Annotated in this window: 72 protein-coding genes, 2 pseudogenes and 1 riboswitch (2 of these 75 only partly in view); of the genes and pseudogenes, 57 read left to right on the top strand and 17 right to left on the bottom strand. The window is 30.9% G+C overall.

All coding sequences use genetic code 11. The features are described from left to right. Both CLJU_RS15510 and CLJU_RS15505 read right to left on the bottom strand, forming a co-directional pair. On the bottom strand, positions 1-80 hold the start of the coding sequence (locus CLJU_RS15510; protein WP_013239777.1) for a type II toxin-antitoxin system HicB family antitoxin. The gene continues 322 nt to the left of window position 1, outside the view; 80 of the gene's 402 nt are visible here — the first part of the coding sequence; it begins with the start codon at positions 78-80; its stop codon lies off the left edge, out of view. Between the two features lie 51 nt (positions 81-131). Next, positions 132-314: a type II toxin-antitoxin system HicA family toxin gene (locus tag CLJU_RS15505; RefSeq protein WP_013239776.1), complete on the bottom strand. Its 183-nt coding sequence runs from the start codon at positions 312-314 to the stop codon at positions 132-134. A 101-nt stretch (positions 315-415) separates the two neighbouring features. Here CLJU_RS15505 and CLJU_RS15500 point away from each other — a divergent pair, with 101 nt between their 5' ends. Both CLJU_RS15500 and CLJU_RS22390 read left to right on the top strand, forming a co-directional pair. Continuing rightward, complete coding sequence (locus CLJU_RS15500; protein WP_013239775.1) at positions 416-616, top strand: hypothetical protein; 201 nt, start codon at positions 416-418, stop codon at positions 614-616. Next, positions 607-750, top strand: a complete 144-nt coding sequence (locus CLJU_RS22390; protein ID WP_013239774.1) for a BC1881 family protein — start codon at positions 607-609, stop codon at positions 748-750. Before CLJU_RS15500 ends, CLJU_RS22390 begins: the two co-directional genes overlap by 10 nt. A 1-nt stretch (position 751) precedes the next feature. Here CLJU_RS22390 and CLJU_RS15495 read toward each other — a convergent pair whose 3' ends face one another. Continuing rightward, complete coding sequence (locus CLJU_RS15495) at positions 752-961, bottom strand: KTSC domain-containing protein (protein ID WP_013239773.1); 210 nt, start codon at positions 959-961, stop codon at positions 752-754. A gap of 102 nt (positions 962-1063) precedes the next feature. Between CLJU_RS15495 and CLJU_RS15490 the strand changes: the two genes are divergently transcribed. From CLJU_RS15490 to CLJU_RS15315, 37 genes and pseudogenes are all read left to right on the top strand, one after another. Next, complete coding sequence (locus CLJU_RS15490) at positions 1064-1960, top strand: hypothetical protein (RefSeq protein ID WP_013239772.1); 897 nt, start codon at positions 1064-1066, stop codon at positions 1958-1960. A gap of 76 nt (positions 1961-2036) precedes the next feature. Beyond that, complete coding sequence (locus CLJU_RS15485) at positions 2037-2861, top strand: terminase small subunit (protein ID WP_013239771.1); 825 nt, start codon at positions 2037-2039, stop codon at positions 2859-2861. A 105-nt stretch (positions 2862-2966) separates the two neighbouring features. Then, positions 2967-3560, top strand: coding sequence for an NUMOD4 domain-containing protein (locus CLJU_RS21435; protein ID WP_013239770.1), 594 nt, complete (start codon positions 2967-2969; stop codon positions 3558-3560). Next, positions 3526-4871 (top strand): annotated as a pseudogene (locus CLJU_RS15475) (PBSX family phage terminase large subunit). The gene CLJU_RS21435 and the pseudogene CLJU_RS15475 overlap by 35 nt, the downstream one beginning before the upstream one ends. Beyond that, positions 4871-6346: a phage portal protein gene (locus CLJU_RS15470; RefSeq protein WP_013239768.1), complete on the top strand. Its 1476-nt coding sequence runs from the start codon at positions 4871-4873 to the stop codon at positions 6344-6346. Before CLJU_RS15475 ends, CLJU_RS15470 begins: the two are co-directional and overlap by 1 nt. Continuing rightward, on the top strand, positions 6339-7697 hold the full coding sequence (locus CLJU_RS15465) for a DUF6883 domain-containing protein (protein WP_013239767.1): 1359 nt from the start codon (positions 6339-6341) through the stop codon (positions 7695-7697). Before CLJU_RS15470 ends, CLJU_RS15465 begins: the two co-directional genes overlap by 8 nt. A gap of 4 nt (positions 7698-7701) precedes the next feature. After that, positions 7702-7899 (top strand): DUF4926 domain-containing protein, encoded by a 198-nt coding sequence (locus CLJU_RS15460; RefSeq protein WP_013239766.1) that lies wholly within the window; start codon positions 7702-7704, stop codon positions 7897-7899. Positions 7900-7949: 50 nt separating this feature from the next. Then, entirely contained in the window at positions 7950-8234 is a 285-nt protein-coding gene (locus CLJU_RS15455; protein ID WP_013239765.1) for a hypothetical protein, read from the top strand. 46 nt (positions 8235-8280) lie between these two features. Beyond that, the gene (locus CLJU_RS15450) at positions 8281-8895 is read left to right on the top strand and encodes a phage scaffolding protein (protein ID WP_041705174.1); all 615 of its coding nucleotides are present in this window, start codon (positions 8281-8283) and stop codon (positions 8893-8895) included. 12 nt (positions 8896-8907) lie between these two features. After that, the gene (locus CLJU_RS15445; RefSeq protein WP_013239763.1) at positions 8908-9240 is read left to right on the top strand and encodes a hypothetical protein; all 333 of its coding nucleotides are present in this window, start codon (positions 8908-8910) and stop codon (positions 9238-9240) included. Between the two features lie 16 nt (positions 9241-9256). After that, complete coding sequence (locus CLJU_RS15440; RefSeq protein WP_013239762.1) at positions 9257-10294, top strand: major capsid protein; 1038 nt, start codon at positions 9257-9259, stop codon at positions 10292-10294. Between the two features lie 50 nt (positions 10295-10344). Continuing rightward, complete coding sequence (locus CLJU_RS15435; RefSeq protein ID WP_013239761.1) at positions 10345-10566, top strand: DUF7210 family protein; 222 nt, start codon at positions 10345-10347, stop codon at positions 10564-10566. 14 nt (positions 10567-10580) lie between these two features. Next, positions 10581-10856: a hypothetical protein gene (locus CLJU_RS15430; RefSeq protein ID WP_013239760.1), complete on the top strand. Its 276-nt coding sequence runs from the start codon at positions 10581-10583 to the stop codon at positions 10854-10856. Continuing rightward, positions 10853-11227 (top strand): hypothetical protein, encoded by a 375-nt coding sequence (locus tag CLJU_RS15425; protein ID WP_013239759.1) that lies wholly within the window; start codon positions 10853-10855, stop codon positions 11225-11227. Before CLJU_RS15430 ends, CLJU_RS15425 begins: the two co-directional genes overlap by 4 nt. A gap of 5 nt (positions 11228-11232) precedes the next feature. After that, on the top strand, positions 11233-11667 hold the full coding sequence (locus CLJU_RS15420) for a hypothetical protein (RefSeq protein WP_013239758.1): 435 nt from the start codon (positions 11233-11235) through the stop codon (positions 11665-11667). An 8-nt stretch (positions 11668-11675) separates the two neighbouring features. After that, the gene (locus tag CLJU_RS15415; RefSeq protein ID WP_013239757.1) at positions 11676-12107 is read left to right on the top strand and encodes a hypothetical protein; all 432 of its coding nucleotides are present in this window, start codon (positions 11676-11678) and stop codon (positions 12105-12107) included. 5 nt (positions 12108-12112) lie between these two features. Beyond that, on the top strand, positions 12113-13027 hold the full coding sequence (locus tag CLJU_RS15410) for an Ig-like domain-containing domain (protein WP_013239756.1): 915 nt from the start codon (positions 12113-12115) through the stop codon (positions 13025-13027). A gap of 12 nt (positions 13028-13039) precedes the next feature. Next, positions 13040-13495 carry a hypothetical protein gene (locus tag CLJU_RS15405; protein ID WP_013239755.1) on the top strand — a complete coding sequence of 152 codons (456 nt, stop codon included), beginning with the start codon at positions 13040-13042 and terminating at the stop codon, positions 13493-13495. Then, positions 13443-13655: a hypothetical protein gene (locus CLJU_RS15400; RefSeq protein WP_041705172.1), complete on the top strand. Its 213-nt coding sequence runs from the start codon at positions 13443-13445 to the stop codon at positions 13653-13655. Before CLJU_RS15405 ends, CLJU_RS15400 begins: the two co-directional genes overlap by 53 nt. A 96-nt stretch (positions 13656-13751) precedes the next feature. Beyond that, positions 13752-14363 carry a sunset domain-containing protein gene (locus CLJU_RS21430; RefSeq protein ID WP_013239754.1) on the top strand — a complete coding sequence of 204 codons (612 nt, stop codon included), beginning with the start codon at positions 13752-13754 and terminating at the stop codon, positions 14361-14363. A gap of 81 nt (positions 14364-14444) precedes the next feature. After that, positions 14445-16640 carry a phage tail tape measure protein gene (locus CLJU_RS15390; RefSeq protein WP_013239753.1) on the top strand — a complete coding sequence of 732 codons (2196 nt, stop codon included), beginning with the start codon at positions 14445-14447 and terminating at the stop codon, positions 16638-16640. A 13-nt stretch (positions 16641-16653) separates the two neighbouring features. Continuing rightward, positions 16654-17088 (top strand): hypothetical protein, encoded by a 435-nt coding sequence (locus CLJU_RS15385; protein ID WP_013239752.1) that lies wholly within the window; start codon positions 16654-16656, stop codon positions 17086-17088. After that, positions 17075-18190, top strand: coding sequence for a hypothetical protein (locus CLJU_RS15380; RefSeq protein WP_013239751.1), 1116 nt, complete (start codon positions 17075-17077; stop codon positions 18188-18190). The genes CLJU_RS15385 and CLJU_RS15380 overlap by 14 nt, the downstream gene beginning before the upstream one ends. A gap of 2 nt (positions 18191-18192) precedes the next feature. Further along, entirely contained in the window at positions 18193-18537 is a 345-nt protein-coding gene (locus CLJU_RS15375) for a hypothetical protein (RefSeq protein WP_013239750.1), read from the top strand. 11 nt (positions 18538-18548) lie between these two features. Next, positions 18549-19112 (top strand): hypothetical protein, encoded by a 564-nt coding sequence (locus CLJU_RS15370; protein WP_013239749.1) that lies wholly within the window; start codon positions 18549-18551, stop codon positions 19110-19112. Further along, complete coding sequence (locus CLJU_RS15365; protein WP_013239748.1) at positions 19109-20119, top strand: hypothetical protein; 1011 nt, start codon at positions 19109-19111, stop codon at positions 20117-20119. Before CLJU_RS15370 ends, CLJU_RS15365 begins: the two co-directional genes overlap by 4 nt. A gap of 12 nt (positions 20120-20131) precedes the next feature. After that, positions 20132-21373 (top strand): hypothetical protein, encoded by a 1242-nt coding sequence (locus CLJU_RS15360; RefSeq protein ID WP_013239747.1) that lies wholly within the window; start codon positions 20132-20134, stop codon positions 21371-21373. An 11-nt stretch (positions 21374-21384) separates the two neighbouring features. Next, on the top strand, positions 21385-22578 hold the full coding sequence (locus CLJU_RS21425; protein ID WP_013239746.1) for a hypothetical protein: 1194 nt from the start codon (positions 21385-21387) through the stop codon (positions 22576-22578). Between the two features lie 297 nt (positions 22579-22875). Further along, the gene (locus tag CLJU_RS21420) at positions 22876-23319 is read left to right on the top strand and encodes a response regulator (protein WP_148222385.1); all 444 of its coding nucleotides are present in this window, start codon (positions 22876-22878) and stop codon (positions 23317-23319) included. 5 nt (positions 23320-23324) lie between these two features. Further along, the gene (locus CLJU_RS15350) at positions 23325-23588 is read left to right on the top strand and encodes a hypothetical protein (RefSeq protein WP_013239744.1); all 264 of its coding nucleotides are present in this window, start codon (positions 23325-23327) and stop codon (positions 23586-23588) included. A gap of 11 nt (positions 23589-23599) precedes the next feature. Beyond that, positions 23600-24595, top strand: a complete 996-nt coding sequence (locus tag CLJU_RS15345) for a hypothetical protein (RefSeq protein ID WP_013239743.1) — start codon at positions 23600-23602, stop codon at positions 24593-24595. 13 nt (positions 24596-24608) lie between these two features. Next, positions 24609-25694, top strand: a complete 1086-nt coding sequence (locus CLJU_RS15340) for a hypothetical protein (RefSeq protein WP_013239742.1) — start codon at positions 24609-24611, stop codon at positions 25692-25694. Between the two features lie 15 nt (positions 25695-25709). Continuing rightward, on the top strand, positions 25710-26363 hold the full coding sequence (locus tag CLJU_RS15335; protein WP_013239741.1) for a hypothetical protein: 654 nt from the start codon (positions 25710-25712) through the stop codon (positions 26361-26363). 47 nt (positions 26364-26410) lie between these two features. Continuing rightward, entirely contained in the window at positions 26411-26728 is a 318-nt protein-coding gene (locus CLJU_RS15330; RefSeq protein WP_013239740.1) for a hypothetical protein, read from the top strand. A 17-nt stretch (positions 26729-26745) separates the two neighbouring features. Continuing rightward, on the top strand, positions 26746-27507 hold the full coding sequence (locus CLJU_RS15325; protein WP_013239739.1) for an N-acetylmuramoyl-L-alanine amidase: 762 nt from the start codon (positions 26746-26748) through the stop codon (positions 27505-27507). A gap of 110 nt (positions 27508-27617) precedes the next feature. Further along, positions 27618-28082, top strand: coding sequence for a hypothetical protein (locus CLJU_RS15320; protein ID WP_013239738.1), 465 nt, complete (start codon positions 27618-27620; stop codon positions 28080-28082). Between the two features lie 164 nt (positions 28083-28246). Continuing rightward, a complete protein-coding gene (locus CLJU_RS15315) occupies positions 28247-28924 on the top strand; it encodes a hypothetical protein (protein ID WP_013239737.1) in 678 nt (225 codons plus the stop codon). A gap of 446 nt (positions 28925-29370) precedes the next feature. On the opposite strand, the gene CLJU_RS15310 is transcribed toward CLJU_RS15315, so the two are convergent. After that, entirely contained in the window at positions 29371-29568 is a 198-nt protein-coding gene (locus tag CLJU_RS15310; RefSeq protein ID WP_013239736.1) for a hypothetical protein, read from the bottom strand. A gap of 344 nt (positions 29569-29912) precedes the next feature. On the opposite strand from CLJU_RS15310, the gene CLJU_RS15305 reads away from it, so the two are divergent. Beyond that, positions 29913-31085: an IS110 family RNA-guided transposase gene (locus CLJU_RS15305; RefSeq protein ID WP_013236856.1), complete on the top strand. Its 1173-nt coding sequence runs from the start codon at positions 29913-29915 to the stop codon at positions 31083-31085. Positions 31086-31263: 178 nt separating this feature from the next. On the opposite strand, the gene CLJU_RS15300 is transcribed toward CLJU_RS15305, so the two are convergent. The 4 genes from CLJU_RS15300 to CLJU_RS15285 form a co-directional block, all read right to left on the bottom strand. After that, positions 31264-31752, bottom strand: a complete 489-nt coding sequence (locus CLJU_RS15300) for a pyridoxamine 5'-phosphate oxidase family protein (protein ID WP_013236855.1) — start codon at positions 31750-31752, stop codon at positions 31264-31266. A gap of 114 nt (positions 31753-31866) precedes the next feature. After that, complete coding sequence (locus tag CLJU_RS15295; RefSeq protein WP_041704986.1) at positions 31867-32556, bottom strand: radical SAM protein; 690 nt, start codon at positions 32554-32556, stop codon at positions 31867-31869. A 100-nt stretch (positions 32557-32656) separates the two neighbouring features. Beyond that, positions 32657-33364 (bottom strand): B3/B4 domain-containing protein, encoded by a 708-nt coding sequence (locus CLJU_RS15290; RefSeq protein WP_013236853.1) that lies wholly within the window; start codon positions 33362-33364, stop codon positions 32657-32659. Positions 33365-33473: 109 nt separating this feature from the next. Further along, entirely contained in the window at positions 33474-33794 is a 321-nt protein-coding gene (locus tag CLJU_RS15285) for a DMT family transporter (RefSeq protein WP_013236852.1), read from the bottom strand. Positions 33795-33899: 105 nt separating this feature from the next. Further along, positions 33900-33995: riboswitch (guanidine-I (ykkC/yxkD leader) on the bottom strand. Between the two features lie 386 nt (positions 33996-34381). Between CLJU_RS15285 and CLJU_RS15280 the strand changes: the two are divergent. Next, a pseudogene (locus CLJU_RS15280) lies at positions 34382-34955 on the top strand (DNA adenine methylase). A 164-nt stretch (positions 34956-35119) separates the two neighbouring features. Here CLJU_RS15280 and CLJU_RS15275 read toward each other — a convergent pair. Continuing rightward, complete coding sequence (locus CLJU_RS15275; RefSeq protein WP_013239733.1) at positions 35120-36244, bottom strand: GGDEF domain-containing protein; 1125 nt, start codon at positions 36242-36244, stop codon at positions 35120-35122. 370 nt (positions 36245-36614) lie between these two features. On the opposite strand from CLJU_RS15275, the gene CLJU_RS15270 reads away from it, so the two are divergent. Together CLJU_RS15270 and CLJU_RS15265 are read left to right on the top strand one after the other, a co-directional pair. After that, positions 36615-36809, top strand: a complete 195-nt coding sequence (locus tag CLJU_RS15270; protein WP_013239732.1) for an alpha/beta-type small acid-soluble spore protein — start codon at positions 36615-36617, stop codon at positions 36807-36809. Positions 36810-37177: 368 nt separating this feature from the next. After that, positions 37178-37372, top strand: coding sequence for a hypothetical protein (locus tag CLJU_RS15265; protein ID WP_013239402.1), 195 nt, complete (start codon positions 37178-37180; stop codon positions 37370-37372). 299 nt (positions 37373-37671) lie between these two features. On the opposite strand, the gene CLJU_RS15260 is transcribed toward CLJU_RS15265, so the two are convergent. Continuing rightward, a complete protein-coding gene (locus tag CLJU_RS15260) occupies positions 37672-38238 on the bottom strand; it encodes a hypothetical protein (RefSeq protein ID WP_013239731.1) in 567 nt (188 codons plus the stop codon). 801 nt (positions 38239-39039) lie between these two features. On the opposite strand from CLJU_RS15260, the gene CLJU_RS15255 reads away from it, so the two are divergent. Then, entirely contained in the window at positions 39040-39354 is a 315-nt protein-coding gene (locus CLJU_RS15255) for a DUF4829 domain-containing protein (protein ID WP_013239730.1), read from the top strand. Between the two features lie 76 nt (positions 39355-39430). Here CLJU_RS15255 and CLJU_RS15250 read toward each other — a convergent pair whose 3' ends face one another. Continuing rightward, entirely contained in the window at positions 39431-39652 is a 222-nt protein-coding gene (locus CLJU_RS15250) for a DUF6485 family protein (protein WP_013239729.1), read from the bottom strand. Between the two features lie 893 nt (positions 39653-40545). Between CLJU_RS15250 and CLJU_RS23180 the strand changes: the two genes are divergently transcribed. From CLJU_RS23180 to CLJU_RS15240, 3 genes are all read left to right on the top strand, one after another. Continuing rightward, positions 40546-40680 carry a hypothetical protein gene (locus tag CLJU_RS23180; RefSeq protein ID WP_013239728.1) on the top strand — a complete coding sequence of 45 codons (135 nt, stop codon included), beginning with the start codon at positions 40546-40548 and terminating at the stop codon, positions 40678-40680. Positions 40681-40808: 128 nt separating this feature from the next. Next, on the top strand, positions 40809-41270 hold the full coding sequence (locus CLJU_RS15245) for a DUF4829 domain-containing protein (protein WP_013239727.1): 462 nt from the start codon (positions 40809-40811) through the stop codon (positions 41268-41270). Positions 41271-41506: 236 nt separating this feature from the next. Beyond that, positions 41507-41908 (top strand): hypothetical protein, encoded by a 402-nt coding sequence (locus tag CLJU_RS15240; RefSeq protein ID WP_013239726.1) that lies wholly within the window; start codon positions 41507-41509, stop codon positions 41906-41908. Between the two features lie 34 nt (positions 41909-41942). Here CLJU_RS15240 and CLJU_RS15235 read toward each other — a convergent pair whose 3' ends face one another. Next, positions 41943-42476: an amidase domain-containing protein gene (locus CLJU_RS15235; RefSeq protein WP_406541128.1), complete on the bottom strand. Its 534-nt coding sequence runs from the start codon at positions 42474-42476 to the stop codon at positions 41943-41945. A gap of 198 nt (positions 42477-42674) precedes the next feature. Between CLJU_RS15235 and CLJU_RS15230 the strand changes: the two genes are divergently transcribed. Next, a complete protein-coding gene (locus CLJU_RS15230; RefSeq protein ID WP_013239724.1) occupies positions 42675-43544 on the top strand; it encodes a PhzF family phenazine biosynthesis protein in 870 nt (289 codons plus the stop codon). A 204-nt stretch (positions 43545-43748) separates the two neighbouring features. Here CLJU_RS15230 and CLJU_RS15225 read toward each other — a convergent pair whose 3' ends face one another. Continuing rightward, positions 43749-44600 carry a LysR family transcriptional regulator gene (locus tag CLJU_RS15225; protein ID WP_013239723.1) on the bottom strand — a complete coding sequence of 284 codons (852 nt, stop codon included), beginning with the start codon at positions 44598-44600 and terminating at the stop codon, positions 43749-43751. Between the two features lie 182 nt (positions 44601-44782). On the opposite strand from CLJU_RS15225, the gene CLJU_RS15220 reads away from it, so the two are divergent. Continuing rightward, positions 44783-46153, top strand: a complete 1371-nt coding sequence (locus CLJU_RS15220; RefSeq protein ID WP_242825735.1) for an MFS transporter — start codon at positions 44783-44785, stop codon at positions 46151-46153. Positions 46154-46307: 154 nt separating this feature from the next. Here the strand turns inward: CLJU_RS15220 and CLJU_RS15215 are convergent, their stop codons facing one another. Beyond that, on the bottom strand, positions 46308-46490 hold the full coding sequence (locus CLJU_RS15215; protein ID WP_013239721.1) for a hypothetical protein: 183 nt from the start codon (positions 46488-46490) through the stop codon (positions 46308-46310). Between the two features lie 222 nt (positions 46491-46712). Continuing rightward, positions 46713-47069 (bottom strand): MBL fold metallo-hydrolase, encoded by a 357-nt coding sequence (locus CLJU_RS15210; RefSeq protein ID WP_013239720.1) that lies wholly within the window; start codon positions 47067-47069, stop codon positions 46713-46715. 480 nt (positions 47070-47549) lie between these two features. Between CLJU_RS15210 and CLJU_RS15205 the strand changes: the two genes are divergently transcribed. The 3 genes from CLJU_RS15205 (at position 47550) to CLJU_RS15195 (ending at position 48870) form a co-directional block, all read left to right on the top strand. After that, the gene (locus tag CLJU_RS15205; RefSeq protein ID WP_013239719.1) at positions 47550-47777 is read left to right on the top strand and encodes a hypothetical protein; all 228 of its coding nucleotides are present in this window, start codon (positions 47550-47552) and stop codon (positions 47775-47777) included. A 14-nt stretch (positions 47778-47791) separates the two neighbouring features. Next, positions 47792-47980: a hypothetical protein gene (locus CLJU_RS15200; RefSeq protein ID WP_041705167.1), complete on the top strand. Its 189-nt coding sequence runs from the start codon at positions 47792-47794 to the stop codon at positions 47978-47980. Between the two features lie 77 nt (positions 47981-48057). Continuing rightward, positions 48058-48870 carry an alpha/beta fold hydrolase gene (locus CLJU_RS15195; protein WP_013239718.1) on the top strand — a complete coding sequence of 271 codons (813 nt, stop codon included), beginning with the start codon at positions 48058-48060 and terminating at the stop codon, positions 48868-48870. Positions 48871-48973: 103 nt separating this feature from the next. Here CLJU_RS15195 and CLJU_RS15190 read toward each other — a convergent pair whose 3' ends face one another. Beyond that, positions 48974-49180 (bottom strand): hypothetical protein, encoded by a 207-nt coding sequence (locus tag CLJU_RS15190; protein WP_013239717.1) that lies wholly within the window; start codon positions 49178-49180, stop codon positions 48974-48976. Positions 49181-49570: 390 nt separating this feature from the next. On the opposite strand from CLJU_RS15190, the gene CLJU_RS15185 reads away from it, so the two are divergent. Then, positions 49571-50152, top strand: coding sequence for a hypothetical protein (locus CLJU_RS15185; RefSeq protein ID WP_013239716.1), 582 nt, complete (start codon positions 49571-49573; stop codon positions 50150-50152). Positions 50153-50398: 246 nt separating this feature from the next. Beyond that, a complete protein-coding gene (locus tag CLJU_RS15180) occupies positions 50399-51031 on the top strand; it encodes a flavodoxin family protein (RefSeq protein WP_013239715.1) in 633 nt (210 codons plus the stop codon). Between the two features lie 188 nt (positions 51032-51219). On the opposite strand, the gene CLJU_RS15175 is transcribed toward CLJU_RS15180, so the two are convergent. After that, complete coding sequence (locus tag CLJU_RS15175) at positions 51220-52785, bottom strand: PucR family transcriptional regulator (RefSeq protein ID WP_013239714.1); 1566 nt, start codon at positions 52783-52785, stop codon at positions 51220-51222. A 274-nt stretch (positions 52786-53059) separates the two neighbouring features. Between CLJU_RS15175 and CLJU_RS15170 the strand changes: the two genes are divergently transcribed. The 3 genes in view from CLJU_RS15170 to CLJU_RS15160 are tightly spaced (at most 32 nt apart) and all read left to right on the top strand, a layout consistent with a single transcriptional unit that may run on beyond the window. After that, complete coding sequence (locus tag CLJU_RS15170; RefSeq protein ID WP_148222383.1) at positions 53060-54229, top strand: MFS transporter; 1170 nt, start codon at positions 53060-53062, stop codon at positions 54227-54229. A gap of 27 nt (positions 54230-54256) precedes the next feature. After that, positions 54257-56230 carry an oxidoreductase gene (locus tag CLJU_RS15165; protein WP_013239712.1) on the top strand — a complete coding sequence of 658 codons (1974 nt, stop codon included), beginning with the start codon at positions 54257-54259 and terminating at the stop codon, positions 56228-56230. 32 nt (positions 56231-56262) lie between these two features. Continuing rightward, positions 56263-56452 carry the 5' end (the start) of an iron-containing alcohol dehydrogenase gene (locus CLJU_RS15160; RefSeq protein ID WP_013239711.1) on the top strand. Its footprint extends 980 nt past the window's final position, so the window shows 190 of its 1170 coding nt (coding positions 1-190); it begins with the start codon at positions 56263-56265; its stop codon lies off the right edge, out of view.

The following is a 56452-nucleotide window of genomic DNA, read 5'->3' as shown; positions in this document are numbered from 1 at the left end:
CCAGGCAGATCAGGAAATGTTATGCAGTAGCCACCATCTTCTGAAGACTCAAATAAAGCAGGATAAATATATTTGTCCATTGAGTACAGCCTCCTTTTTAGAAATTATATATAAACTTTTGCAAGAGGGCTTTATTTTAGCCCTGCTTGCTTAAGTATTGAGTTTAGGGTTCCTGGTTTAAGGTCTTTATTGTGATTGGGTATTGTTACCTTACCAGGTATATCAGGATGAATTAATTGAATATGTGAGCCGCCTTGATGTTTTATTATCCATCCTTTATCGTTCAGAAGTTTAAGTATTTGTTTTGGTTTCATCCCCTTCCTCCTTACAATTACATTATAACACGTATAAATAACACGTGTCAATAATATTTATATAAATGAAATAAAAATTTAATTAAAGATAGGTGAGAGGTGTGAAAGTTGAGAAAATACTAAAGGTACAGCAATCAGATATTCATAAAAAACTAAAAGAAAATAATAATAAAAGAAGATCTAGGAGAGGTAAGGAAGAAGACTTCTCCTTTTCTGATATTGAAAAACTTATGAGACATGATTGCTACAGGAGAATTAATGGAGCTATTAATAGAGGGAAGGTGATGATGAAATGGATTTGAAAAATGTATCTACAAAGAAATTAGTTGAAGAATTAAAATCAAGAGAGGGTGTAGAAACTACTACAGTTGAACCTTATGTAGAAAAAGCAATTAAAGCAAATGGTCCAGCTATAGTATTTGTTGTTATTGACTAAATTATAGTTTTCGCCATGAGTAATTATTTTTTATATAAGCGTGAAAATACTTACCATGTGAAGGTGCAGTCATAAGGCCTTCATAAATATTAGAAGGAACACCAAAATATTGGTATACTCCACCAGAATTAAATTGTATTTCTAATGTTTGAGATGTAGGATCATACCCTACAGAGTTTAAATCAGATGATGTTACAGGAATATGTTGCATAGTTATCACCTCCCTTTAACCCAATATTCAACATTTTATAGTAAAATCCTCCTAATTAGCAGGAATTTTGGAGATTATGACGAATATATGTGTTAAAGGTAGGTGAAGGTTATAGTTAATTTAATATATATTATATTAAAATGTGTATTGCTATTTGTAGTTTTGCTTGTAGGTACAGCTATATTACCTAACTATATTTATAAATTAATTCTAAAATTTAATAAATTAGATACTACTAATGACATGGACTTTTATGTGAAAAATTATAAAAAGTATTTCAAAAATATTAAAGCTTTTAATGATAAAGATACAATTAATTTACTGCAAGGATGTAAATTAAATAAATTTATGGAGAAAATCAAAGAAATATATAGACAGAGAAAAGAAGAAAACTTAATTATATCAGATGAATTGGAACTTAAAGACATTATTAATAATTTAAAAAATAGAAATTTTACATCAGTTCCTTTTATATGCTTAATGTTAACTATTAATGTTTCTGTTTGGATAGCAATTTTAAATACAGATAAATTTAAAAAAGAAGTTACACCGAATTTATATATTTTAATTTTAGCTGTTATTGGAATAGTAACGATAATAGGAATAGGATTAGAAATATTTTTATATGATTTTAATAATAAAAAAACAGCAAGAAAAATAAGTCTTTATGAGTTATGCTTAGAAATACTTTTAAAAGTTAAAAATGAAGAGTTTGATGATAAAAAAAGTAGTGAAAAAAATGAAATTTGTGAAGGTAATCCAATCCCTAGAGATAAAAAAATTAGTCAGCTATATAAGTTCTCGGAACTAAATCAATGGTGGGTTATTAATAAATTCTTTAATTTTTTAAAATCTATACAGGAATGGATATTAAAATTTATATCGAATTTAAAAGATAAAATAGTAGATATTATTGATAACATAAAATTGGAAGATAAGTTAGCTGCTTTTATACTTTTAATTTCTACGATTGTAGTTATTTACATTGCTTCGAAATAAGAAAGTAAAATGGTTCTTAAGATGACTTTTTTCAATATCAAAACAAAACGAATAGGCAGGTGGTGACAGTGTAGAAATGCCGAGACAGAGAAGTCCTAACAGGGATAAAGCATTCGATATTTATAAGAAACATAACGGTGCTATTGATTTAGTAAAGATTGCAGAGCTTTTAAATCTTTCACCTGGAACTATAAGGGGATGGAAGAATAAAGATAAATGGGACAGCAAATTGAAAGGAACGTTTCAAAAGAATACGGAACGTTCCAAACATAAAAAGAATACTATAAATAAAGAGCCAGAGCTTGAAGAAGTTACTGAGGTATTAAACTCGGAACTTACCGATAAGCAAAGGCTCTTTTGTATTTATTACCCTAAATGTTTCAATGCAACTAAGGCTGCTATTAAGGCTGGGTATTCAAAAAATAGAGCCTCAGAAATAGGGTACCAACTACTACAGAAAACTACAGTTAAAGAAGAAATTCAGAGGCTAAAGCAAAATAGGTTAAATAGAGCAATGTTAAGTCCAGACGATATCTTTCAAAAGTATATGGATATAGCATTTGCAGACATAACAGACTATATAAAATTTGGACAAAGAAAATATAAAGTCAAAGATAAAAAGGGTAAGGAAAAGACAATTAAGTACAATTATACTGACTTTAATAATTCTGATGAAATAGATGGTACTGTCATTTCAGAAGTATCACAAGGTAAGGATGGTATTAAAATTAAGCTTCAGGATAAGATGAAAGCCCTTGATTGGTTGTCTAAGCACATGGATATGGCTACAGAGGAGCAAAAGTTAAAGTGCGAAAAACTTAAAATTGAGGTTAATAAAGTTAAAAACCCTGACAAAGATAAACCGATAAAAATAATAATAAAACGAAAGGGTGAGGAATAATGGCTGTAGAAAAGGAAGTCAATCCTCACTTTGAATTGTAAAATTATATTTAATTATGTATTTACCATAACCGCTTATGTTATAGTGAAAGTAGAGGTGGTTATAGTGAAGGAAATATGGAGAGAAATTGATGGCTACAACGAAAGGTATAGTGTTTCAAATTTAGGGAATGTACGAAGCAATGATGAGAGAAGAATAGTATATTGCAAAGACGGAAGAGTAATGAATAAATTAATAAAAGGAAAGATTCTTGCAAAGTTTGAAAATAAGGGGTCTGTAAAAGGATATATTGCTCACAAGGTAGGTTTGTCGTTAAAAGGTAAAACAAAATGGTTCTTAGTCCATAGATTGGTAGCAGAATATTTTTGTGACAATCCAAATGCTTATACTGAAGTAAATCATAAAGACGGCAATCCGTTTAATAATATCTTTACTAATTTAGAATGGATTAGTAGGAAGGACAATGTTATTCATGCAATGGATAATGGGTTGATGAATTTTGAAAAACCTGTTGTTCAGTTAGATAAAAATGGTGATGTATTTAGAATATATAGAAATGAGAAGCAAGCATGTTTACATCATGGTATAAAATCAAATGGTAAAGTAGCAAGAGCTATTAATCTAAATAGAAGATTTCACGGCTTTTATTGGAGGTGGTTTGAAGGTGACTATCATGAAGGAGATAAATCCTCACTTTGAGGATTTTTTATTTGACTGGAAAAATAAATTTTATTTTCTTGTTGGTGGTTATGGTTAGGATCATCAAAGAGTTACCATGTGGCATTAAAGCTAATACTTAAATTGCTGCAGGAAAAAAGAACTGCGCTTGTGGTTAGAGAAGTATTTGATACCATAAGAGACAGCTGTTATTCATTACTTGAAGAAATAATAACTGATATGGGACTAGATGATAAAATAAAGTGCGTAACATCACCAATGCAGGTTAAGTTTCCTAATGGCTCTAAGATAATATTCAAGGGCATGGATAAACCTTCAAAACTTAAATCTATAAATAATGTTTCTATAGTATGGATAGAGGAATGTTCAGAGGTTAAATATGCAGGATTTAAGGAGCTTTTAGGGCGTTTAAGGCATCCAAGCCTGTCATTGCATATGATACTTTCAACTAACCCTGTAAGCAAGGATAATTGGACATATAAGCACTTTTTCAGAAATGACAAGAAAAAAATATTTATTCTTGATGATGAAGAACTTTATAAAAAAGGAATAGTCATAAGAAACAACACATATTATCATCACTCAACTGCAGATGATAATTTATTTTTGCCCGAAAGTTATACAGAGCAGCTTGATGAACTAAAAACTTATGATCCTGATTTGTATAGGATAGCACGTAAAGGCAGATTTGGCATAAATGGAAGGAGAGTACTTCCGCAGTTTGAAGTTGCTCCACATTATGCAGTACTTCAGTCTATAGGCAATATAAAGAATCCAATTAAAAGAGTTGGCATGGACTTTGGTTTTGAAACTTCATATAACGCTATTGTAAGAATGTGTATTGATGATGATAACAAAATACTTTATATCTATTGGGAATATTATAAGAACCATATGACAGATGATAGAACTGCCATTGAGATAGCTGAGTTTAAGAGAACTCAAGAGATTATTTATTCTGATTGTGCAGAGCCCAAGACTATAAAATATTACAAGCAGCAAGGATTTAATATGCGTGGTGCTAAGAAGTTTCAAGGTTCAAGACTTCAAAATACTAAGAAAGTAAAGAGATTCAAGAAAATAATATGTTCTGATAACTGTACTAACACCATAGAAGAATTGAAAGATCTTACTTATGCAGTAGATAAAAATGGTGAGATTATAGAAGATGAATTTAATATCGATAGTCATTCATTTTCAGCTATCTGGTATGGTTTAGATGGATATGAGGTTGCTGATATTAAAGAACAGAAATATGCAGATAGTGTGTATAACAAAGGTAATGGAACTATTAAACTTAACCAACAAAGGAAAGGGGGTGCTGTATTCTAGTGATAAATGATGTAAGGGAAACATTACTGCAATTACCACCTATAGAAAAAAGAGAAAGAAGAAAGGTTCTTAGAGATTACCTTTTCTATAAGGGCAAATGTATAAACAAAGAACTTGCCAAGGCTGATAAAGTGTTCTTAGGTCAAAGCTGGGAAAACAATGATAATGTAGACTATGAGCCAACACAAGATATAAGAAACAAGGCTAAACCACTTTTAAAAAAGCAGGCAAGGTTTATGTTTGGTGTAGAACCTACAATAACAATTAAAGCAGATAATGCAAATGATGCAGATAGTTGTGAAGATTTAAGAAAGTTTATTAATGATATACTTGAGGACAATAAGTTCTGGAAAAATACAAGAAAGGCTTTTCTTATGAGCACTATAAAGAAAAGAATTCTTTTAAGGCTGGAAGTTAATCCAGGAGCTCCAATATCAATTAAGTATGAGAACATAGAAGATTTCTCTTATAAAGAAAAAAATGGTGATCTGCTTCAGGTGAGTTTCTTTCAAGAAGATGATAGGAATGTGTTCCAGCAGGATGATACTAAAAAGATTTATTATATTCATACTTATTTCTATGATAGAGAGAATGAGAATTTACCAGTTCAAGCATATTATAAAAAGCAAACTTATTCTGGAAATGATTTAAGCAGTCCTACTGAAGAAATTACTCAAAGTACAGGTTTTGATACTATTCCATGCTGGCTTATAAAAAATGGTGGAGAACTTAATGATGACTTTGGTGAAAGTGATCTTGAGGATCTAAAAGGACCACAAACTTTATATAATAAAAAGAACTCAGATTATGCAGATGCATTAAGGTTTCAAATGTTTGGTGCAGAGGCTGTTATTGATGGTAATCAAGATGATGTAAGTAAACTAACTATAGCACCTAATGCATTACATGCTGTAAGAACTGAAGATAATGCTAATGAAAATGGTAAACAGGCAGTTGTCCAAAGACTAGAATATAGTATGGGTAATGCTGAAGCAGCAAATAGTTATCTTGACAGAATCGATAAAGACATGAGGGATATTTTAGACATGCCTAATGTCAAGGATTTAAGCAATATCCCAAGTGCAAAAGCTATGAAGTATATGTATAATGACTTAATAGCAAGATGTGAAGAAAAATGGAATGATTGGGAACCAGTTTTTAAGAGCTTGATAAGTTTTATAATTCAATCTGCTAAATATAGTTATAACACCTTTAAAGATGAGTGGTTAGGTATTTCTTATACTGTTTTATTTAAACATAATTATCCTATACCTGAAGATACTGATGATAAAAAGAAACTTGCAATGGATGAAGTTGCAGCAAATGTTAAAAGTCATAAAGAATACATTAAAACTTATGGCGATGTTGAGGATGCAGACGGAGAATATGAACAGATAATTCAAGAAATAAGTGATATTACTGCAGCTGAAAATGATGAAATGCAGACAATTCAGGATGGTAATTTAGATGAATGAGTACCAAAGTTTAATTAAGGAAGCCAGGGAAAACAGAGACAAGCTCACAAGAAATCAGTTTAAACAAATTAGAGACTTATATAAAGAAGCTGCTAAAGATTTAAAAATCAAAGCGAATAAGGCCAGAAAAGGAAGCTTAACAGAGAGGTGGTTAAAGGATTATAGTAAGGCTGTAAGATCAAAAGTTAAAGAAATGAATAAAATGTTAAAATCTATTATTGAAGAAAACATGAAAAGTAGCGCTGAATATGCAACAGCAATACAACTAGATTTCTTTGGACAGATTAATATGAGATATGGATTAGGAATGAGTAAAACTTTTACAAGTATGTTTTCTCAAGTACCTAGTGATGTAGTAGAGGAGGTTGTTAAAGGCAATATATACAAAGATGGTAGAGGACTTTCTAAGAGAATATGGTGGACTGGCAATAAAGTAAATGGTGATATTGATAAGATAATTCAAAAGGGTATAGTTGAAAAGAAAAGTGCTATTGAATTAGCACAAGATCTTCAGGCATATGTAAATCCAGATGCACAAAAAGATTTGGATTGGAAAAAGGTTTATCCAGGTACCTCAAAAACAATTGACTATAGTGCTCAGAGGCTTGCTAGAACTTCAATAAGTCATGCATATACTTTATCATTATTAAAAAGTTGTGAAAGAAATCCATTTATAACGAAGGTTAGATGGCATAGCGTTTTTGCACCAGGTAGGACTTGTAGCTTATGTAAAGATAGAGATGGAAGAGAATACTTACTTAAGGATTGCCCTATGGATCATCCTAATGGTTTGTGTTATCAGGAGCCTTTAGTTGATGATAGTTTAGAAAACATAGGCTCTAGGTTAAGAAATTGGGTTGATGGAAATGATGATAGCTTACTTGATGAATGGTATGAAAAATATGGTGACTACTTCAATAAGAAGAGTAATTATATAAATATTAAAAATAATAGAGATAATGGTACAAATGATAAATATGATGATAAAATAGATTTAGAAGAATTATTGCCTAATATAGATAATGCCATAGTACCAGAACCTAAAATAAAAGACTATGCTTTAAATATGAATCATCCAACAGGCAAAGATAAAGCTATTGCATTTGATAAGGCATTAGGGTACAATCAAGAAAATGCAGATGACTTAATTAGGAATATTAAAGAAAACATAGAAAATTATAAGGCAATTTACAAAGATGAAACGCAGTATGGCAAGCGTTATGAAGTTATAATGAATTTAGAAGGTCCTAATGGGAAAACTGCTAATGTTCTTACAGCTTGGATAATAAAAAATGGTGATGACTTTCCGTCATTAACATCTGTATATGTTACGAAAAAGAAGGTGAAGTGATAATATGACTTTTAAAGAATTTGACAGTGTTAAAGTAAAAAAAGATTACCCTGAATACAAGTTAAAAAAAGGTAGCATAGGAGCAATTGTTGAATGCTTTCAAAAGCCTAATGAGGCATATTTGGTTGAGTTTTCAGACAGTAGCGGTGAAGCTATATGTACTGAATTTTTTAAGCCCTATGAATTAGAAAATGTAGGTTAAAAGCACTTACTAAGTAAAAATAGTAGGTGCTTTTGTTTTAGGGGGTTTTTATGAAAAACAGTTTAAAAGAAACATTAAAAATGCTAGAAATAAAATGTGATTCCTGTCGAAAGACATTTAAAATCAAAAAGCTTAAAACAAAGTGGATAAATGATAATGTTCAAAGAACTTATTTTACTTGTCCATATTGTAAGAAAGAATATACTTCTTTTTATAAGGACAAAAGAATAAGAAAAAATATTAAAAAAATAGATAATTTACAAAGGCAATATGATGAAATAGTTCAGGAAAACAAAGAAATAATGCAGGAACTTAGGGAAAAGTATGAGGCGTAGAAATACGTCTTTTATTATACTTAAAATTAAAAAAGGAGAGGATGTAATGCCAAAGTTAAATGAGATTATAGGAGAAGAGGCTTTTAAATCACTTCCAGAGGAAACTAGAAATAAGTACAAAGATACTGATTTTGTGGACAGTACTGGTTATGTTGAAAAATCTAAGCTTGATACTGCAAATAATTCAATAAAAGATTATAAAAAGCAGTTAAAGGACAGAGATACACAGCTTGAAACTTTAAAAGGTAAAGCCAAAGGCAATGAGGATCTTACAGCCGAGATAGAGAGACTTAAAGGGGAAAATGAAGCTGCTACTAAAGATTATGAAGCTAAACTTACTAAAATTAAACTTGATACAGCAGTTAAAGAAGCTTTAAAGCAATCAAAGGTTAAAGATGTTGAACTAGCAATGAAGCTTATTAATTATGAAAATATAAAGCTTTCAGATGATGGAAAAGCAGTTGGTATTAATGAACAAATTGAGCCTATGAAGAAAGATAGAGAATATCTCTTTGAAAAAGAAGTACTCGGTACTGGACACTTTAATACAGGTGGGATCGACAAGAATCCACCAACGATTACATCTTTAGGAGAAAAACTTGCAAAGCAGAAAGCAGCATCAATGGTTAATACAGAAGAACAAAACAAATTTTTTAAATAGGAGGAATGGTTTATGAGACAAAGTACAACAACAATTATGGATTCACAGGTTAACATATTGAAATATAATCAGTATTTTTTACCTGTAAATCTCAAAGTAGCTAAAACAGCTACTACATTAAATGCTAAAGGCATACTTCCAGCAGGGACTATAATAGATGCCACTGGAAAGGTCGTAAATGATGGTACAGCATTTGGGATCGTCTATGAGAATGTAGATTTTAATAATTCAATGGGCACTGAAAATGTATCCGTATTAATATTTGGATTTGTTGATGCATCTAAATTACCAACAGCTCCAGCAGATGCAGCTAAAGCAGCATTAAATATGATCAAATTTATGTAATTAGGAGGAGATATAAATGACTTTACAAGAATTTATAAATGCGCAGCAAATAGCATTGTATATACAAAACTTGCCACCAGCAACAACAATAGATAAAACTTTATTTCCACCAACAAAGCAGCTAGGAACTGAAATAGAACTTGCTAAAGGTTCCAAGAAAAAGCCTGTAGCATTAAGAATGTCTCGTTTTGATGTAGCTGTTAAATCCAGAGCATTAAACGCTAGCTTGAACTTAGAGAAAAAGGAAATGCCATTTTTTAAGGAAAGTGTACTTATAAAAGAAAAGGACAGGCAAAATTTATTACTTGCAATGCAAGCTAATAATCAAAATTTGGTTGAGCAGCTTGTTTCACAGATATATGGCAATTATCAAGGTTTGGTTGATGGTGCAGAAGTTGACATGATAAGAATGAGAGCTCAAGCATTACAGAAAGGTACAATAAATATTGTTACTGAGGATGGAGATATGGTTGTAGACTATAATGTTCCGGCAAGTCATAAAGAAGTGTTAACTGGCACTGCTGCATGGGATAATCCTGCTGCAGATATTGTTGGCGATATTGAGAGATGGAAGAAAGCCTTAACTGATGATGGATACGGTGTACCTACAAGGATTATATTTACATCTGTAGTATTAGGATACATTAAATTAAATACAGCAATAAAAAATGAATTAATGGCAAGGAATATTGGTGCAACTATTGTAACAAATGCAGATATAATAGCTTATTTAAATTCAAAACTTGATTTATCTACTGGTTTATTGAATGGAACGTATACTGCCGAAGATAATTCAGATAAAAGCTACTATGAAGATAATTTAGTTACTTTAATTCCTGATGGCTCCTTGGGAAGTACTGTTTATGGTACAACTCCAGAGGAAGCAGACAAGATTTATGGCACTGAGAAATTAGAAACATCTATAGTTAACACTGGTGTTGCAATAACTACTATGTTAAAAGAAGATCCAGTGACAGTAGAAACTAAAGTGTCTGAATTAGGAATGCCAAGTTTTGATAGAATAGATGAATGTTTCTTTGCAACTATAAAATAAGTGGGAGGTGTCTACTCCCTTTATTATTTTAAAAGAAAGGATTGATATGAGTGGCTAAGAAAGCAGCCGAAGAAGAGAGAAATGTGAAAGTTAAAGCAAAAGTAAATTTAAAATATGATAGTGATGTAGTAAAGATGGGAGGTGAATTAGAAATAAGAGAGTCTGATTTAGAAGAATTACAGAATAAAGAGTATGTAAGCTATACTCCACCAGTACAAACACAGCAAACTGGTCAAGAAACTGGCCAGCAAGCTCCTCCAGCCGAAAAGTAAGCAGGTGAAAAATTGTGGCTACTAATTTAGATATTTTAAAGTTTAATCTTCAGGAGAAAGAGTATCCTTATTTTGATGATGAGGATCTTCAGCTTTTGTTAGATAAAAACAGTGGAGATGTACAAGCAGCAAGTTATGAAGGCTGCCTAAAGAAAGCAGTAGCAGATGATGCATTGATAATATCAGGAATAACATTAAAAAGTAACAGAGAGTATTGGTTAGGACTTGCAAAGCAGTTCAAGCCAGTTACTTCTTATAATACAAGTATGAAAAGAGCTGATGGACAATGAAATGGGATGAAACTAGAAAGCAGAGAATAAGAAAGCAGCTTATAAGAAAAGTAACTCCATTTATGAAAGAAGTAAAAATTTTAAGACAGGGTAAGAATATTTTTGGAGAAAAGTATGAAGATGATTATGTGTGTACAGTGAAAGGATACTATCATACAGGAGGTACTTCCATTAATGTAGTTAATGATAGTTCAGATGCCGCAAATCTTAATAAAAATTATCAAGACATGTTTTTACTTATAGTAGATGATGAGGTTAAGAAAATAAAGGAATATGATTATTTCAAATTAGATGATGTAATGTATGAAATAATAGATAAGGGAAATATAGAAGATATTGTTTGGGATACTTATCTAAAAAGGATGGAGTGATTTAAATGTCTGGATTTAAATTTGATGCTACTGATTTATTAAGAAGGATTGCTCAAAATGGTGAAGTAAATAATAAAATGAAATCAGCTGCAGGAGTTTATTGTGATAGTTCAGGAAAAAAGATGGAGGGATATGCTAAAAATAATGTTCCTTGGAAGGACCATACAACTCATGCACGTACGACTATAAAAGGCGGATTCAAGTGGGAAAATGAAAATAAGTGTGCTGCTTATGTTGCAGGTAATATGGATTATTCTCCTTATCTTGAACTAGCTCATGCTAAAGGAAAAAGTGAAGATGATGAAGTTGGCATGGAGGTAGGTCCTTCTTTTGCTCAATTAGAACTTGCTAATGAAGGTAAATATGCAATACTTAGGCCCACAGTTAGAAAACTTACACCTGAGTTTGTTAGTGGTATGGCAAATTTATTAGGAAAATAGGTGATTTTATGGCAGGAATAGATTTTAAATATGCAGTCTCAGGAGATATTTTAGAAAACTATATAAAAGGAACTTATAAGACACGTACCGTATGGGAACGTGTCTTTCTACATTTAAAAAGTAAAGGCATAGATGCATATAGTCCAGGTCAACATAAGGGCAAATGTACAACTCCTTATGTAGTTTTAAAAAATACAGGTACTGCAGGATTTGAAGGAAGTAATCAAATAGGTTCTCAAACTCTGGATGTTATCACTTATTGTCCTAGAAGTAATTACTCAGATATAGAACCTTATACAGTACAGGTACAAAGCTTTTTAGGTGAATTAAAAGGATATATAAGACCTACGGGAAATATTACACCTGTAATTTTAGATGATAGTGTGAATGGGTACACACAAACAATAGAATATCAAACATTTCAAAGATTAAGGAGGTAGATAGAATGTCAGAAAGTATGAACTTAACGGAAACCGAGATTCAGGGTATGCCCATAGCAAATATAGCTTTAGCAGAAATTATTAATGAAGTTACCGGACAAAGCTACTATTTTGATACTGCTGAAAAAGCTGATATTAAGCCGGATTTGAGTAAAGGTAAAGAAGATATACTTAGAGTTAAGAATAGGATAATAGCTATGAATAGAACAGAAGACATTTGCATTGGCTATGATATAAAACTTACAGACAATACTTTTCCACCAGAATTAATGTGTTTAGTAGATGGCGGCACAATGACAAACAACGGATATGAAGGTCCTGAAATTGGAGTCGCAGTAAATAAAGTACCATTTACTTTAAATTTATATTCAGAAGAGAAGGATTATGATTCCTCTACTGTAAAGTATGTTAAATTTGGTTTTAAACATAATAAAGGTACACCAGTAGAATTTAAATTTGAAGATGGTAAGTTTTATGTGCCTGAGTTTGAAAGCCATAGCAGGCCTAAAAAAGGTGAGAAACCAGTATATATTGAGTATGTAAATTCGTTACCAAGTGAAAATACAGATGATGATGGCAATAAAACAGTAACCGTACCAAATCCACCAGCTTCGACAAGCCCTGATTCATCTAAAGGTACTCCAGGAGTTACAGTAGGAACTGATTGCAAAGTAACATGGACCTTCGCTGACGCTGTAAATGATGCAGATGTTACAGCTGCTAATTTCAAAGTTACTAAAAAATCAGATGGTTCTGTTGTTACAGGTAATGTGACTATGGATACTACTAAGAAAATAATAACTTTTGTACCAATAGGTATATTGGCAGGTGTTACTTATCAGGCTACTGCAGCATCAATTAGAAAAGCAGACAATAGTGGAAATACAACTGCTGTAACGGTTGAATTTACTACAACATAGGAGGAATTTTAGATGGATGAACCAAGAGTAACAAGTATTGAGGAATTAAAAAATATGTCTACAGAAATAATAGAGCTAAGTCCTTTTTCGGGGAATAAGCCTTTTTATGCAAGAGTAAAAAGGCTTTCTATTTTAGGATTATGTCAAAGTGGACAAATACCTAACCAGCTTTTAGGTGTAGCTAGAAGGCTTTTTTATCAGGATAAGATAGATCAAATAGATCTAAAAGAATATGGAAAAGTTATTGATATAATTTGTGAAAATACATTAGTAGAACCTAGCATGAAGCAACTTAAAGAGATAAATTTAGAATTGACTGATACGCAGAGATTTGAATTATGGGCATATAGTCAGCAGGGGGTAGAAGGCTTGAAATCCTTTCGTACAGCATCAAAGGATAATTTCAATAATAGCAATGGCAAGGACATACAAAATAAGGCCAAGCCAAATTTTAAGAATAGAAAATGATTATGATGCATTTTGTTTTGATGAAGCGTGTGATTATATTTTAAGTGAATTATTAGTTGAAAAACCTAAGACTCCTAAATGGAAGGATGAAGAAAAACATGATGGCAGTGGCAATAAATCTACAATAGAATGGATGATGAAGCATAATAAAACATTGTAAGACGATTGTGTTCCACTAAATACAAACAAATTATTAGAATTCTATGATATAATATATTATACAAATAAAGTATTATTTGGCATAAGGAGCACTATTATGTGGATAGCTTATACTATTGGACTTGTATTTTTAATAATGTTAGTAAAATCTATGATAATTAAACCTATATTATTTAAAGAAAAGTGGCAGGCTGGAGTAGGGTATGGTATTCCTGCTGTTTTGTGTTTCCTATTGTTTTTTATGCTTGCTTATTCAAATTACAGTTCTGAACAAGCGTATTTTAAAGATCAGAAAGATAGATATACTGCATCAAGTTGGCATCCACCAACAGTGAGTGGAAGTGTGACTCCTTCAAATCCTGCAGGTGGTCAATATGTAAGTGTACCAATTCCTCAAAATAAAAATTTAGAAGATGGACTTTTAAACTTGCAGAATGATTTAAATGCGTTAGAGAAGGATGTCGCTGCAAAAACAGCAAGTACAACAGCAACAACTGCATATGCAGCTTCAGCTAGTGATGATCCTAAAAAACAACCTTATATGGATGATAGTGGGAAACCTGCTATTATAGGTGATACAGATAGTAAAATATATCATTTGCCAGGCGACCCTTATTATGATAAAGAAATGCAAAAGTTAAGTAATAACGTTTATTTTAGGACAATAGAGGAAGCTGAAACAGCTGGATATAGAGCAATTAAAGGCTAAAATAATTTAATAGGAATATTGAAAAGAAGAATCACTTAGTTGTGGTTCTTTTTATTATGCACGAAAAATGGAGGTGATGCAGTGGCAATTAATGCTGGATCTGTGGTTGCTTTTATGGAGTTAGATACCTCAAGATTTACAAGTGGTTTAAGCAGTGCAGGAGAGCAGATGAAACAGTTTATGAACTCTAACAATTCTGCTGAAACTAGAATTCGAAGCTTAGGTGGAGCAATGAATACTGTTGGAAAAACAGCAACAAAAGCTGTAACACTTCCTTTAGTTGGAGTTGGAACAGCTGCTGTAAAAACCTCTATGGATTTTGAAGCTCAAATGTCTAAAGTTAAGGCTATCAGTGGAGCTACAGGGAATGATTTTACCAAATTGCGAGAGCAGGCCATTCAATTAGGAGCCGATACTGCATTTAGTGCTTCAGGTGCTGCAGAGGGTATGGAGAATCTTGCAAGTGCTGGTTTTAAAACTAATGAGATAATGAGTGCAATGCCCGGAATGTTAAGTCTTGCGGCTGCAGGAGGCGTTGATATAGCGACAGCTTCAGATATAGCAAGTAGTTCTTTAAGAGGATTTGGTATGGAAGCTGATAAAACATCTCACGTTGCAGATGTGCTGGCAAAAGTAGCTGGAGATACAAATGCTGAAATTACAGATACAGGGGAGGCTATGAAATACATAGCTCCAGTTGCGCATTCACTGGGAATTTCTTTTGAAGACACAAGTGCAGCAATAGGGTTATTAAGTAATGCAGGTATAAAAGGAAGTCAGGCGGGTACTACATTAAGAAGTGCATTAACAAATCTTGCAAGTCCGACTAAAGCAGCATCAAAAGTAATGAAACAGCTGGGAATGAATTTCTTTGATGCAAATGGAAAAATGATTCCACTTGGACAAGTTATACAACAGCTTCAGGATAAGACAAAAGGACTTACCCAGCAACAAAAAGCAAGTGTTATGGAAACTTTGTTTGGTAAAGAAGCTATGTCTGGTATGTTAGCTCTTGTTGATCAAGGGCCACAGAAATTTAATGATCTTTCAAAAGAACTTAAAAATTGTGATGGTGCATCTAAAGAAATGGCCGACACAATGCAGGACAATCTAAAAGGTGCTATTGAATCAATGAAAGGATCTCTTGAAACTTTAGGAATAAGAATAGGAGATGTTTTAGCTCCTGGAATAAAGAAAGCTGCTAATTTTATATCTGCATTAGCAAATGCTTTTAATAAACTCCCAAGGCCGATTCAGACTATAATTGTTTATGCTGGAGTTATGGCTGCGGCATTTGGGCCTGTAATGATTATATTTGGTAAAATAATAACTTCAACGTCAACGGTTGTAGGAGCATTTTCAAAATTTGGGCCGGCAATCACTAAAGTAATAGGAGTTTTTCCTAAACTAATAACAGGTATTTCTAAAGTAGGAACGGCATTTGGGGGATTAAAAAAATCTGCAAGTATATTTACCGCATTGCCGGGATTAATTAGTGCACCTGTTTTAATTACAGTTGGTGTAATAGCAGGGCTAGGACTGATTGTATATGAAGTTATAAAGCATTGGGATACATGCAAAAAGTATGCAGCTGCTTTTGGAAAAGCTATAAAAGATATATTTGCATCTGTTGGTGATTTTTTCTCTAAGTCCATAAAAGGATGGGAGATTGCTTTTGATGAATTCAAAGATTTCCTTTCCAAATCAGCACAAGGATGGAAAATGATATTTAAAAACTTAGGTGCAGATATGAAGGCCATAGGCAAATTTATTTTTGAAGGTTTATTTAATGGTATAAGTAGTATGGCGGGCAAAATAAAAGACAAAATTTCTTCTATAGCAAGTTCTATAAAAAATACGTTTAAATCAGCTCTAGGCATACATTCACCGTCAACTTTTTTTGATGGATATGGTGTTAATACAGGCCAGGGTTATATAAATGGATTGAATAAAATGCAGAATCCTATTAAAAATAGACTTTTAGGATTAGCTAATGGCATTAAAAATTTAGGAAATGTGAAGCCTGATTTTTCACAACTTGATAATATTGCATTAAGTGGAGCTTATGGAAGTTCTGGACAAGGATTGAGTAAAATTAGTAAGTTTGGCTCTAGTAAATTACTTAATTTTGATCCTAAAATAACACTTTATGTAACAGTAGCAGACACAGGAGAAAAAGGTACTGCAAAACTTACCAGTGAAGTAAAATCAATGACTAAGAGTTCATTAAAAAATGGATTAGTAGATTTCTTTATGAATGATGTTATAAGGGATTAGGAGGTGGATTGTTTTGGATATATCTAGACTTAATGAATTTAATATACAACTCTTATATTCAGACGGTGCAGATACTGGTGCATCAATAACAAATTATAAACCTCCTCGTCCTGCTTATTTTAGAAAGGCTGTTAGAACTGTTTCTGGCTATAGTCAGTTTCAGGATAATGTTAAATCAGATTGCATCATTGAATTTACAGCTGCTTTTAACATTAAAGGCAATACAGATGCAGAGACTCAGTTAAATGCACAAAAATATCTTGAATTTGTTAAAAGATACAGCGAGAGGTTAATTTTAATAAATGAGTTTGGAGTAACGTATAAAGGTTATCTTCAAAATAAATTTGATCTGGATACAACAATTGAAGGAGATATATATTATATATCACTTGAGATGCTTTGTAATCATGATGTTTCCGGATGGGTGAGTGATAATGATGGACTCTAGTGTAACTATATATAAAAAAGCAGGCTATGTAAGTTATGGTACAAGTGATGCAGATAAGATTACAGTAAGAAACAGCCTTACAAGCATAAAAACAAACAGGGCTAAAGATACCCAGGTTACAGAGTCTACTATAATTATGGAATATGAAAAGCTTCCTTTAGCAGCATTTAAGGGAGGCAATACAGGAATAATTGACAACTATGCTCACATTGAAGTTTACTTTGATGATCTGATTCAATACTCAGGAGTTATAAAGAAATATAACTATAATGAAGGAGATAAGACTATCACTTTAACTTGTCACGATATGTTCTATAGACTTTTAAATGCCACAAATGAAGATATAGTTTATGGTGCTACTACTGCAGTAAATGTAATTGCAGATTTAGTTGGAAGGGCAGGACTTAATTTTTATCAAGCAGGAGGAGACAATTACAGTATCTCTAATCTAAAGATAGCTGAAGGTACAGTGTATGCAGATGTTATACAGAATTTTTTAGAGACAATGCATGCAGCTATTAGATGCAGTAAAAGTGGAACTATTATTTTGGAAGATCAGTATCCTGACTATATAGAAGGCGGTGGAGATAGAAACCATTTTGACTGGGTTTATAAGGATAACTCAAATAATTCTTCAGATGATGCCGGAAGAGATGCTTCCTTAATGAAAAATATATTAAAAGTTACCTGTGATGTAAAGAATGGTGATAAGACTCAAACTGTTTTTGATAAGTTTGAAGATCCATCAATGACTGAATATCTTAACGGTGAAAAATGGTATGACATAATAGACAATCCTCTGGCAAATACCCAGCAAAAAAGAAAAGCAGTAGCAGGGTGGCAATTTCTTGAGTATTGGAGAAAAAGTACTCCACTTACCATATTGCCATGCAAGGGAAACAAGAATATTGATTTAGGCCATGTAGTTAAACTCCTAAGAGATAATACGGACCCCGGGTACTACCTTGTAGTTGGTATAGATACGGAATTAACAGCAGATGGATATCAGGATACTTTGCAATTAGAAGGTATGAGAGATAAAAATACGATATATTTAATACCTAAATTCCTTGCTTCTGGCGTTATGAAGGAGGCTAGTTAATCATGTCCGGAAGTGGGTTTAAGAATTTTAGGGAGCCTGTAGTATATGTATTAGACCAGGAACTTAGGAAAAGAAATCTTAAAAATAAAATATCCATAGATACAGGGGATCAGCCTTATAGTGGTGAGCTTGTAGAATATCCTGTACAGCTTGTGAGAGATTCTAATACAAAGAAAGTAGTTAAATGTATATATGGAACTGGAACGGACCAATGGAGTGAGGAACTTATCAGAGATACTAATGGAAAAGTATATAGGATTAAAACAACATATCCTGATGGCAGCACAAAGACAATACAAATTAATAAAGGTTTAGACAATCTAGTTGACAATATAGATTATGTTTAGAGGTGATTCAATTGAGCCTACCAAGTTATGTTATAAACTTTGGCGAGTTAGCAGATGCGATAAAGGATTATTTACAAAATGGAGTTAAAGTTGATATAGGAAGTATAACCGTTCCCACAGATAAAATGGAAGACTTGCTTACCCAAATAAGAGATAAACTACAGGGAGTAAATTATACGGATTTAATAGCAGCATTAAATGCCCTTGGAGTTAAACTGGATGGGTTAGCTGGTAATTTAGGCATATCTGGAACACAGAAAATATATGGAGAAATGCTGAAGATACCAGCAAGCACAGGAGTTTATACTATAGAATTTGAGGTTCCTGAAAAGGGAAGAATTACTGGTATAACATATTCTCAATCAGCCTGGAATTTTCAAGATACATGGGACTTAAAAACAGGAGATACCACGTTATTTACTGGTGTCCGGACTAAAGAATATGGAGAAAATAAGTTCTTTAATGTGTTTTATTCAGTAACTGCAGGTCAAAAAATAGACTTTATATTTAACAATGCCAGTGGATCTTCTAAAATATTATGGGTGGATTTTAATATATTGGAGGATGCAGCATGAGTTTACCGAGATATGTTATAAATTTTGATGAACTGGAAGCTGAGTTAAGAAAAGATTTGCTGCAGGCAATAGATGATGCAATGAAAAATAAATATCCACAATTAGATATAGGAGATATTGAAGCACTATTAGCTGACATTGAAGATTTATTGCCTGATGAAAAATACAAAGGCCTTAAAAATAGGATAGAGCAATTTTTATTGTATAAGTATGATGGAGCACAGCAAGTTCAAGGAGCTATGGTTGATATACCTGCAATCATAAATGATTATAAAAAAGATTTTATATTTGATAAAGATGTGTTTTTAACTGGACTCCATTTAAATCAGACAGGCTGGAAAAAGGAAGATAGGTATAGTCTGGTTATAAACAAAAATAAAATAATAGATAGTGCAACTACAAAGGAAATAGGGGAGCATAAATACTTTAATACTTACTATAAAGTAAATGCCAATACTCCTGTTTCTTTTATTTTGCATAATTTAAGTGGAAACAGCAGACAGACTTTAATTGATTTGGAGTACATACAAGGTAAGGAAGTTACGATTAATCCTGCAGATCCTAAGAATCCAGATGTGCCTGATATACCAAATGATTGGGATATAGCAGTCCGTATGCAGTGGGATAAAAATTCCGATACAGATATGGATCTTCATGGATTCATGGGTGATATGCATGTTTGTTTCTGGTATAAATCTTATCATGGATTTTATTTAAATTGGGATTGGCTTCAGCATATATCAAATGATAATCCTGAGATAATATCTGTTAAGGGACACCAGAATAAAGTTTTAGATATATATGTCCATGATTATAATCAAGGGGAATTAAGAAGTCCTGTAAATGTACAAATATATGAAAAACGGTCTTATGGTGCAGTACTTCTAAAAGAATACAACATTACAGTTGAAAATACGAGCCCTTTAGGATATGGGGTATGCAGCATAGATTTAAAAACTAAGAAAATAACAGACATGTTTACTAGAAAAAATATATTTATTAGATAGGAGGTAATGCAAGTGGCAGTAACAGAGGAATTCTACTATGTTGAAGGAAACTGCAGCGTAAAGAATTTAGTTAAGACCTTAGTACAGGAAATAACTCAAAAAGCAGGTGATGCATATAAATGGACTTTAGTAGTACCTGACAGCATAGATAAAATAGGTGTTAGTGGAGAATCTAAAATAATAAATTTAATAACAGACAAAAGTACAACTGATAAGGTTAAAACTACTTTTACAGCTTCAAAGCAAAATGATACCTGCATAATAAAAGCAGCTACATCTTATGGAAAAACTTTTTATGTTAAGATTAGCAGACTTGCAAGAGAATTAACAGCAGCAGAAAAACAAGCTGTACAAAAGTTTAAGAACTCACATACTTATATTAATCTTAGCGGTGTAGCATGTTCTAGAAATGATGCACAAGTTTTAGAATTTATGGCTGAACAAAATGCAGATGGCACTGACAATGGGTACAATGACTATGTTAGTGCTGTGACAGCAGGATTAGCTTTAAATAATATAAGATTTCAAATAGCTAGTGAGTTAAATGCAGATAATACAGATATTAATATTTCACAGGATGTACAAGGTAAATATAATTATAGATTAGCCTGGTATAGAAATTTACAAAATGGAATAAAAGACTTTTTGCCCGTTCAATACTGGCTTAATGTCACAAAAGACAGCATAAATCTTGTACTTAGAGGAGATCCTAGTGCAGATGTAGCACCTTACAATAATTATTTAACAAGTTATGCTTACATTGGTGCTTTAAAGCCAGTAGAAGATAGTGCTTACACAGATGATGAATACAATTTTGGAATAACTACTTCCTCTGATATTGAACCTAATTACAGTAATCCCTATGGCGAGAGAACTGGAAATGGAATGACTGATTTTGTTATGATAGCAAATAAAATTGGTATGCCATATCAGCCGCATTATCCTGCTTTCTATGCAACAAATCCATTTATGGACAAGTGCAACGTGGAAGGTTCCAGGTGGGATCATAAGAAGCATCAATTTAGTGACATAACTCTTGTACATCCAGTTGATATGGAAAGAGGAAAGATGATTAATGTATTAGCCGGTGATTCTTCAAGCATATATGATGCAGATAAGCTAACGTATATGAAGGATACAGATCAAGAGGAAAACTATAAGAAGTTTAAAATTACAGCACCTTTTAATTTCTTAAATAACAGTGCAAATATTAATTATTGTATTGCCATTAGGTGTCCTAAATCCGTTGAATAGGAGTGATATAAATGCCCCTGCATAAAATTCCCTTGTGTGATTTTAAATATGCAGGGGAAGTTCACTCAGGAGCTGCTTTTAAGTATAATACTGCAGTTCAGATATTAAAATACAGGCCAAGAGTCTTATCTAAAGAAATAAAAGAAATTCAGAGAAACAAAACGAATATTTCTAATAAAGTGCTTTACAAAAGTACTGTTTCTATATTTAAAAACAGTAAAAAGTATTTATATAAGAAGTTATATGAAATAAATACTAAAAAATTTGCAATGGAGCTTAGGTTAAGTAATAGAGATATAAATAAAGAATCTATTTTTAGTCTTAAAGCTCAGAATATAGATTTTATAAAAGGCAGTGGTATAGAGTTAGAAAAGAATAATGTTTTAATGGATATGGAATCGAGTGTTTATTTTGAATCAGGTTATCTGAATTTTATAAAAAATAGTTCATTGGAATTAAAAACACCTAATATCTCTATGAATGTAATAACAGATAAAAGTCTGCAGAGCCCTGAGAGTAAAATCATAGATGTGGGAGAAAGTATAAATTTGTTTAGGCGTTGGCAAAATGGGATCTATAAAAAGAGCTTGTTTGCTTTTTTTAATAGACAAGAATTATCATTAAATTTATTTAATCCTATTTTCGTTAGAAGACCAGATAGTAAAGAATTTTATAAAGATGAATTAATGAGACAGACTGTGCCAAAGAAGGACTGGAAGATTAATAAACTTGTATTAGAAAAGGACTTTAGAAGAATTACTCTTAAGCACATAAACTTTATAAATTACAAATACGGGCTTAGAAGGAATGCTCTAAAAAGTATAATAAAAGGCTGCAGTATGCACATTACAAGTAAGTTTAATGAAAGAAAAATAAAGAAAGAAATAAGAAACAAAATGATATATAGAGATGTTAGTGAAAGAATAACAAAAATTGCAGCAAATATATTTATGCCAAGGAATAGTTATAAAGGTATTTATAAAGCAAATCACTGTAGTTTGTCAAGAATTCTTTTTAATTCTATATTTAAAGATAATTTTAATAAGTTACTTAAAAGACAAATAAGTAATGATATTTCCTATAGTAATGTTTTTGGAGTAACGAGAGTACCCAAAATAGATATAATTAGAAATTTAGACAAGTACTTAGGCAGAATAAGTTCTGTTGATGTTTATAGACAAGCAGAAAAAGGAATATGCAAATAACAATCTATTAATATAATTAAGACTCTAGAATGGAATTTAAACAATACCTCTAATACAGCAATTTATAAGGAAGGCAGAAATAACAAATTTATAGATATTACTAAACGCTGGTGGTGGCTAAATCCTACAGATCCAAAAGATAATTTAATTATTCCAAATAAGGATTTTGATTATGACAGTAGTTTATTAAATAACCATGACTATGAATATTTAAGATTCAGCAATCATCCAATTTTATGGGGAAGTAGCTGGGGCATAGATTTTAATATTCCTGCTTATGCAGTAAGTATAGAAATCATGCTAGATCTAGTAAATATCTTAATTGAGATATGGCATCATGACGTACAAGCATGGATGTGCTGCACTGGGAAGGAAGCTATGCAGTTTGTAATAGAATTCTTATATGATTGGTATACTTTAGATACTTCAAACCCCGATGAAGATTATTACAGAACTTACAGATGGGTTAGATGGGAAGCTGAAAAAGTATATTTCTTAAATTTAGATACAGGGTTACAAGGCATAGGGGTTCTTGTAGAAAACCTTATAGATTATTTAAAACAGCATCATTTTAATATAGTTCCAATATGGAGAAATCCAAAAGCCATGGATATTGAAAGAAATTTTAATAGAGTGGCTGAAAATGGCGATTTAATGAAAGCTTTAGATAAATTAAAGGGCAAGAGATATTACTATATAGAAACACAAAAGGTAGAAAAGAAAAATATTTTAGGGAGATGATATTAATGGCAGCAACAATTCCTAGTAGAATAGATTTTAAAACTCCGAGGCAGAAAGAATGGGGGATTATTAAAAGTGGCAGTTTAATTCAACTTAATTATGGAGATGTAACAGATGAAACAGGAAAAGGGGTAAATGCTTATTCATCTAACTGCTACCAGGATGTATTACAGCAGGCGAAAATGCTTATAGCGCAGGGGGCTGGTACAAATGATGTGCAGGTAGTTGAATTTGTACCATATGATTATATTATGCAGCCTAATGTATAGGAGCTGGTTGAATGAAACTTATAAAAGTTAAAGATGGACTGCTTGAGGTTGAGAATTTTTTCTTAACCTCTTCTTTTAGTGATTTTGCCGGAAGTGCTAATGTTGCACGAGATATAAATACAGGAAAATTAGAATTGATATCAAACAATAAAATTGAAAGAAAGTTTAACTATAGTGAATTTGTTATAGAGCTTGAAAAAGAGAACTTTAGTAATATGGTAACAGATGATTATTCAATGATTTATCTAGGAAATGATAAATATACTTTTGGAATCAGGGATAAAAAGCAGGGCGAACAACATAAGTTTTGGAAACTAATAAAGCAGGATAATTACGTACAGGCTTATGTAAGTGATGATGGAGTCAACTATACAAATATAGGTGGCATTAATTTTACGGATTTAATCACTAAACAAGGTCTTCAAAAATGCAGTAATGAGAATTTTGTATTAGATAATTATAAAGTGTATGGGAGCCCGTATGTTACTGTACAAAATTTCCCTGAAAATACTGTATGTGAACTTTACGATTCAAATAATAATCTGTTAAAAACTAGGACTTTTAATAATGATCTGGAGTGTAAAGTATTTCTAGATGGAAATATTCAAGGATATTTTATTTTTAAAGATAGTAGTGGAAATCAGATATATAAATCAGACATGTTAAATCTTAAATATGGTGATGTATATGTATTTAGCAAATACGAACTTGAGGTAATTTATAATGGCTTGGTTGTAACTAATACGAGTCCTGGAGTATTAAAAGATTTGGATGAAAGCATAACTATTAAGAATATTGATACTAAGGGTTATACAGGGTTAAAAATAGGGATACAGACTGCAAGTGATGATTTAATTCAACTAAGCTTGGACGACCAAACTTATTCTGATACTGTAGCTTTGGACTTACTTCAAGGAAAAAGTAAAGATGTATTTGTTAAAATAACTAAAAATGTTGATAATCATAATTTCTCTGTGAGAGATTTTCAACTTGTAATAGATGAGTAGGTAGGTGAGTATTATGAGCGAATTTTTCAATGTAACTCTTGATAAAGATGTTGTTTTAGATGATAACCAGACATCACAAACTACAGGGTGGAGCAGCTCAAAAATATTAGATGAAATAATTAATCACAGGGCAGCAAGATTTGAGAGCCTTGATGATGTAAATGTAGCAAATAAGAAAGATAGGCAGGTAGTAGTCTATTCAGAAGATGAAAAAAAATTTACTACTGTGGATCTGCAGAACATAGGAGATGTTGCGGGCCTAAGCATTAAGCAGTTAACTAAAATGGGGGTTACAGGAAGTGCTTCAGCTCCATATGAAATAGATATTCCAATTAATACAGTGGATTTTAAAGTCCCTAGAGTAAATGTATTACAGTTTCAGCAGGGCGACCAGAATGTAATAAAAACCTTAAATTCATTTAGTAATTCTGAATCCAGTGATTTTCAACCTGATGATATGATAGGGTTTGATAATACAGTACATTTAAAAACGAGTTATGATTATCAAATGAAAGATGAAGGGGCTATAGGAAGCAATAATGAAGAGTATTCGTATGAAATAGATAAAAGTATTTTTAAAAGTATAGAAGACATTAAAGAAAATACTGAAGGAGTAAATGAAATACTTACTGTAACTGCTATTCCACCAGATAGATTATTAGTTGCTAGTGGTGATAAAGATTTAAGTTATGTACAGAATATAGATTATTTTAAGCTTACAGGAACAGGGAGTAATTTAAGTGTAGTTATAAGTGTAGACGGTGGGACAACATGGAAAACTTTTAATACGGATCATTGGGAAGATATAAGTTTAACTGTGAATGATGTAAAAGTAAAAGGTATAGATATACCTAATTTCAATGCTGTTAATTCTACTTACTGGAATTTGCTTAATACAAACAAAAAAATAAGGTTCGCTTATTTACTGTCTATGAATAGTATTTCAGATACAGAGAGCATTGATAATTTAGATTTACAGTATGATGGTCAAGGTAAATGGGCACAAGCTAAGGAGGATACTTATAATGTGGTATATGCTTCAAATACATTATTGCAAGTATTTATAAAATTTAGTGGAGATATAAAAATAAATTATTAGATTGGAGATTATAAAATGGCAGGAACAGTAAAACCCAATATAGTGGGATTAGGTAAAGAAGTTACCCCTACTATTATAGGAACTTATGGAATTGCTACTGCAACAGGTTTATTTGATGGTGCTCAACCTGATTCATGGGTTTCAAATGGTGTTTGTTATTGGGGAAGTGTAGACTATTATATAGAATTATTAATACCTAAAAAATGTAATATATGGAGATCTGGAATTAATTCTTTTAGTAATATGTGTGCTCCTTTTAGCATAATTAAAAAGAATGATTCTGGAGGATATGATGATGTAACTTCTTTATATTCACAAACATTAACACAAATTGGTAATACGCAATGGGAAAAAACAATAATCAATTTATTACCAGGACAATATAGATTTGTAAGTACTGGTAAAAGAATTGATTCAGAATGGTATTTAGAAGAAGTTAATACTAATAAGTTTTTAATAAAGCAAGGTACACAGTATTATTCTATAAAGAACAATGTTTTAACTTTGTTAGGATTACCAACAGATGATACACAAAAAGAGAAGTGGTTTAACGATAATGGTGTAGATGATTTAAAAACTGCATTGTTAACTCCACAGTCTGATGGAAGTAAATTAATTGATAAACTTGATGAAAAATTTGAAATAAGAATGATGAAGCCTAAGGACTAGCAATAGTCTTTTTATTTTGATTAAAACACTTAAATGGGAGGCTTAGAATGAATGATAATTGTAAAGAGTGTCCTTACATCCAAAACTTAAAAGATGATGTAAGTTCACTGAAAAGTGAGCTTAAAAGTTTAGATGAAAGGGTAATTGTTGTTGAAAAATTTTCTGCTTCAGGTGGTGAACAAATAAAAATGATATTTAAAATACTTAATGAAATTAAGGACAGTATCAAAGATATTGGTTCAAAACTTGAAAATATAGAGACAAGGCCATCACAGGATTACTCAAAAATTAAATTAGCTGTTATAACCTCAATATGTTCTGGAATAGTTGGAACAGTACTGGGGTTTATTTTTACAAAAAAATAAGGAAAGGAAATGATGTTATGATAATAACTTATGATTTTGGACATGGAACTGGTGAAGATCGTGGAGCTGAAGGATACAGGAATGAGGAACATGACTGCAGAGAATATGGAGCACTTGTAATTAAAAAGCTTCAGCAACTAGGACATACCTGCTATGATTGCACACCTTCAGCAAGCCCAGGTTTATCTTTAGGACAAAGTCTTGCCTATAGAGTTAACAAAGCTAACTCTATAGGTTCACAGCTCCATATTTGTATGCATGTTAATGCCTATGAAACTGATAAGGCCAATGGATGTGAAGTGGAGTATATAAGTGCTAGTGGAAAAGAGTATGCTGACAGGGTATGCAGTGAAATGTCTAGTGAGCTAGGATTTAGAAACAGGGGTAGTCAATTAAGAAATGGACTTTATGTACTGAAATATACAAATATGACTGCTATTCTTATAGAACCATTTTTCTGTGATACAAAGTCAGATTGTGACAAGTACGATCCTGAGAAACTAGCAACAGCCATAGTAAAAGGTATTACAGGACAAACAGTATCAAGTCAACCAACTGTACCTAAGCCAGTAATACAGCCAGTACCTAAGTATCCTGAAACTATTCCGGAGGGAGTATTTCAGATTCCAGGTACTAAATTTTATATAGAACCAAGAGCTGATGGAGATATGGGAATTCACTTGGATAGAGGAAATTATTTAGTACTTAGAAAAGGTGGAGCACCAGTAGTAGTTTATAACAATAATAAAGGTCAGGGTGGATCTAAAGTGTTATTTTAAATCTCATTTTATCAATTAAAGGATAAGGTGAGAATTTTGCCTTATAAGGCTAGTAAAATAGCCCTTTTAAATTATCAAAAATATAAATAAAAATTTAGGAGGAAAAAAATATGTTAGGAAATGAAGTAGCAAATATAATTTCAAGTGGAGTATTGAGTATTTTAGGAGCTTTAGCTTCTTATGGTGTTGCTGTGGGAGTTACTTATCTTAAAAAGAAAAGGGAAGCTCTTATTAAAAAAATAGGAGTTGACCAGTACAATGAGGATTATAAAATAGCACAGGATATTTATTATATAGTAGAGCAGCAGTTTAAATTTATTCCTCAGGCAGGAGAACAGAAGAAAAATAAATTTGATAAGTTGCTAGTTGAAAAGATCCCTGGGATATCTCAGGAAGAACTGGACCATTTTAGAGAAACTATTTGTGGAAAAATAAATAGTGAGGTTGTAGCTAGTAAAATTTTAACTCCGGCCTTTGACCAAAGTAAGGATGTTGCTGATGTGGTAGGTGCTACAAAACTACAACAAGAAAATATGACTATTACACAAAGCACTGCAATTTCTGAACAACAATAATTTTAAGATTAGGTATAAGGTCTAGGCCTTTTATATATTGTCAATATTTATTCTTTTAGCAATAAGCTAATATAGATTAAAATGTAATTTAAGGTAAAAAAATTTTCCCCTATTTGAGACATTTTGCTATAATAGTAATAAGTTATAATAAAGAGGGGATAAAATTGAAAAAATTTAAAAATACTTTTATTATTTTACTTATTTTAATTATATGCTTTTGCTTATCATCTTTTGGAATGTATGAATACAGCAATTATAAAAATAATATTACTATGCAAAAAGAAAAAGCATTAGCTGCTGCTCAAAATATACAAAAAGAAAAAGCTAAAAATGATGAAATAAATAAAGATATTGAACTTGCAAGTAACTCTGCTAAAGACAGTAAATATGATGATGCTAATAAATATTTGGATGAAGCTTTAAAACTAGATCCAAATAACTCTGAAGCTAAAAATTTAAAAGACTCATATTCTAAAATAATAGAACAGCAAAAACAACAAGCAAATATACAAGCTCAAGCACAAACTCAGAATCAGCAAAATCGAGTATCTTCTTCAAATGATAATACTAAATTTACTTATAACGAAGCTTTAAATTTATTAAAAGAGCAATATCCAGGTTGCTCTTTTACAGAAGTAAATGATTCAGATGGATTAAATCTTATTAAACATCTAAGAATACAAGATAAAAAAATATACGTAAATTGTTATTTTTTTTATGGCCATGATGATAAAGAAGATTATGATTTAGAGGGAATGTTTGCAGTAAGTGAAGGAGAAAGGCATATTTATTCAATAATTACTGGATATGGCTCCACTTTAAGTATCCATTTAATAAAATAGAATTGGTGGTGAACATATTAAATATTTATATTTTTTATAAGTATAATAAAACTCCTTTCTATGGTGGTTTAAAAGTGGGAAATATAGAGAAGTAAGCAATAGAGATTTAGAAGTAGTTAGATTTTAGTCTTGAATTTTGATTCTCGCAAGGGATATTGCTGATGTAATAGATATTATCAAAGAATTAGATAATATTTCTATTGAACAGAATATATAAAATACAAATACAGCTCAATAATAATTTAAAACCTATAATGATAATGAAAACTGTTCTAGGTTTTGTTTTTATTTGCGATTTATCTCGCTATTTTTATACTCGTTATTATTGAAAAAGTATGATTAAAAAACATAAAATGTGATATAATAATTTTAAAAGAAGCCGTTACGGTTTTTTAAATCAGATTGTTTTTAATTAATCAAAGTGCACTCAATGGGATGGGTGCATTTTAATTTTTTGAATGATTATTTCTATCATCATCAACGGTAATAGAAATCTCATTATTGTTATCTTTAAAGTTATTCTTGTGTTTAAGTATAGCTTTCTCTTTTAAGTATGCTAGTATAGCAAAAATTACTGTTGTTCCTATTACTATACCTGTTGTTGTTATGCATACCATGGAAACAATAATAACATAGGCATTCATTTCGTCACCCCCTAGTATGATAAACATGTAAACATTAAATAATAGTTTTCCTGCCTAAAACTTTAATCTATATAACATCTTTATAGTTCTAAAGTTCATTTATATAACTATTGTTTAATAACTCATCTTTTGAGACAATATTCTCGTATAGATAGAGGTTTACGCTCACCCCCATGAGGCTTTTTGACCTCGGAGCAGAGACTGCTGCCTCTTCTTTGCGAGATGTTGCGTATGAGCTGGATGTCAATTGTATTTTTACAATTTTTCGTATATCGAACTAGGCTGTAACTTGCATAGATGAGAGGATTCTATCTAAATAATCTTTTAAATGAAGGTGACTTTTTATGTATATTGTTGGTGTTGATATTGGTAAGAATAATCATGAAGCTACTATTATTGATGATACTGGCTCCATAATCGGCAAATCTATAAAGTTTGCTAATTCCCATAGCGGTGGAAATAAATTAATTGAACATATAAAAAAATATACTGGCAATTCTAAAGTTATATTTGGACTTGAAGCTACGGGGCATTATTGGCTGTCATTATATTCATTTTTACTAACAAAGGGATATGAGATAAACGTTATTAATCCTATTCAATCAGATAGTTTTAGAAATTTGTATATTCGTAAAACTAAAAACGATACGAAAGATTCTTTTATAATTGCTGAAGTTATTAGATTTGGTAAATTTACTAATACAAAACTTTGTGATGATAAACTTCTTGCTCTAAGACAGCTTTGCAGATATAAACTTTCTTTAACTACTGAAATTTCTGAACTTAAATGCAGAATAATTACAGTACTTGACCAAATTTTCCCTGAATATGATAAACTATTTTCTGATATTTGGGGTGCAAGTTCTAAAGCTGTTCTCGAAAAATGCCAAACTCCAGAAGGAATATTAGAATTGGATATAAATGATTTAACTAAACTATTGAAAACAAAAAGTAAGGGAAGACTTGGTTTTAATAAGGCTGATGAGATTCAAAATGCAGCTAAAAATACCTTTGGCATTAAGATAGCTAAAAAAGCTTTTAAATTTCAAATAAAACAACTTATTAGTCAAATACTATTCCTTGAAAAACAAATGAAATCTCTAGATTCAGAAATTGAGTTTTATTATAGTAAATTTGACTGCCATCTAACAACTATTCCTGGAATTGGTTCCGTAACTGCTGCTATTATTCTTAGTGAAATTGGTGATATTAAACGTTTTAAAAACTCTTCTAGTCTTGTAGCTTATGCTGGCATTGATCCTACTGTTAAGCAATCAGGACAATTTCTATCTAATAACAATAAAATGTCCAAAAGAGGTTCACCGTATCTTAGACGTGCCTTATTTTTATCTGCTTCAACATGTGTCTTACATGACAGTCCTCTTAATGAATATTATAATAAAAAACGAAGTGAGGGTAAACATCACTTAGTTGCAATAGGAGCTACAGCTAATAAATTAACACGCATTGTTTTTGCTGTTATGAGAGATAACAAGGATTATGTCCCTATTAACTAAGCAATATTATAACTAGACTAATAGTTTTATGTAAAATTTTAACTATTAATTATTTTAATAGTTTATTTGCTTTGCTCAAAATACTTTCTTATTATTCGTTTTTAATCTTCATATAAAATAAAAAAGGCATAACTCTGCCTTTTTATTAGTAAACAAAATAAGAATAATACGAACTGGTTTATTTATTACTATTAACAATTTCTATAGCTGCCTTACCTGTCATATGTTCGATTTTGACTTCAATTAAACATACTCTATTCCATTCTCTTTCAATTTCTTGCTGCCCTTCTTTAATATAGTCAGGTGAATATTTTTCAACTAAACTTTCAATGGCATATCTCCTATCGGAATCGTTTGTAAGAATCCTTGCTCTGCCAAATATGGAAACACTCCGAAAATGGGTAGTAAAAGTTTTTTGTATTACTTCGTCTTTTTCTATAACACAAAATGTCACTTTATCATTCCTTTTAATGCTGTCAATCTTATGCCCTTGTTTTGCACCATGCATAAATAGTTTGCCGTCTTTAAAAACATAACTTATTGGAACGGTATATGGATAATCATCGTCACCAATTACACCTAAGACGCCAGATGTACATAACTTTAGAATTTCAATTGTCTCTTCTTTGGATAATAATTGTTTTTTTCTTCTCATATCTCTAAACATAATTACACCTCTAATTCTTTCGCTATTTTATTTCTTATCATTTACTGCAATTCTTGATTAAATATTACAATTTACACTTACGACGTTTTATAAAAATATAATATATTAGCATTACTAAATATTTAATAATGTACTTGAAATTTCCTCAAATCGTTCATCATTTATACCAAGTTTTTTCTTAAATTTTTCATCTTCCATTCTTGCTACAATTATTTTGTCAGGAGATATTGCTTTAATAATATTTTTTATCTTCTCAATTGATTCTTCATCATCGTTATAGCCTTTAATGATAGTAATTTCAAATATAAATTTTCCTTTGTATTGTTTATTAAAAGAAACCATGTTTGAAATATATTCTGCTAATGTATATCCTTCAATAGGTCTTTGAACTTTTTGAAAGCCTTCTTCTGTTATTATTTTTATTTCTCCAACAACCTCATCACATTTATTAGCAATTTTCATATATTCATCTCTACCTAGTAAATATCCATTAGAAAGTAGTCTTACAGGCAAACCTTTGTCTTTGATAAAGTCAATAATATCACCAATTTTATCATTTACTAAGGCTTCTCCTTTTGAGTTAATAAAAACTAATTCTGCTTTTGTACTTTCTATCCTGTTTCCAAGTTCAATCAATGAGCTGTCTATTTCATCAAATGACATTTTTGTATCTACCTTATTTTTCGACCTTCCAATAGGACAAAATATGCAATCAAAATTACAATACTTTTCTGGAAGTACATTAATCTCCAGTACCCTTCTTCCATCTTCCATATAAATATCTTTATAACTAAAACCACTCATTACCTTTTTTTCTCCTTTCGTATAACCATGGGACAAGCAATCCTGACCGCTTTCGCTCACGAGTTACTCGTTAAAGGTCATTTAGACCTTTAACCTCAAATTAATCTATTAATACTTCTTTATTGTTAATATCAAGAATTGAAATCTTGCACGTTCCACCTAAATTATCCTGTACTATTTTTGCTAAATCTTTTAAAGCATTCTCAAAATCTTTAACTCTTCTCTCATCAACTAATTCAATGCACAAAAAAGCATTCCTTGTATTTTCAGTGAGCATTGTTCTTACTGATTCACGCCAATTAAAACATCTGCAAATTGCTCCTTCGTTATCTTTATATACTATTTCACCTTCATATGGTAGTGCACTCTCATCTGTTCCTAATGTAATAAAGCTTTCATCTCCAACTGCCTTAGTCAATCTTATATCACCAGCAAATTTATCCATATCCTCTCCACCACAAGGCAATGCATATGTTAAAGAAATAGAATTGTAAATATCAACTAGCGGATTAATAGTTCCTATATGAGTTCCTTTATCAACTCGTTTTAACAATGCTTCAATAGATGATCTTGCACCTTTCTTTGTTTTAAACTTTTGGAAGGCTTCTCTCCATACTTTTATGACTTCATTGCTGCTGAATTCTACATTCTCCAAATATTTTAATGCTTCCTTTTCTGACTTACTAATCATATTCTTGTATTGATCTTCATCTTTTATAAAGTTATCTATGCCATGACAAACTATAATTCCTATCCTTGCACCTGGAAACAGACTCCAAAAATCATCTTCAATAACAAACTTTTTCATTAAAATTCCTCCTTCATATTAAAGCTAAATAACTGCATATTTTCTTCTTATCACTTTTCTTTAATTAAAATTATATTTATTTTTGTTATTTATAAGCTATATACAATTATTAGTCTATTGATATTAATTTTAAACCAACGATTCCAAGAACTATAAATACAATACAACTCATACGCATTACATTAATTGGTTCTTTAAATAAAATAACACCTAACACTACAGTGCCAACAGTTCCTATCCCTGTCCAAATTGCATATGCATTGCCTAATGGTAATCTTTTTAAAGACAATGATAAAAAATAGAAGCTTGCAATCATTCCTATAACAGTTAGGATGCTAGGTAATATTTTTGTAAATCCCTGCGAGTACTTCAGCCCTATTGCCCAGCTTATTTCGAAAAAACCTGCTATAACTAAATAAATCCATTCCATAAACTTTACCTCCCTAAATTTTATTAATTAAGATTAGTATAGTAATATTTCATGGCTTATTTAAAAGAAAATAAAACAAAAAGCCTAAGGAAATATTACAAAAATATCTCCCAGGCTTTTATCCTTCCGTGTACACAATTAAATGTGCGCTTCCTCTCGGACCAGCCAGTTACAAACTGCGGAACCCTAGAAAACTCAAATATATAAACTTTTTTATAATTTATAAGTTACAACTTATAAATCTAATTTAGCATAGTAGTGGGTTTAAATCAAGTTAATATTTTTAATTCGCAAAATCTTACTCTTGCGAATTAAAGTATTTATATATTTTAAACATATTACAAATTTTTTTATAAAATCTATTGACTTCTCATAGCTGGTCTCTGCTGTCAATTAACCGCAATGACCTCATTGTAAGAGATAAATTCCGGAGGGTGACTAACCAAAAACACTTTATTCTCTTGCAAATATTATATGATATTTTTGCAGTTACTAATGATATTTATCACAAGGCATATCTATCTTTACCTTGGAAACAAATATATGTTCGTATGTGATAGTATTATCTGGAATAAAGGAGGTACCATATGAATAGTTTTATAGGTTGGATAGGTGGAAAGAAGCTATTGAGAAAAGAAATAGTTAAAAGATTTCCAGAAAAATTTAATAGATACATAGAGGTATTTGGAGGTGCAGCATGGGCTTTATTTCCAAAAGACAAACAGGCCAACATGGAAATTTAAGACAAGCTATGGAAGTGACCATAAGTTATATGGATGTGTTAAAAAGGATATTAATGTGGCAACTAAATATCTTACAGATATCCAAGAGAGGCTTTCAGGAGTAGTTATTGAAAATAAGGATTTTGAGGATTTACTCAAAGTGTATGACAAAGAAGATGCGCTTGTATATTTAGATCCTCCATACTATGGTACTGAAAGGTATTATCAGAATAAGTTTTCAAAAGGGGACCATATAAGATTAAGTGACTATCTTAAAAATGTGAAAGGGAAGTTTATTCTTTCTTATAATGATTGTGAATTTATAAGAGATTTATATAAAAATTTTAACATAGATGAAGTTCAAAGGAATCATAATCTTGTGGGAAAATATAGCGGTAGAAATCATAAATATAGTGAATTGATTATTAGAAATTATTGATTTATACAGGATTTAAGGCTAGAAGAGAAAATTATTCTAGCCTTAATTTTTATGTAAGATGTAATCATATTTGTGAGTTATTTGTTAAAAGTATAATACTATGGAGAAGTTCCATAACTACTAAAACTAGGAAAATAATCTTTAATAATTAATGATGAAAAACTTTATATTACATTATATCTATATTCCTCTAGTAGGTTTTCTTCTTTGTATAGAACTACTTTATTTCTACCTGTATTTTTAGCCTCATATAGTGCAGTGTCTGTATCATCAAGTAGATTATCTATATTGTCAGTTGTACTAGGATAGGTTGAAACTCCTGATGAAATTGTTATATGAACAGTAATTCCATCAGAAATATGAAATGGATAAGCTTCAATGTTTTTTCTTATTCTTTCAGCAACTTGGACTGCATCTGCAGCTGGATAATTTAATAGTAGTACCGAAAATTCTTCACCGCCATTACGGGATACAATATTAAAGGCTCGGCAGGTGTCGTTTAAAATATTAGCCAAATTTTTTAATACAATATCACCTGAACTATGGCCATATTTATCGTTTATTTTTTTAAAGTAATCAATATCTAATAATATTAGTGATAAACATTTGATTTTTTCTTTTTTCTCCATTGCAATACTGATGCGATTTAAACTTTTATTAAACCATCTTACATTATTCAGACCAGTTAAAAAATCTATCGAGGCTTCAGTTCTATATTTTTTATACACTTCAAAAGTTTTTGTTAAAGATTCTATGAATTTATATATAAAATATGTTAAAAGTATAGTATAAATATAGTAAATTATAAAAAATTGAGCTAGCAGCCTTGAATCTTTAATAAGAATTATATTTCCAATAGAGCTCACTACAAGTGAATATAAAGTACAATAAACCCACTTATTTTTTATTGTTGTTTTAGTATTTGAGATAAAAATAAATCCAGTTAATAAAAACAAATCAGTTAATAAAAAAACCATAGGAAGCTTAAATATCAAATAACTTAAAACATTAATTATGATGGTAGTTACAATTGCAGATAAAACTCCTCCATAAAGAGATGATAAAATAATTGGTAAAGCATGAAAATTAACTAATAAACCGGGCATAACATCTATAGGAAACAACAATAACAATGTTTCCAGTAAACCACCAGTCATTCCAATAAAGAGTTTTTCACGTATAGCTATTGATGATTTTGAAATTAGCATTTTATCTTTAAAAAGAATACAAATAATACTTATGGCAGTTATGAAAACGCAGAAATTGATAAAAAATTCAATAATCATCATATACACCTTCCTATTTAAAATGGTTTTATTAAATATACAGTCCATATGATATTCGTATGATATTATATGGACTGTATATTTAATAAAAATGAATTTATGGTTTTTTTGTTTAAATATGTCGTAAAATAGTGAATCCTTTATTCTATATTTTAACTCAATTATATTTTCGAAATAATAATATAATAAATTTATCTTCTAGCAAAAATGCAGTTACAGAAAGACTTTGTTTCTATATTTAATACCATACCTGTTTTAACTTACTTTTATGAATATTACTAAATATTCATCCAATTACCTAGAGTAATTTTTATAGTAATGTATAAACTTTAAATATAACCAGTAAAGTTTTCTATAAAAAGGAGTGAGTACTATGTCATATAGTAATAAACCAGTAGTTCCACAAGCTAAAGCAGCACTAAATCAATTTAAAATGGAGTCAGCTAAGGAAGTTGGTGTAAACTTAAAAGATGGCTATAATGGAGACTTAACTTCTAGAGAAGCTGGATCTGTAGGTGGAAACATGGTTAAGAAAATGATTCAAGTTTATGAGCAAAATTTAAAATAAATATATAGCAAAAACCTGTACTCTTAATAATAGGGCACAGGTTTTATTATTATTTGTCAAGATATGGATTTATTAATAAAATGATAGCATTAAATAGGAATTTATTCAATAGGTAGCAGCATATAATTATATATAGAACTTAGATCAACCCTCAGTTAGGCATATCTTTCTCGATATAATTTAATTATTTTTAAAATTTCAATAAATTTATAAATTATTATTTTTTAATTTTACCATAATTATGGTACACTGTGATATAATGTATTTAATAGCAGCAAATCATGTTATGTAATTTACCTTCTCCCGTAATTGCTATATGAGTGGATTGCAGGTATAATGGGTTGACACAATGGGAGGAGGTAATATGAATGAGCTTTTTCTTTTTGTGCATTATAGTGCTTTCCATAACTGAAGTATCAAGTCTATGTATTTTATCAGTATTTTGTTATAAGCAAGATAAAATTAAAATGTTTTTTGAAAGCAAGACAAGTGTTTCAAAAGATAAAGTTTTAAATGATGTTAGGGTCGATGTAGATAAACCTAAAAAAGAAAATAGCAAGTAACTTCGGCTAAAAGCTACTTGCTCATATAAGTTTTTTCATGCATGACATAGTTTTGTGAATGTATACAGCTTCCTGTAATCCACTCAACCTTACATATTTATTATTATATTATAAACTGGACAAAAAATACACTATATAATTTAAATTTATGTTATACTTTTATTATTTTTATGTTAGCGTTTTAGTGAAATAGATATATATTATCATAATAAAATCATAAATATTTTAAAGTAATATTTAAATTATGCTGATAAAAAGGAAATGAACCTAGCTCTAATTAGGCTCATTTCTTACTTTTACTATTTACTTGTAGTTGATTTTTGTAAGTTTAGTGAAAAATCATTTAACAATTTTTTTGTATATGTGTATACATCTTCTCCTAATAAACCTCTATTAAAATCATTGCATTGTGACGTATATTTAATAAAGTCATTATAAAAAGAAATGCTATTAGGATTTCCTGTTTTATTTTTTGAACTATACATATCATACTCAAATGATAAACTTAAAGCAATATGGGCTCTTTCATTTTCAGGTACATTTAAAAGAGCTTCTCTAAAGGCTTGTCTTACATATCCAGGAGCTGTTGTTGGTGGAAAACCTGAGATACGACTTTTTTCCAGTTCCCATGAAGAAGAGTTTTTAAAATCTATACCAGCTTTTCTTAAATCTGAATAGAAAATTAAATCTTCTTGTTTTTCTATAGGATCTGTCTCATTGTTTATTTCGTCAAGTATATGTTTATCACCAGTAGACCTAGGCTTAAAATTATAAACTTCTGCGTCCTGTGAGTTAGAGTTATTCCTCTTACTAATTTTATCATTAAAATTATATTTATTTATATTGATATTATTTAAATTTATCATGTGAACCTCTCCTATATTTGTAATAATAAATAACATAAATATCTATTTTATGGATGGGAGAGCACAATGAGTCCGATTTTTTCATATAAATCCCCCTAGAAAATTTATAAATTTTTAGAATATTGTTCATATATATAATAAAATAAACTAGTTATTATGAAGAGATATTTTAGGATTAAATATAATAAATTGGTGCTTATTTTTATCAAGTTTACAAAATGTTTAAAAAGTGGGGAATTAATTTACTTATATGACATCAAATTGTAACAAATCCTTTATATACTTAAAACGACGTAAAGAATTGTTTTAGTGATAATAGTTTATTCATATGTAGGGCACAAAAGTAAAATAATATCCTGTCTGTGTCTGTGGTTGCAGGGCACGTAAAATTTAAATGCAACCATCACAAGATAGTATATTAATTGATTTCCTTTAAAGCATTCTAATACAAAATAGGTACCTATTATTTAGGGTGCCTATTTTGTATTCTGGATTGTTTCACGATATAGTGGCATATAAAAAGAGTTCTTGGTTTCAGGTGCGTTTTTTTACCCATCTGAAACTTATTAACAGGATTCTTAGTGCTTTAGCACTTAGAAGGCGTTATCCTTATAGGTGAAGTGCTAAAATTTCTTTAGTGCTTTTAAACACCTTCATCTATAATAAAGGTAGCTGGAGAATTACTTAGGCCATATAAGTTTTTACTGTGACTCTTATAACCTTTTTAGCATGAAATATTTCGAAAATATGATAATATTAACTCATAGGATTGGTATATGAAAGATTTTATGGGGGTGTAAAATGAAAAAGATAGCATTGGTAATCTTATCTTTGTTTATCATACTTACTGGTTGCTCTACAACAAAAACACAACAGATTAGTTCGCAAAAACAAGCATTAGACTCACAGCGGTTATTGCAACCTAAGCAAGTAGTGGAAAATTATTTTAAGTATCTTAATGAGAAGAATAAAAAGGCTTTGTTTACAACAATAACCGAATGGCAGAAGGCGCCAAATGTGGAATGGGGATTTGATATTCGTGAATATATTAAGCTTATTTCTGTCAACGAAGAAACGAATCCTGTCTTTAAAGTTGTTTCCCAAAAACTTAAGTAAAGAATATTTTATAATTATTAAAAAATTTCTAATTCGTGCTAAATAGAAATTTATATTGAATAACTAATGGTATTAATTATTTCTTGTTATTGAGAATAAGTTTTGCAAAAGCTTCATATGATGAGTCATCAATTACTGTTACATCCCTTAGTTCTTCAGAAGCAGCCCTAAAAAAACATGATGGGAGTGCACCATCATTTAGACAAATTTTAATGCAGAGATTACAACCTTGATCATGATTACGTGGGTTAAACTTACAACTATAATTTTTACATGTACAAAAATCAGTATTAGCCATAAAAAGTTCCTCCTTAAATGAGCAGCACGAATTAGTTAAGTATCAAAAAAAAGTATAATAAATTAGAAATGATTACTCAATTATATAACAATAAGTTGTCACTTTTTTTTCATAAAAGGTATTTAAAATACTATATCAGATGTATAAATACTAACTATAATATTATAAACTGGTTATTATACAATGAAATTATATAAATGAATTTTAATTCTCACAGCAATGTAATATTTTTATGAATAAATTTGCAAATCGGTGTTTTTACGTAGATGAAAATATGATTAAACAAAGATAAGAACTGGTTAAAGCTGGTGCTTATTCTTATATTATTTACAGGATATTCAAAAAATAAATAAATAATTTACTTGTATGACATTAAATCGTAACAAATACCGTATATACTTATAAGTGTCCTAAGGAAATAGCCTTAGCGGAAATGAAAATAATGAATTTACATATATGAAAGAAAAGTGAAGGTAATTATCATCCTCGTGTCTGTAGTTGCAGGGCACGTTAAACTTAAGTGCAACTGCCACAAGAAAGTATATAAATTAGATCCCCAATTATTTGTAGAATAGGCATCCGTCATCTAGGATGTCTATTTTGCTATAAAAGTGAAAATATTAAGAATCAGGGACTTAGTTATATATTGTTTGTAGGAAGTTTTATTAATATTTTAGTTTATTTAAGTTATATGGTATTAGTATTATTTAGAAATAGTTAGTATAATTTTTATAGGAGGTGTACTTTTATGTCAAAGTATAAGGGATCTTATAAGTGAAGCTCAAATACATATAGATGATAATGAAATTGCTAAGGCCCAAAGAATACTAATAAGGGAAACAGGATCAGAAGAATTAAGGTTTTCATGGTGGAAATATGAAGGTGAGAAACCGATGTTTATTCCTAGACCACTAGATTTACTAGAAGAGCAATGGGTTGAATTATTTTATGAAGCAGTAAAAAATAAAGTAGTTACTCAAAAATTTATTAAAGGAATCATAAAGGTTTTAGCTAAAGGATTAGAATAATTTTATTGGTTGAAATAGATTGAGAGTTTTGGAGAAATTCAGGGCTCTTTTTTAATACAAAACATTTCAAAAATATGATAATATTAGCTTATGAAATTGGTATATGGAAGATTTTATGGGGGTGGAAAATGAAAAAAATAATGTTGGTAATTTTATGCTTTGTGATTGTAATTACTGGCTGCTTCATAACAAAAAGGAAAGTTTCAAATCCAGATAAGCAGTCGATAGACCCTGCTCAACAGGTAGTAGAAAATTATTTTAAATATCTTAATGGAAAAGATTTAAAAGAAATTAATTCAACACAAGTACAGAAATGGAAAGACATAGATAAAAATCTTAAACATGTTAAACTTGATAGTATATCTGAAGATAAAAGACCATCACAAAAGGAGGCTTATATGAAGTATGGCCGTGGTACAATAACTCATGCAAAAGCTGAAAACATAAAAGTTTATAAGGTTGAGTACACAGTTAAATATAAAAAAGATGGAATTGGCCCTGAAGATAGTGGAAAAGATATTAAATGGTGTACTCTTATTAGAAAAGACAGGAATTCACCATGGTTAATTGATGAAATTGGAGAGGGATAATTGATATTTTATTTGCCTGTCCCATTTCTAAGAAATACATTAATACAACCAATTGAATTCTTTTTAAGAGTCAATATGACTTTCATGGATATATTTCAGTTGCTACTTGGGTATATAGTTATTACGAGTTTATATAAGGTGTCGGAAGAATAGATTTAACTAATCTTATGTCGTAATTTTCTAAAAATATAGCATAAGTTCAGGTTATTATTGGATAAACTTTATGGGGGTGGAAAATGAAAATAGCAAAGCTTATGTTAATTTCGTTAGCTGGTGTGTTAGATATGCTTTTAATTGCTGCTCAAATATTAATAACAACCACGAACTTTAAATGGTCACCTTGGTATGACCCCGAAAATGGTATGGGAATATTTATATTGACATTTCAACTAAAAACAATTGTAATTGTTTTATCAATTTTGTGTATAAACCTTCTTATAAAAGAGACAAGGTTAAATATTAAAATGCTTTTTATAATCTCAGTAAACCATATTGTATTACTTTTTAGTTTTAGTTTATTAGATGTAAGTTGGATACTATTTAATATGGTTCTTATAGGAATTATAGTAGTATCTATTACACTTATAATTAAAATACTCTGTAATACTATAAGAGGTTTTAATGAAATAATAATTTAAGGGAAGCTGAGCCTCCCTTTTTCTCAGCTATACTTTAAATGCTTATTTTCAAAAAATGCATTTTATATGCTGGCCATGAACTTTGGTAGGGTATGTTCAAAGCCTCAAAAGAATGATGAGATATTAGTGGCTTATTGTGTAAGAGTGATGTAACTATTGTAGAATGGAAAACAAAGCCTTTGTTATCTTCAAAAAATATAAGATCCCCTGGTTTAAGCAAAGAAACATTTTGAACTTCTAAACCTTTAGCACCGGGTAAGTGTGACGCCTGATTTATTTTCAAGTACCAGTAAAGAGAATTTGCTACTGCCCAAGATATAGACCAAGTATCTCTATTTATATTTATGCTACTATGTCTATACCACCAAGGGTTTCTAGTGCTATAATTCATAGGTGCACCACCGGCGTGTAAACATTGAGAAACAAAGTTAGCACAATCACCACTAGTGTTATTATTTGTTAGAGGAAAATATCTATAAGCAGGATTAGGTTTAAGTGCATATATAATGGCGTATTTTACAGCATTAGCCTTGGAATATTGATTTTGTCTAAATGAGTCCATATTAATCTCCATAAAATTATTTATAATTATATTTTATGTAGTAATAGAATATTTTTGTGTACTGAGACGTTAAGAGTTTGGGATATATCCAAGGCTCTTTTAATACGAAATATTTGAAAAATATGATAATATTAACTCATGGAATTAGTATAACGAAAGTTTCAAATAAAAAATCTATACAAAAATTTTAAGGAGAAATGTTTTATGAACGTAAAAGCTTATACATTAAATTCATTTGCAAAATGCATAGAGGGAGGGAACCCTGCTGGAGTTGTTATTAATGCAGACGATCTATCAGAATATGACATGAAAAAGGTTGCAGGTATAATTGGCTTTAGTGAGACTGCTTTTGTCATGAAATCAGACTTGGCAGATTTTAAGGTGAGATTTTTTACACCTAATGAAGAAGTTGATATTTGTGGTCATGCCACGATAGCAACCTTTAGCACACTCTTAAGCCAAGGACGCATTGAACCAGGTAAATACTCTCAAGAAACTAAGGCCGGAGTTTTAAACGTGGAATTAAAGGAAGATTTATCAATTATGATGAGCCAAAATACCCCAAGCTATTATGAAACAATATGTAAACAAGAAATTGCAGAGTCGCTGAACATTACTACAGCTGAAATAAGTGACGAGCTACCAATACAAATCGTATCTACAGGCCTTAGGGATATACTTATACCTATTAAAAATATAGATATGGTAAATGCTATAAAACCAAATTTTGAAATGGTATCAAAAATTAGCAGTAAATATAATACAATTGGTTATCATATTTTTACGCTTGAATCACTTAACGGCTCAAATGCCTATTGTAGGAATCTGGCACCTCTATATGGAATTCCTGAGGAATCTGCAACTGGCACATCCAATGGTGCACTTGCATGTTATCTATTTAAATATGGTAAAATTAAATCTGACCATACTAATCGTATAGTTATTGAGCAAGGTTATTCAATGGGTAAACCTTCAGAGATAATTGTTTCTTTGGTAACTAAAGGCAAAGAAATTATTGAAGTTAAGGTTGGTGGAAAAGCATTAAATTTGTCTGAAATAGAGGTTGAAATATAATATCTAAGCTAAAAATCACTAATAAAATACAAAGAATAAGAAGAAAATAAATTGATAGCTTCCACATTCTTCTTATTCAATGAAGTGATTGAAAAAATGAACGATTTACCTACTATATTATACTTGTGAAAGTTGAATTAAAAAAGGTTATAAGAGAATATGATAATTTGTATTACTTCACAGAATTATATATCTTGAAGTTCATCATAACATTGATAAAAAATTTTGTATTTGGTGATTATTAGTTCTATAGACAAAATAACTATTGATTTGAGGTGTATCAAAATCAATTAATGGTATGGAAATCAAGGAATCATTTTCTATATAGGATTTTACGATGCTTTTGGGGAGAAAACTATAACCAAAACCATCAAGTAAATATTGCACGAGTTTTGTACTGTTGTCAATCTCAAAGAGAAATTGATAATAATTAGGAAATAATGAACGTATAAATTGTCCAGTTCCTTGTAATGCAAGGTCACACATGAGATAATGTATTTTGGGTAGATTATTTTTATAGATACCATTTATAAAGAAATTATTTTTAGGATTGGTAACGAGAATCAGCTCATCAGAGACAAATGGGATACATTGATACCCAGACTTTTTATAATATATATATGAAAAAACAATATCCAGTAGTTGGTTTTCTAACAGCTGCAGTAAGTCTTGTGAATGATCAAGCACTACTTTGACTGAAGTGTCATGATTGGAAGTTAGAAAAGAACTGATAATAGGATATAAATGACATTCATAAATAGTATTGCTACTTCCAATTCGAAGTGTGTGTTTAAAAAAATCCCCCTGATTCATTTCTTGCATAGCGTTTTCTTCTAATTTTAAAATTTGCTTTGCATAACTCTTAAAAAGAATACCTTCTCCAGTTAGTTCTATATGCTTTTTATCCCGGATAAATAATTTCTTACCAATTTCTTTTTCCAATTCAGCAATACGGTTTGTGACAGTTGATTGTGCTACAAATAAATTTTCAGCTGTAATTGAAAAATTTTTTAATTTTGAAAGTAAAAGAAAGGTTTGTAAAGTCTGTGTGTCCATATTAAAACTCCTTTAACTATTCGATAAACGAATTAATAGTATCGATAAGATTTATTTAACAAATAATAGCATGTGTATTATAATAAGTCAAGATAATGAACTAGAGGAAAAGGAGTTTTGTTGAAATGAATGAAATTGATGAAGGCAAATATAAAAAATGGATGATCTTTGCAGTGACTAGTATGGCGAATCTAGTTGTATCATTTTCTATAAATAGTTTGAACCTTGCCCTTCCAACATTGACAAAAGAATTTGATGTGAGTCAGAATAGCATTAGCTGGTTAGCACTAGTATACTCACTAATACCATGTTGTACTCTTTTGATTTTTGGGAGGACGGCAGAACTTTACGGGTATAAACGACAGTTTAAAATTGGTTTTTTATTTTTTGGGGCAGTATGTATTTCAGCACCATTATTGTCAGTAAACTTAGAGGTGCTGATTTTTTTTCGCTGCTTACAGGGAATCGGATATAGTATTATGATTTCTATTACACAGGCAATTGTTAGCCGAACTTTTGATTCAAAGGAACGTGGTAAAGCTCTCGGCATCAATTCTGTATTTATTTCCATAGGAATGGCTGCAGGTCCTACAATTGGCGGCTTTTTATTGACTCATTCCTCGTGGCATGCTATTTTCTATTTTAATGTGCCATTTTGTATTTTGGGCTTTGTTGCAACCTGCCTTGTTATGCCAGATGACAGGACAGAAGTTTCTGAATGCAAAAGTATGGACTGGCTTGGTGCCATTTTATTTTCAATGTCAATAGGTGCCTTTTCGGTAGGACTTAACTTTAGCATTAAATGGGGATGGAAATCAGTTTCTTTTCTAGGATGTATGCTTTTCAGCGTTCTTGCATTATATATATTTATCATGCGTGAAAAACATACAGAATCACCGTTAATGTCTCTGCATCTATTTAAAAGTAGAACATTTTGCATGGCAAATGTTGTATGTATGCTTTCCTATCTTGTACAACAATTAATCACATATCTAGTTCCATTTTATTTAGTGGACATACTGTTATTGTCATCGGATCAGTCAGGACTGATTATGCTGGCATCTCCTATTATGATGATGGTGATGTCGCCAGTTGGAGGTAGTATGTCTGATAAACATGGAACACGTTTACCATCTGGTATTGGATTGATTTTCATATGTGTAAGTTGTCTGTTTATGAGTTTATTAAAAAAGTCTTCCAATTATACTGTAGTGATATTTACATTAATTGCTATGGGAATCGGAAATGGCTTGAGTGTTTCTTCCATCAATGCAGCCATTTTAAATTCAGTTCCTAGGAAACATGCCGGTGTTGCTTCTGGAATGTTAGCAACCATGCGTAACCTTGGACAGACGCTAGGGGTTGCGTCTAGTAGTGTTATTTTAACGTCTCGTCAGATAGTTTATAATAAAAACACAAATTTGAGTGTGAAGGATATCTATCTGTTTGCACAGAGGGATACTTATTATTTTGGAATTCTTATTTTAATAGTGGCACTTGTTTTTGTCTTTTTACTTCCTCGTTCCATTACAGATAAAAGTGATATGGTTTAAAAGTTTTAGAATAAGATTTATGTCGGAACATTCTTATTTAATGAGAGATAATACAAACTAATAAACAGGAAGCTGCAAATATTAGTAAAGAGCTTTTAACGGATTATCGTCAAAAGCTCTTTGTAAAGTTTATTGCCGTTTGTTGATCTATACACTACTTATTGGATTCGATGATTTCCCATGCCTTTGCCACTGCACCCAGTGCGTTCTGTAAAAATAGCTGTTCATCAGGGCAGTCTTTTCTCTGTTGAATTTCATGTTGGCAAAGATTAATTTGCTGGTTTGCTACTTGGAGTTGTTGCCCAACTTGCTGTTTCCATGTGGAATTATTATTCATAATTACACCTCCTAATATTTTAAGATATAGATATCTTGCTCTATTTAAGAAGATGTTATTCCTATTTAACATAACAAATATTAGCTAAAAGATTGGAAACTTTGGGTTCTCAACCATGGTAAAGCATAATCAAATATGACTACTAGAATATAAAATTATATTGAAAAGCAAGTATAAAGTGGTAAATTTCAATATATTTACTCTGTCTTTTACAGTTTGTAATTACATCCAAATAACAAAATCTTTGTACTTAAAAGTACCACTGCCATAATGCAATTTACCTTCCGATTCTAGCTGTCTAAAGGCATTGTGCATTCTAATGAGTATTTCTGGATGTATATTCAAACGATGTGCTGGGAAAACCTTTTTTAAATGAATATGAGTTGCCACATCAGTTACTGGCTTATCAGTTAGTTTTATAGCTTCATCATAAATATTGCAAATGCCAAGGCCATTATCAATCAATAGGCTCCTTTCAGTACCATTTAAAAGATAGGCATGTGTTTCCTCCCAATGTCGGTATTCGCTAATGATATGTGTATCCTTATCAATATGATCTATTGTAAACCAATTATCCATTTAACTTGTCCCTTCTATTTTATTTATTGTTAAATAATAATACATATATATAACAACTACAGATTATTTTTATATTATTTACAGGATATTTAAAAAATAAATAAATAATTTACTTGTATGACATTAAATCGTAACAAATACCGTATATACTTATAAGTGTCCTAAGGAAATAGCCTTAGCGAAAATGAAAATAATGCATTTACATATATGAAAAAAAATAGAGGTAATATCCTCATCGCGTCTGTAGTTGCAGGGCACACTAAACTTAAGTGCAACTGCCACAAGAAAGTATATAAATTAGATCCCCAATTATTATTGTAGAATAAGCATCTGTCATCTAGGATGCTTATTTTGCATAATAAAAAAGATTTTCTTAATGATACCCTAAAAAGTGATGCGTGTTTCGTATATATATATATGAAAATACATAGGAAATAACCTTAATAAAAATAAAAACAATTATTTGAAAGGGTGAGTAAGGTGTATAATTTTCCTAATTCTATCATAACTTATACTGCAAATAAATTAGAAGATATAGAAAATAAAGTAGAAGAAATAAAACTGGAACATAACAAATTAAATAGAGATTGTGTAATTGAAGTAATATCTGAACCTAATCATGAAATGATTACTTTTGATGGACATACAAATATATCATTTGAGCTTTCAATATATATTAGACATTTAACATATGTTTCGAATATATAATTAGGGGTGATAAAATGAGAGTATATCCAATTATCAAATCTAATGATGAATTTTATAGGAATTTAAATAGTGGATATGAAAATAGACATAAAAGAAATAATGAGACTGGTATTTTGTTTTATGAAATGCTAGAAAAACATATATTAGAAAATACATATGAAAAAATGGAAAATGCGAAAAAAGTAATAGAAAGTTTATATTAAGTTAAACTAGATGCTCACAAGATTATATTTGCCGGAATAATATATAGGGGTAAATATTAAATATCGGAGGAATTTTAGTGGGCTATTATGTTGAAGTGGAACCTTGGGTGAAAGTTTATGTGGAGGATATTAATCCTAATGGAAATAAAACCATAGTGTTTTTACATGGTTGGCCTGGAAATCATAATTTATTTGAATATCAATTTAATGTACTTCCTAAACATGGATATAGATGTATTGGCATAGATCAAAGAGGATTTGGTAAATCTGATAAACCATTTATAGGGTATGATTATAATACGCTGGCAGATGATGTTAGAAAAGTGGTGGAAGCTTTAAAACTGAAAAATTTTACGCTAGCAGGTCATTCTACAGGAGGAGCCATTGCTGTTAGGTATATGTCAAGGTATAAAGAATACGGTGTATCAAAACTTATGAACTTTGCAGCAGCAGCTCCTAGTCTTATTAAACGTCCCAATTTTCCATATGGACTTGATAAGAAAACTGTAACTAGTATTATTAATCAAACATATAATGATAGACCCAAAATGTTAAGTGATTTTGGTGATATATTCTTTTTTCAGCATATAACTAAACCTTTTGCTGATTGGTTCTTAAGTTTGGGATTACAGGCAGCAAGTTGGTCAACTATTGCAGTAGCTAATACATGGATACGAGAAGAACTGTTTAATGATTTATCCTCAATAAGTGTTCCAACATTAATATTACATGGAATTCACGATAAAGTTGTACCTTTTGAATTGGGAGAAATACAAAATAAATGTATTAGAAATTCAAAACTCATACCATTTAAATATAGTGGACATGGATTATTTTATGATGAGAAAGATAAATTTAATGAAGAATTAATGAAATTTAATGAAGAATAGAATTTAAAGTTTCTATTAAAATTTTGTATTAGTAGATTTTGATTAGACGCCACCAATTATTAACAAATTGATGGCTTTAATGTTTTGTGTTATGCAATGTTTTTTATGGATGGTAGTTTTTGTATTGACTTAGTCCAGAAGCTATTTTTTCACATTCGTCAAGACAAGTAGAAACTTGGTTTAACTGAGTATTTATTTGATTTTTAATATTAGAATTTTCCACTTCATTTGCAGCCATTTGCAAACCTTGCTGAGCACTTTTCAATGATTCTTTTACTTTATGAATATTATCCCTTGCTTGTGAATTCATATATCAATTCCTCCCTTATCATCTACTTTGATTAATATTATTTACAATATAGAAAATATAATACTAAAATTTTTCACTGAATTCACACTAAGCTATATAGAGTGTTTTACAGATCTTTTTATCTGATGGCTACCTACTGTAACACTCCCACGCACTCTGTGAAAGCGATTATCACTAAATCATAGATTTGGGATACCTGCTTTTCTATCAAAGTGGGAGCTAACAGTAGCTACGCCCCTAGATAATTCATCTAAACTTAGTGGGAGAAACAAATTCCCACTAAGTAAGATTCATTGATATTAAAAATAGAAAACCTACATGAACAAATTAGAAGTTTGATGAATACTTTAAAAGTGGGGCGTTGATATATTTAAAGTGGAGGAAAATGATATGATTAGTGTAAATGATATTGTAGCTATAGGTGGAGTATTAGTTGGTGTAATCGGAGGTATATTTGGGTTAGTACCTTATTTGAATAAAAGAAATATTGATGTAGACAAGGTATTAAACACAACAGAACAAGTTTTAACTGCAACAGAGCCACTTATAAAAATTTCAGAGACTTTACCTGCTTTAAAACCTGCAGGAAGTTTAATAGATTGGATGGAACAAAAAGCAAAAGCAGGTGTAAAAGCGGCTGAACAACTATATCATTCAGGAATGTTAAAAACTGATGAAGACAGATTTAAGGCAGCTCAGAACACGGTATATGCTGCACTTAAGGAAATTAATGTGGAACCTACAATGAATCAAAAAAAGCTTATTAGTGATTTTATCCAAGAGGCAGTAAATGACTTAGGACATGCTATTCCTACAGAAGCTGAAAAAAATGCACAAATTCAAAAGGTTCAGCAAGATTTAGCTGGAGTACAGAAAGAAAATGAAGAGTTGAAACAAAAACTAGCTAATATACAGAATACTGTAACTCCTGTACAAAAGGCTGATACAGCAGCTGGAGGTAACGTATCGTAAACAGAGTTCAATAAGAAATAAAATCTAGAGTAGTGTAAAAGCTATTTTAGGTTTTATTTTTGTATATTAACGGTAATGATTTCTTTGAAAAAGATAAATTCTAGAAAAGGAATTTTTAATTCAATATAGAATACTATTTAATACAAATAACAGATAATGTTATCATCGTAAGTTAAGTGACAGTCACATAAGGATAGCACTTAGTATAGTAACGTACACTTAGTATAAGTAAAGGGGATGGATAATATGATTTTGGGAATTAGTGCAAGCGGAAGAAAAGATGGAATTACCAGCAAGACAGTGAAAGCTATATTGGAAGCAAGTAATTCAGAGTATGAATACATTTCATTGTCAGGCAAGAAAATTAATGGTTGTATTGGATGCACACTCTGCGCCGCCGATAATCAGTGCAAAGTTAAAGATGACTGGAATGAAATAGCAGAAAAAATGTTAATGGCAAATGCAATTGTTTTTGGAGCACCTAATTATGGAGGAACTATAAATGCTCTTGGCCATGCATGCTTGGAAAGAACTTTTTGTTTTCGACACAGAGAAGCTTTTAGTCTATCTGGCAAGATTGGTATAGCGGTTAGCGCTAGTTATAATGAGCAAGGAGCCAGTTTAGTCAATACGATTATAAAAAAATCTATGATGGTTAATAAGATGTCAGTAGTTGGTGCTGTATCCGCTCATGGATATTCTCAATGTTACACATGTGGATTTGGTCACAAATGTAATGCAGGGAATGTGGTTAAGAAATATGGTATTTTGGATAAAATCGAAAAGAAACATCTTCCACCTAGTTTTGAAGAGCAGGAAGATACAATCCTTAAAGCTAATAGTATGGGGAAATTATTGGAGTCTTTAGTGTCTAAGTAAAGAATATAATCAAATAAAAGTGTCATACACTACATTAAAAGATGATCAAATGACGGCTGAACAAAAACAATAGTTAATAGAAAAAATGACAAGTTTAACATCTGAAATAATTTTAATAAAATAATTGAAATATGCAAAATAAGCACTGGTTAAAGCGGGTGCTTATTTTGCATTAGAAGGTTTTAAATCTATTCATTAGTTTTTTTTAGCTGTTCAAGCATGTCCATGATAAGAAATGATAATTGTAATTGAAATATAGTTTGATAGTCTGTAAAGTCTAGTCCTGTTAGTTCCACAATTCGATTAAGCCTATATTTTATTGTATTATAGTGAGTAAATAATGATTTAGCAGTTGGTACAATTTCTAATCTATTGGTAATATATGCTTTTATGGTTTCTAGTAACATGTGGTATTTATCTGATTCTAGTTCTTGCAAAGTCTTTATAGCTGGATGGATCAAAGGTGACAAATCCTTCTGATTGGCATAAGTCAAGAAAACGTGTTGAAGAATAATATCTGAATATTTAATAATGGGTTTAGAAAAATGTAATTTCCAGCCTGTATGCAGTGCTTCACAAGCAGAACGGTAACATTCAGGCAATGAGTAAAGATTGTTAAATACTAAGCTAATACCAGCACGACAATTAAAAGAATTTAATAAATTTTCAAAATTAGTCCATTCAAATTCTGTGAACGGTTCGCTTGATTTATAATCATAAAGAGCTACAAGGTGATTATCGTAATATACAATGTTATCTCGTCCCAGGAAGTTTTGAAGCTTTCGTTTAAATAGAAAAGCTTTATCTTTGTCTTGTAAAAGGTCATTTTTTAGTTCAATAACTATCAATACCAAATTATCATATAATTTTAAATTAAATTGGTGTATGCGTTCATTAATTGCATTACGATCATATAATTTTTCATTTAATAGAGATATTAAAAATGATTCTATTAGGGGAGAACAAGAAGCCTGCTCTGCATGATTATTAGTTAAAAACTGGCAAAGACAATTTCCTATAAGTGTAATAATCTGTTGATCAGTTTCAGATATTGGTTTATTATATGCTAATGTTTTAAGATATCCTACAGGAGTATTATTGTATAAAATACGAAAAACTAATTGATCATGATTTAAAATACCCTTTTCCCATATTAAAAGAGGTTTTTGTGGATACGTTCTTTCATCAGCTAGTCCATCCATCATTACAGAGTTAACATATTCTTCGGTCACATATCCTTTAGATAATGTCCATTCCCATAAAGGTTCATTAATAACGGTGTTACCGCCAGCATGAGCAATAAAACAAAGTGAAACATCTACTAACAAGAGAGGATTCCCTAATAACTCCAGACCTAAATCGAGTACTTCCTGCAAAGTGGAAGTATTTTTATTTAATTGCATAATTTTGAGAGCACATTCAGATACATACATAGCATTATCAAAGTAATCCTGTACTGAGTTAAATAGCATATTAAGGTCTGTACTAGGTTCAACATATATATATTCACATTTAGGAGCTAAAGAATCGTATGCAAAAGTGTCACTATCCTTTATCAGCAAAAATGTTGTTGGCACAGTTGGTGAAATAGATGGTAGTTGAGAAGTCTTACCTATGTAGATACAGTCTGAATGTAAGTCACTTAAGTTGTTATTTAACAAACGAAAAGTACGCACCTCATGATAACATTTACATGTAGAAGCTGGTTTAAATTCTGAAAGAAATTCTAATAAGCTGTTAATTTTTACTGCCATAATAATTCCTCCATAATATAGTCTTTATTAAATTATATAGTAAGTAGTGTAAACAAGCAAGATGATAGGTGTCTAAACATGCAACATTATGAAGTATATTGCAATTTATTGCAAACTAGAGTTAATAAATTATCAATAAATTATAAAAATAAAATGCAATATATTTAATGATAATAATTTAACAATTTCACTTTTAGACGATGCATTGAAAGGCAGGTACGTGATAAAATTAGTTTAAGAAATAACCCTACTATATGAAAGGAGAGAAATGTTTATGGAAAATGCAAAAGGTAAAATCAAGTTAGGAATCTACGGCATTGGATTATTAATGATGGGTGTTATCGGCATTTCTAGTTCTTTATCGACAATAGGAGCTAAATTTCCTGAAGCATCACAAACGATGATTCAGAATCTAATTTCAATACCATGTATTGTAATTATACCTACAACTATTGTAGTCGGCAAGCTTATGCAAACGATTTCTAAAAAGAATATTGCATTGGCAGGAATTATAATTTTCCTTATAGGAGGAGCAGCACCTGCATTTATGACATCTTTCACAACTATTCTGGTTATGAGAGGAATACTTGGTGTTGGCATAGGAATATGTCAAGTTGTTAGTACTGCGATTGTTGCTGATAATTTTAGCGGAGTTGAACAACAAAAAGTACAGGGTACATTACAAGCGAGTCAAATGGCAGGAGCGGCTATTATGGTTTTTGCAGGTGGGTGGCTCACAGAAGTGAGATGGAATTATGTATTTTTCGTTCATCTACTTGCAATCATATCACTAATTTTAGTAGCAACTATGGTACCAAATACAAAACCTGAAAAAATGACAACAACAGGTGATGCGCAAAAAACAAAGCTTACAAGTGCTACATGGGGATGGGTTATATTCATGTTTATCCTATTTATCAGTGTACAAGTATATTCAATTTCATTGTCGTTTCTTGTAACAGAAAAAAATCTTGGAACTGCTGCAGATTCAGGACTAGGATTAGCATTCTTTGCAATTGGCGGTATTATTATGGGCTTGTTATATGGTAGTCTGGCAAAGAGAACTAAAAACTGTGCAGTTGCAGTTGGCTGTTTGATGCTGGTGGTAGCTTATGTAGTCATAGCATTTGCTAACAGTATGATTGTGTGCCATATTGGCAGCATACTTGTTGGTATGGCCGTTTCTGCTGCTTTACCTGGTATCTTTATCAATACAGGGATGTCTGTAGATGGATTTTCAGCAGGTATGGCAATTTCTGTTGTAACCTGTGCACAAAATTTTGGCCAATTTTGCTGCCCATATATTATTAATCCAATTGCCGCATCAATTAGCGGCGGCCGCGGTGTAAACTTTATGTGTTTCATCATAGGAGCAGTTGTGGCAGCTGCATTAACTATACTAATGTTAGCTTGGGGAGTTAAAAAAAATAGGCAAGTAATTTAAAAATATACAGCTTGGAGGGGAAAAAATATGTATCAAAAATTATTTTCGTCAAAAAATATTGGATCAATGACTGTGCGAAATAGAATAGTTATGACTGCAATGGGTAACCATTTGGCAGAAGCAGATGGAAGTGTTTCAGAATCAGATATAGCATTTTATGGAGAACGAGCAAAAGGTGGAGTAGGTCTTGTAATCACAGAGTGTGCTTGTATCAATTTAAAAATTGGAAAAGGAAATTGCCATCAGATAGCAGTAGATGATGATAAATACATTGAGGGATTAAAAAGAATGGCAGATGAAATCCATAAATATGGCTCAGTTATAGCTGTTCAAATCTATCATCCAGGTCGCCAGGGCATAGCAGTAATCAATGGAAATACAAGCATGCAGGCACCTAGTGTTACAGAATGCCAGGTAGTTCATCAGCCAACTCATGAGATGACAAAAGAAGAAATTAAAGATACAATCCATAGATTTATTCAGGGAGCTAAGAGGCTGCAGAAAGCTGGAATTGACGCAGTTGAACTTCATGGAGCACATGGCTATATGATTGGTCAATTTCTAAGTCCGTATACGAATAAAAGAACTGACGAATATGGTGGAAGTTTTGAAAACCGTATGAGATTTTTAGATGAAATTATTGCAGGAGTTCGTAAGGAATGTGGATCAAGTTATCCTATTATTGTGAGATACTCTGCAGATGAATGTATGGGTTATGCGGGATATCCGGAATTAGGAATACATTTAGATGAAGGAGTAAAAATTGCAAAGCATCTAGAGGCACAAGGAGTTGATGCACTTGATGTAAGCTGTGGTATTTATGAAACAATGAATACATCTTGGGAACCAGTTGGTTTTGATCAAGGATGGAAAATTAATATTCCAGCTAAGATTAAAGAGTCAGTTTCTATCCCGGTAATTGGTGTATCTGTCATTCGTGAGCCAGAATTTGCAGAGAAGGTTCTTGAAGAAGAAAAAGTAGATTTTATAGGATCAGCCAGACAATTTTTTGCTGACCCAGAATGGGGAAATAAAGCACAAGAGGGAAAAGAAAAAAGCATTAGAAAATGTATCTCTTGCTTGTATTGTATGGAAACTTTAATGTCTGCAGATATGGGAGCAGCACCTATGGCATGTGCAATTAATTATCAGGGTGGCAGAGAAAATCAATATGGAGACGATTGCTTAAAGAAAGATGGTAAGGGACGTGTAGTTGTAGTTATTGGTGCCGGACCATCAGGAATGGAAGCAGCTCGTATACTGGCAAAACGTAAATTCAAACCAATTGTTTTTGAAAAGAATTCCAAGGTTGGAGGACAAATTGTATATGCTTCTAAGCCACCTAAAAAGGAAAAAACAGCATGGTTAATTGATTACCAAAAAGGACAATTGGATGAACTTGGTGTTGAAGTAAAAACAAATCATGCACCAACAATAGATGAAATAAAAGCATTAAATCCCTATGCAGTATTTGTTGCACAAGGCTCTAATCCTATAATGCCAAAAGCTATTCCAGGACTTGATGGAGAAAAGGTTTATACACCAGTAGATATTTTGAGTGGAAAAGTAACACTTAAGGGTAAAAAGGTTGGTGTTATTGGTTCAGGTATGACAGGAATTGAGACTGCAGAATTATTGGGATCACAAGGCAATAAGGTAACAGTATTTGAAATGGCAGATGAAATAGGGCCGGGAATATTTTTTCAAAACCTGATTGATGTTATGGGAAGAATAGCAGAACATGAAATTAAACTATATCCAAAGCATAAGTTGGTAAAAATTGATGGAACTACTGTGACAGTGGAAACGACAAATACTAATGAAACTAAAAATTTTGATTTTGATGCAGTAGTAGTTTCTTTGGGAACAGCATCTAATAAAGAATTGGTAGAAGAAATAAAAACGGCATTTGACAAGGTTGTATTGCTTGGCGATGCGGCAAAGGCAGGGCGTATTGAGGCAGCTGTTGGCAGCGGATATAAAGCAGCATTTGAATTATAAAAATAATAGGTTAAAAAAGGGGGAAATGATAAATGTTAAAATCAGGAGTTTACACACAACTATCACCAGTACTTTTTGGAAATGGAACTTTACAGCAAGTAGGTAAAAAAGCAAAAGAATTGGGTATGAACAAAGTATTATTAGTAACAGATAAGAAAATTTCAGAAATTGGTTATGCAGAAAAAGTAGCTAATATTATAAGAGAGGAGGATGTGCAAGTTG

The organism is Clostridium ljungdahlii DSM 13528, from assembly GCF_000143685.1.
In the GTDB taxonomy this organism is placed as follows: domain Bacteria; phylum Bacillota; class Clostridia; order Clostridiales; family Clostridiaceae; genus Clostridium_B; species Clostridium_B ljungdahlii.
The sequence above is the reverse complement of the archived record's forward strand: the minus strand, read 5'-3'. Positions and strand labels throughout refer to the sequence as shown.

What these genes read in the sequence shown, in the direction of transcription:
- CLJU_RS15255 (WP_013239730.1), top strand. Translation starts at nt 39,040, where the DNA reads ATGAAAAAGATAGCATTGGTAATCTTATCTTTGTTTATCATACTTACT.
- CLJU_RS15450 (WP_041705174.1), top strand. Translation starts at nt 8,281, where the DNA reads ATGCCAAAGTTAAATGAGATTATAGGAGAAGAGGCTTTTAAATCACTT.
- CLJU_RS23180 (WP_013239728.1), top strand. Translation starts at nt 40,546, where the DNA reads ATGTTTATTCCTAGACCACTAGATTTACTAGAAGAGCAATGGGTTGAA.
- CLJU_RS15170 (WP_148222383.1), top strand. Translation starts at nt 53,060, where the DNA reads ATGGAAAATGCAAAAGGTAAAATCAAGTTAGGAATCTACGGCATTGGA.
- CLJU_RS15165 (WP_013239712.1), top strand. Translation starts at nt 54,257, where the DNA reads ATGTATCAAAAATTATTTTCGTCAAAAAATATTGGATCAATGACTGTG.
- CLJU_RS15210 (WP_013239720.1), bottom strand. Translation starts at nt 47,069, where the DNA reads ATGGATAATTGGTTTACAATAGATCATATTGATAAGGATACACATATC.
- CLJU_RS15190 (WP_013239717.1), bottom strand. Translation starts at nt 49,180, where the DNA reads ATGAATTCACAAGCAAGGGATAATATTCATAAAGTAAAAGAATCATTG.
- CLJU_RS15225 (WP_013239723.1), bottom strand. Translation starts at nt 44,600, where the DNA reads ATGGACACACAGACTTTACAAACCTTTCTTTTACTTTCAAAATTAAAA.
- CLJU_RS15460 (WP_013239766.1), top strand. Translation starts at nt 7,702, where the DNA reads ATGACTTTTAAAGAATTTGACAGTGTTAAAGTAAAAAAAGATTACCCT.
- CLJU_RS15245 (WP_013239727.1), top strand. Translation starts at nt 40,809, where the DNA reads ATGAAAAAAATAATGTTGGTAATTTTATGCTTTGTGATTGTAATTACT.
- CLJU_RS21420 (WP_148222385.1), top strand. Translation starts at nt 22,876, where the DNA reads ATGCTAGATCTAGTAAATATCTTAATTGAGATATGGCATCATGACGTA.
- CLJU_RS15260 (WP_013239731.1), bottom strand. Translation starts at nt 38,238, where the DNA reads ATGATAAATTTAAATAATATCAATATAAATAAATATAATTTTAATGAT.
- CLJU_RS15200 (WP_041705167.1), top strand. Translation starts at nt 47,792, where the DNA reads ATGAGAGTATATCCAATTATCAAATCTAATGATGAATTTTATAGGAAT.
- CLJU_RS15250 (WP_013239729.1), bottom strand. Translation starts at nt 39,652, where the DNA reads ATGGCTAATACTGATTTTTGTACATGTAAAAATTATAGTTGTAAGTTT.
- CLJU_RS15230 (WP_013239724.1), top strand. Translation starts at nt 42,675, where the DNA reads ATGAACGTAAAAGCTTATACATTAAATTCATTTGCAAAATGCATAGAG.
- CLJU_RS15185 (WP_013239716.1), top strand. Translation starts at nt 49,571, where the DNA reads ATGATTAGTGTAAATGATATTGTAGCTATAGGTGGAGTATTAGTTGGT.
- CLJU_RS15380 (WP_013239751.1), top strand. Translation starts at nt 17,075, where the DNA reads ATGATGGACTCTAGTGTAACTATATATAAAAAAGCAGGCTATGTAAGT.
- CLJU_RS15215 (WP_013239721.1), bottom strand. Translation starts at nt 46,490, where the DNA reads ATGAATAATAATTCCACATGGAAACAGCAAGTTGGGCAACAACTCCAA.
- CLJU_RS15300 (WP_013236855.1), bottom strand. Translation starts at nt 31,752, where the DNA reads ATGTTTAGAGATATGAGAAGAAAAAAACAATTATTATCCAAAGAAGAG.
- CLJU_RS15345 (WP_013239743.1), top strand. Translation starts at nt 23,600, where the DNA reads ATGAAACTTATAAAAGTTAAAGATGGACTGCTTGAGGTTGAGAATTTT.
- CLJU_RS15175 (WP_013239714.1), bottom strand. Translation starts at nt 52,785, where the DNA reads ATGGCAGTAAAAATTAACAGCTTATTAGAATTTCTTTCAGAATTTAAA.
- CLJU_RS15375 (WP_013239750.1), top strand. Translation starts at nt 18,193, where the DNA reads ATGTCCGGAAGTGGGTTTAAGAATTTTAGGGAGCCTGTAGTATATGTA.
- CLJU_RS15410 (WP_013239756.1), top strand. Translation starts at nt 12,113, where the DNA reads ATGTCAGAAAGTATGAACTTAACGGAAACCGAGATTCAGGGTATGCCC.
- CLJU_RS22390 (WP_013239774.1), top strand. Translation starts at nt 607, where the DNA reads ATGGATTTGAAAAATGTATCTACAAAGAAATTAGTTGAAGAATTAAAA.
- CLJU_RS15220 (WP_242825735.1), top strand. Translation starts at nt 44,783, where the DNA reads ATGGCGAATCTAGTTGTATCATTTTCTATAAATAGTTTGAACCTTGCC.
- CLJU_RS15310 (WP_013239736.1), bottom strand. Translation starts at nt 29,568, where the DNA reads ATGAATGCCTATGTTATTATTGTTTCCATGGTATGCATAACAACAACA.
- CLJU_RS15465 (WP_013239767.1), top strand. Translation starts at nt 6,339, where the DNA reads ATGAATGAGTACCAAAGTTTAATTAAGGAAGCCAGGGAAAACAGAGAC.
- CLJU_RS15485 (WP_013239771.1), top strand. Translation starts at nt 2,037, where the DNA reads ATGCCGAGACAGAGAAGTCCTAACAGGGATAAAGCATTCGATATTTAT.
- CLJU_RS15505 (WP_013239776.1), bottom strand. Translation starts at nt 314, where the DNA reads ATGAAACCAAAACAAATACTTAAACTTCTGAACGATAAAGGATGGATA.
- CLJU_RS21430 (WP_013239754.1), top strand. Translation starts at nt 13,752, where the DNA reads ATGTGGATAGCTTATACTATTGGACTTGTATTTTTAATAATGTTAGTA.
- CLJU_RS15330 (WP_013239740.1), top strand. Translation starts at nt 26,411, where the DNA reads ATGAATGATAATTGTAAAGAGTGTCCTTACATCCAAAACTTAAAAGAT.
- CLJU_RS15335 (WP_013239741.1), top strand. Translation starts at nt 25,710, where the DNA reads ATGGCAGGAACAGTAAAACCCAATATAGTGGGATTAGGTAAAGAAGTT.
- CLJU_RS15325 (WP_013239739.1), top strand. Translation starts at nt 26,746, where the DNA reads ATGATAATAACTTATGATTTTGGACATGGAACTGGTGAAGATCGTGGA.
- CLJU_RS15455 (WP_013239765.1), top strand. Translation starts at nt 7,950, where the DNA reads ATGAAAAACAGTTTAAAAGAAACATTAAAAATGCTAGAAATAAAATGT.
- CLJU_RS15285 (WP_013236852.1), bottom strand. Translation starts at nt 33,794, where the DNA reads ATGGAATGGATTTATTTAGTTATAGCAGGTTTTTTCGAAATAAGCTGG.
- CLJU_RS15440 (WP_013239762.1), top strand. Translation starts at nt 9,257, where the DNA reads ATGACTTTACAAGAATTTATAAATGCGCAGCAAATAGCATTGTATATA.
- CLJU_RS15340 (WP_013239742.1), top strand. Translation starts at nt 24,609, where the DNA reads ATGAGCGAATTTTTCAATGTAACTCTTGATAAAGATGTTGTTTTAGAT.
- CLJU_RS15275 (WP_013239733.1), bottom strand. Translation starts at nt 36,244, where the DNA reads ATGATGATTATTGAATTTTTTATCAATTTCTGCGTTTTCATAACTGCC.
- CLJU_RS21425 (WP_013239746.1), top strand. Translation starts at nt 21,385, where the DNA reads ATGCCCCTGCATAAAATTCCCTTGTGTGATTTTAAATATGCAGGGGAA.
- CLJU_RS15320 (WP_013239738.1), top strand. Translation starts at nt 27,618, where the DNA reads ATGTTAGGAAATGAAGTAGCAAATATAATTTCAAGTGGAGTATTGAGT.
- CLJU_RS15495 (WP_013239773.1), bottom strand. Translation starts at nt 961, where the DNA reads ATGCAACATATTCCTGTAACATCATCTGATTTAAACTCTGTAGGGTAT.
- CLJU_RS15305 (WP_013236856.1), top strand. Translation starts at nt 29,913, where the DNA reads ATGTATATTGTTGGTGTTGATATTGGTAAGAATAATCATGAAGCTACT.
- CLJU_RS15295 (WP_041704986.1), bottom strand. Translation starts at nt 32,556, where the DNA reads ATGAGTGGTTTTAGTTATAAAGATATTTATATGGAAGATGGAAGAAGG.
- CLJU_RS15400 (WP_041705172.1), top strand. Translation starts at nt 13,443, where the DNA reads ATGGCAAGGACATACAAAATAAGGCCAAGCCAAATTTTAAGAATAGAA.
- CLJU_RS15445 (WP_013239763.1), top strand. Translation starts at nt 8,908, where the DNA reads ATGAGACAAAGTACAACAACAATTATGGATTCACAGGTTAACATATTG.
- CLJU_RS15240 (WP_013239726.1), top strand. Translation starts at nt 41,507, where the DNA reads ATGAAAATAGCAAAGCTTATGTTAATTTCGTTAGCTGGTGTGTTAGAT.
- CLJU_RS15290 (WP_013236853.1), bottom strand. Translation starts at nt 33,364, where the DNA reads ATGAAAAAGTTTGTTATTGAAGATGATTTTTGGAGTCTGTTTCCAGGT.
- CLJU_RS15365 (WP_013239748.1), top strand. Translation starts at nt 19,109, where the DNA reads ATGAGTTTACCGAGATATGTTATAAATTTTGATGAACTGGAAGCTGAG.
- CLJU_RS15420 (WP_013239758.1), top strand. Translation starts at nt 11,233, where the DNA reads ATGTCTGGATTTAAATTTGATGCTACTGATTTATTAAGAAGGATTGCT.
- CLJU_RS15425 (WP_013239759.1), top strand. Translation starts at nt 10,853, where the DNA reads ATGAAATGGGATGAAACTAGAAAGCAGAGAATAAGAAAGCAGCTTATA.
- CLJU_RS15265 (WP_013239402.1), top strand. Translation starts at nt 37,178, where the DNA reads ATGAGCTTTTTCTTTTTGTGCATTATAGTGCTTTCCATAACTGAAGTA.
- CLJU_RS15350 (WP_013239744.1), top strand. Translation starts at nt 23,325, where the DNA reads ATGGCAGCAACAATTCCTAGTAGAATAGATTTTAAAACTCCGAGGCAG.
- CLJU_RS15270 (WP_013239732.1), top strand. Translation starts at nt 36,615, where the DNA reads ATGTCATATAGTAATAAACCAGTAGTTCCACAAGCTAAAGCAGCACTA.
- CLJU_RS15405 (WP_013239755.1), top strand. Translation starts at nt 13,040, where the DNA reads ATGGATGAACCAAGAGTAACAAGTATTGAGGAATTAAAAAATATGTCT.
- CLJU_RS15415 (WP_013239757.1), top strand. Translation starts at nt 11,676, where the DNA reads ATGGCAGGAATAGATTTTAAATATGCAGTCTCAGGAGATATTTTAGAA.
- CLJU_RS15180 (WP_013239715.1), top strand. Translation starts at nt 50,399, where the DNA reads ATGATTTTGGGAATTAGTGCAAGCGGAAGAAAAGATGGAATTACCAGC.